Annotated in this window: 35 protein-coding genes and 1 pseudogene (1 of these 36 running past the window's edge); 6 read left to right on the top strand and 30 right to left on the bottom strand. The window is 42.3% G+C overall.

Going from position 1 to position 46780, the window contains the following annotated elements:
* Positions 1-157: 157 nt before the first annotated feature.
* The 6 genes from ACM0OX_RS03725 to fdxB form a co-directional block, all read right to left on the bottom strand.
* Positions 158-769, bottom strand: a complete 612-nt coding sequence (locus tag ACM0OX_RS03725) for a cupin (RefSeq protein ID WP_414513172.1) — start codon at positions 767-769, stop codon at positions 158-160.
* A gap of 297 nt (positions 770-1066) precedes the next feature.
* The gene (locus ACM0OX_RS03720; protein ID WP_414513170.1) at positions 1067-1552 is read right to left on the bottom strand and encodes a hypothetical protein; all 486 of its coding nucleotides are present in this window, start codon (positions 1550-1552) and stop codon (positions 1067-1069) included.
* A 114-nt stretch (positions 1553-1666) separates the two neighbouring features.
* Positions 1667-2266, bottom strand: coding sequence for a cytochrome c oxidase subunit 3 (locus ACM0OX_RS03715; RefSeq protein ID WP_414513168.1), 600 nt, complete (start codon positions 2264-2266; stop codon positions 1667-1669).
* Between the two features lie 451 nt (positions 2267-2717).
* Entirely contained in the window at positions 2718-4409 is a 1692-nt protein-coding gene (gene ctaD / locus ACM0OX_RS03710; protein WP_414513167.1) for a cytochrome c oxidase subunit I, read from the bottom strand.
* A gap of 140 nt (positions 4410-4549) precedes the next feature.
* Complete coding sequence (locus tag ACM0OX_RS03705; protein ID WP_414513165.1) at positions 4550-5539, bottom strand: cytochrome c oxidase subunit II; 990 nt, start codon at positions 5537-5539, stop codon at positions 4550-4552.
* Between the two features lie 524 nt (positions 5540-6063).
* Positions 6064-6357, bottom strand: coding sequence for a ferredoxin III, nif-specific (fdxB, locus tag ACM0OX_RS03700; protein ID WP_012407144.1), 294 nt, complete (start codon positions 6355-6357; stop codon positions 6064-6066).
* Between the two features lie 1073 nt (positions 6358-7430).
* Here fdxB and ACM0OX_RS03695 point away from each other — a divergent pair.
* Positions 7431-9026, top strand: coding sequence for a helix-turn-helix domain-containing protein (locus ACM0OX_RS03695; RefSeq protein ID WP_414513180.1), 1596 nt, complete (start codon positions 7431-7433; stop codon positions 9024-9026).
* A 163-nt stretch (positions 9027-9189) separates the two neighbouring features.
* On the opposite strand, the gene ACM0OX_RS03690 is transcribed toward ACM0OX_RS03695, so the two are convergent.
* Positions 9190-10167: a sucrase ferredoxin gene (locus ACM0OX_RS03690; RefSeq protein WP_414513163.1), complete on the bottom strand. Its 978-nt coding sequence runs from the start codon at positions 10165-10167 to the stop codon at positions 9190-9192.
* Positions 10168-11261: 1094 nt separating this feature from the next.
* Here ACM0OX_RS03690 and ACM0OX_RS03685 point away from each other — a divergent pair.
* Positions 11262-12014 (top strand): Mut7-C RNAse domain-containing protein, encoded by a 753-nt coding sequence (locus tag ACM0OX_RS03685; RefSeq protein ID WP_414513178.1) that lies wholly within the window; start codon positions 11262-11264, stop codon positions 12012-12014.
* A gap of 4 nt (positions 12015-12018) precedes the next feature.
* On the opposite strand, the gene ACM0OX_RS03680 is transcribed toward ACM0OX_RS03685, so the two are convergent.
* Positions 12019-12240: a hypothetical protein gene (locus tag ACM0OX_RS03680; protein WP_414513161.1), complete on the bottom strand. Its 222-nt coding sequence runs from the start codon at positions 12238-12240 to the stop codon at positions 12019-12021.
* Positions 12241-12483: 243 nt separating this feature from the next.
* Between ACM0OX_RS03680 and ACM0OX_RS03675 the strand changes: the two genes are divergently transcribed.
* Together ACM0OX_RS03675 and ACM0OX_RS03670 are read left to right on the top strand one after the other, a co-directional pair.
* Positions 12484-13458, top strand: a complete 975-nt coding sequence (locus tag ACM0OX_RS03675) for an ROK family protein (RefSeq protein WP_414513159.1) — start codon at positions 12484-12486, stop codon at positions 13456-13458.
* Between the two features lie 476 nt (positions 13459-13934).
* Positions 13935-15422 (top strand): hypothetical protein, encoded by a 1488-nt coding sequence (locus ACM0OX_RS03670; RefSeq protein ID WP_414513157.1) that lies wholly within the window; start codon positions 13935-13937, stop codon positions 15420-15422.
* Positions 15423-15502: 80 nt separating this feature from the next.
* Here ACM0OX_RS03670 and ACM0OX_RS03665 read toward each other — a convergent pair whose 3' ends face one another.
* From ACM0OX_RS03665 to ACM0OX_RS03615, 11 genes are all read right to left on the bottom strand, one after another.
* Positions 15503-16090, bottom strand: coding sequence for a Uma2 family endonuclease (locus ACM0OX_RS03665; protein ID WP_414513155.1), 588 nt, complete (start codon positions 16088-16090; stop codon positions 15503-15505).
* Between the two features lie 52 nt (positions 16091-16142).
* Positions 16143-17252, bottom strand: coding sequence for a glutamate 5-kinase (gene proB, locus ACM0OX_RS03660; protein ID WP_414513153.1), 1110 nt, complete (start codon positions 17250-17252; stop codon positions 16143-16145).
* Between the two features lie 257 nt (positions 17253-17509).
* Positions 17510-18049, bottom strand: a complete 540-nt coding sequence (locus ACM0OX_RS03655) for a YqeG family HAD IIIA-type phosphatase (protein ID WP_069068441.1) — start codon at positions 18047-18049, stop codon at positions 17510-17512.
* A 54-nt stretch (positions 18050-18103) separates the two neighbouring features.
* On the bottom strand, positions 18104-18730 hold the full coding sequence (locus ACM0OX_RS03650) for a hypothetical protein (protein WP_414513151.1): 627 nt from the start codon (positions 18728-18730) through the stop codon (positions 18104-18106).
* 227 nt (positions 18731-18957) lie between these two features.
* The gene (locus ACM0OX_RS03645; RefSeq protein ID WP_104907765.1) at positions 18958-19530 is read right to left on the bottom strand and encodes a DUF3727 domain-containing protein; all 573 of its coding nucleotides are present in this window, start codon (positions 19528-19530) and stop codon (positions 18958-18960) included.
* Between the two features lie 146 nt (positions 19531-19676).
* Positions 19677-20153: a Holliday junction resolvase RuvX gene (gene ruvX, locus ACM0OX_RS03640; protein ID WP_414513149.1), complete on the bottom strand. Its 477-nt coding sequence runs from the start codon at positions 20151-20153 to the stop codon at positions 19677-19679.
* Positions 20154-21410 (bottom strand): N-acetyltransferase family protein, encoded by a 1257-nt coding sequence (locus ACM0OX_RS03635; protein WP_414513148.1) that lies wholly within the window; start codon positions 21408-21410, stop codon positions 20154-20156.
* Between the two features lie 209 nt (positions 21411-21619).
* Positions 21620-21826 carry a hypothetical protein gene (locus tag ACM0OX_RS03630; protein ID WP_094352643.1) on the bottom strand — a complete coding sequence of 69 codons (207 nt, stop codon included), beginning with the start codon at positions 21824-21826 and terminating at the stop codon, positions 21620-21622.
* A 124-nt stretch (positions 21827-21950) separates the two neighbouring features.
* On the bottom strand, positions 21951-22442 hold the full coding sequence (locus ACM0OX_RS03625; protein ID WP_292784516.1) for a hypothetical protein: 492 nt from the start codon (positions 22440-22442) through the stop codon (positions 21951-21953).
* Positions 22443-22563: 121 nt separating this feature from the next.
* Positions 22564-24702, bottom strand: a complete 2139-nt coding sequence (locus tag ACM0OX_RS03620; RefSeq protein ID WP_414513146.1) for a pentapeptide repeat-containing protein — start codon at positions 24700-24702, stop codon at positions 22564-22566.
* A gap of 298 nt (positions 24703-25000) precedes the next feature.
* Positions 25001-25339 (bottom strand): hypothetical protein, encoded by a 339-nt coding sequence (locus ACM0OX_RS03615; RefSeq protein ID WP_414513144.1) that lies wholly within the window; start codon positions 25337-25339, stop codon positions 25001-25003.
* Between the two features lie 300 nt (positions 25340-25639).
* Here ACM0OX_RS03615 and ACM0OX_RS03610 point away from each other — a divergent pair, with 300 nt between their 5' ends.
* Positions 25640-26071 (top strand): hypothetical protein, encoded by a 432-nt coding sequence (locus tag ACM0OX_RS03610; RefSeq protein ID WP_414513142.1) that lies wholly within the window; start codon positions 25640-25642, stop codon positions 26069-26071.
* A gap of 42 nt (positions 26072-26113) precedes the next feature.
* Here ACM0OX_RS03610 and ACM0OX_RS03605 read toward each other — a convergent pair whose 3' ends face one another.
* From ACM0OX_RS03605 to petB, 6 genes are all read right to left on the bottom strand, one after another.
* Positions 26114-26485 carry a hypothetical protein gene (locus ACM0OX_RS03605; RefSeq protein WP_414513141.1) on the bottom strand — a complete coding sequence of 124 codons (372 nt, stop codon included), beginning with the start codon at positions 26483-26485 and terminating at the stop codon, positions 26114-26116.
* A gap of 77 nt (positions 26486-26562) precedes the next feature.
* A complete protein-coding gene (locus tag ACM0OX_RS03600; RefSeq protein ID WP_414513139.1) occupies positions 26563-27744 on the bottom strand; it encodes a glycosyltransferase family 4 protein in 1182 nt (393 codons plus the stop codon).
* 10 nt (positions 27745-27754) lie between these two features.
* Positions 27755-28744, bottom strand: coding sequence for a GDP-mannose 4,6-dehydratase (locus ACM0OX_RS03595; RefSeq protein WP_414513137.1), 990 nt, complete (start codon positions 28742-28744; stop codon positions 27755-27757).
* A gap of 521 nt (positions 28745-29265) precedes the next feature.
* Positions 29266-29709, bottom strand: coding sequence for an ATP-binding protein (locus ACM0OX_RS03590; RefSeq protein ID WP_094352726.1), 444 nt, complete (start codon positions 29707-29709; stop codon positions 29266-29268).
* Positions 29710-30372: 663 nt separating this feature from the next.
* Positions 30373-30855, bottom strand: a complete 483-nt coding sequence (gene petD, locus ACM0OX_RS03585; protein WP_181930359.1) for a cytochrome b6-f complex subunit IV — start codon at positions 30853-30855, stop codon at positions 30373-30375.
* A gap of 254 nt (positions 30856-31109) precedes the next feature.
* Complete coding sequence (petB, locus tag ACM0OX_RS03580) at positions 31110-31757, bottom strand: cytochrome b6 (RefSeq protein ID WP_179064867.1); 648 nt, start codon at positions 31755-31757, stop codon at positions 31110-31112.
* A gap of 408 nt (positions 31758-32165) precedes the next feature.
* Between petB and ctpA the strand changes: the two genes are divergently transcribed.
* On the top strand, positions 32166-33410 hold the full coding sequence (gene ctpA, locus ACM0OX_RS03575; RefSeq protein WP_414513135.1) for a carboxyl-terminal processing protease CtpA: 1245 nt from the start codon (positions 32166-32168) through the stop codon (positions 33408-33410).
* Between the two features lie 169 nt (positions 33411-33579).
* Here the strand turns inward: ctpA and ACM0OX_RS03570 are convergent, their stop codons facing one another.
* From ACM0OX_RS03570 to ylqF, 5 genes and pseudogenes are all read right to left on the bottom strand, one after another.
* Complete coding sequence (locus ACM0OX_RS03570) at positions 33580-35334, bottom strand: putative bifunctional diguanylate cyclase/phosphodiesterase (protein WP_414513133.1); 1755 nt, start codon at positions 35332-35334, stop codon at positions 33580-33582.
* Between the two features lie 108 nt (positions 35335-35442).
* Positions 35443-37131, bottom strand: coding sequence for a PAS domain S-box protein (locus ACM0OX_RS03565; RefSeq protein ID WP_414513131.1), 1689 nt, complete (start codon positions 37129-37131; stop codon positions 35443-35445).
* A 198-nt stretch (positions 37132-37329) separates the two neighbouring features.
* Positions 37330-38892 (bottom strand): annotated as a pseudogene (locus ACM0OX_RS03560) (ATP-binding protein); the annotation flags it as partial.
* Between the two features lie 659 nt (positions 38893-39551).
* Positions 39552-45947, bottom strand: a complete 6396-nt coding sequence (locus ACM0OX_RS03555; RefSeq protein ID WP_414513130.1) for an AAA family ATPase — start codon at positions 45945-45947, stop codon at positions 39552-39554.
* A 774-nt stretch (positions 45948-46721) separates the two neighbouring features.
* Positions 46722-46780, bottom strand: partial view of a ribosome biogenesis GTPase YlqF gene (gene ylqF, locus ACM0OX_RS03550; RefSeq protein ID WP_334838814.1) — the end only. Its footprint extends 823 nt past the window's final position; only the last 59 of its 882 coding nucleotides appear in the window; its start codon lies beyond the right edge, outside the window — the gene reads right to left on this strand; the stop codon is at positions 46722-46724.

The following is a 46780-nucleotide window of genomic DNA, read 5'->3' as shown; positions in this document are numbered from 1 at the left end:
GTTAGGGGGGATCTAAACGCTGTGAGGCAACTCTCAAAGACTTGTGTATACACCGCCCCAAGGGAGAGGGGCTGGGGGTGAGGGCAAAACGTTGTCACCAAGCGGTTTTAGCGTTAAGTTGACACCTATAACGCCTGTGTGCGCCCACTGCGTGATGCTAAAAGTTTTTAGCACTATACTTAATCGGGTCAAACTCAAATCTCTCATTCGGATCGGTTTCGCCGTAGATATTAAAAGTCACAGTTGGTTCATCACCCACTGCTTCTACACAGTGAATTGCATCGGGAGTAAAGCTAATAATGTCTCCTGGGGATAAAGTTACCTCTCCCGTCGGTTCAATTTTGTCCTGAAATTCGGGGCTATTAGTGCGTCGCCAAAAAGTATTTTTTTCCTGACCTTTTAGCACTGCCACGATTCCCCATGTTCCATGATTATGAATGTTCGATCGGGTTCCCGGCGCAAATGTTACTGTTTGCACAGTTAAGGGAAAACCCAATTCATCGTATAGGAGTAAAACAGAGGTTCCCGTTTTGGGCGAAGGCTCTAAATGTTGACTTCGTACCCAGTAGGAATTGACGATCAAGCGCCTTACGAGCATCCGAATTTCTGGCAGACAATTGGTTTCATTATCACTGCCATTGAGAACATCTTCCACCTCAGTTAAAAACCGATAAAGGCGGTAATTTTCTCTCAATAAATCCCATGCTCTCACAGATTTACAAGCTTGATGCTGACCGTCCCCCGTTAGCAGCCAATCCCTACCTTTCATAACTTTTAAATTGATAACGGAGAAGATTGGACGATCAGGATCGGAGAGACATTAGGCATATTACCTACAGGAAATTGAGTAGGTATCGTGATAGGAGGAAAGATAGAGTTACTATCAGTAGCTGCTCCTAATAAGGAGTAAGAGGAATACGATCTGGTAGATAACCAATTGTTCATGATTTTTCGCAAAAAGGGAATTCATTGGGAATTGGACATTGGACATTGGTTGTTTTACAGACGCGATTAATCGCGTCTCTACCCACCCCGACTCTTTCTTGTCGAGAAGTGCATTGACTAATTAATCATCTTCTTCTGCTGGACGTGTCAAAATATCCAGGAGAATTCCGGCACCAAAATCCTGCTTTTCGTCTATCTCTTTGACTTTAGTGCTGATTTCTTTTGCTTCCTCAATTTCTCCTAACTTTGCTAGTACTAATCCAGAAGCAGCATAAGTATTTAAGTACAATCGAATTTGTGGTTCTTCTTTGCGATTGACTAATATCGGCTTAAGTTGCTCCCAGTCATCAGGAAATTTTTCTAGTTCTTTAATTTTATCTAATAATTTGATTGTTGTTTGTAGTGCAAGAGAATAATTATTTTTATAATAGAAAAATCTATATGCTGCTACCAAGACATCTGTATTTTCACCAGTTTGTGCTAAAGCTTGTTGAATATACTTTTCCGATTCTGATGTATTTTCCCAGTTTTGTGCAGCTAAAACTAATAAGTTTTTAATGTCCTCTGGAACCTGGAACCATGAGAATTGGTTTGTATTAACTTGCATAATGAATTCCTGGATAGTTAGGAGTTAGGAGTTATGAGTTAGAAGTTGTGAATTACGAGTTAGAAGTTATAAATTCTTAACTCTTTACTTCTGGCTCCTCACTCCTAACTTTTGTTAAAACAAAGTGAGAACGTACACCAAGGTGAATAATACAATCCAAATAATGTCTACGAAGTGCCAGTAAATTTCTGTCATTTCGATGAAAGTATGATTGGTTGCAGAATATTCACCGGGAAGACGCGATCGCCACAATGCACGTAAGATCAATAACAGTCCTACAAAAACGTGCAAACCGTGGAACCCGGTCATGATATAAAAGCAGTTGGCAAAGACGTTGGTAGTCAGTCCGTATCCTAATGTTGAATACTCATAAACCTGACCACCCAAGAAAATTGCCCCCATGATTGCAGTAATTGCATACCACAGTTGCATTCCCTTGACGTTATTCTTTTTAATCGCCGTATCACCAAAGTGAATCACGAAACTACTCGACACCAGGATAATGGTGTTAATCGTCGGCACGAGTAGTTCTACTTCACTTCCTTCTGGAGGCCAAACTGCTGTAGTACCCCGGAAAAATAAATAAGTGGCAAAAAATCCCCCAAACATCAGGGATTCAGAAGCGAGGAACGTTAACAATCCCCAAACTCTTAAATCTGGATGTTCTTCGTGTCCTGCACTGCGATCTTCGCTTGTGGTTGTAGCTATAGTCATAGATTTTTTGACAATATTACCTACGTCTGTTGTGGAAGCTTGAATAAAGAATGAAATCTAAATCAGCAAAATTTCCATTCTTTATCCAAAATCCTTGTTTAGCCAAACTCTTGACTTGTTCAGGAATTCTCAAAATTCCGAGTTCCGTGTTCTGAATTCGGGCGTCCGTTTATTGAATTCGGGCATCCGTTTATTGAATTCGGGTGTCTGTTTATTGAATTCGGGCGTCCGTTTATTAAATTCGGGTGTCCGTTTTCTGAATTCGGGTGTTCGTTTATTGAATTCGGGCGTCCGTTTATTGAATTCGGGTGTCCGTTTATTGAATTCGGGCGTTCGTGTTCCAAGCTTGAAGCTTTGGGTTCCAAGCTTGGAGTTTCGAGTTTTCAAATCTAATGACTAGAAGTTGAAGTTTCAGTGACTTTAAGTGCGATCGCACTACTTAATCTACGAACTAAGCACTAGCTTCCGGTGTTGCAGATGGCTGTACTTCTGTACTATGACCATGACCGTAGTCATAAGGGCCATGAGTCACAACCGGTAACACTTCCCAGTTTTCAATTGCGGGTGGTGAGCTAGTTGTCCATTCTAAAGTCAAAGCTTGCCAAGGATTATCACCAGCCAAAGGCCCCTTCAGCCAACTGTAGATCATGTTGATGGCAAAGGGAATTACCGATATTGCCAAAACAAATGAACCAAAGGTACAAATCTGATTGAGGTCGATAAATTGGGGGTCATACATTGCCACTCGTCGGGGCATTCCTTTCAAACCCAACTCGTGCATGGGTAAGAAAGTAAGATTAGTGCCGATGAAGGTAAGGGCGAAATGAACCCGTCCCCAGTTTTCATTGAGCATTCGTCCGGTCATTTTGGGGAACCAGTGATAAATGCCGGCGTAAATGCCAAACACGGAACCGCCAAACAGAACGTAGTGGAAATGTCCGACTACATAATATGTGTCGTGGACGTGAACATCAAAGGGGGCTGTTCCCATCGTTACACCGCTTAAGCCGCCCATGACAAACATGGATAACAAGCCAATGGCGAAAAGCATTGCCGTGGTGAAGCGGATTTTACCACCCCAAAGGGTAGCAACCCAGGCAAAAATCTTCACGCCAGTGGGAACTGCAACTATGAGAGTGGATATGGTGAAGAACATCCGCATCCAACCGGGTGTGCCGCTGGTAAACATGTGGTGTACCCAGACGAACAAACCAACAACGCAGATGGCGACACTAGAGTAAGCGATCGCTTTATAACCAAAGATTGGTTTGCGGGCGTGAACTGGAATTACCTCCGACATGATGCCGAAGATGGGCAGAATCATTAAATATACTGCCGGGTGAGAATAAAACCAGAATAAGTGTTGATAAATTACAACGTTACCGCCTGCATCTGGTTTAAAGAAAGAGGTGCCAAAGTTGAGGTCAAACAACAGCAGAACTAAACCGGCTGCTAATACAGGTGTGGAGAGAAGTGCCAACAGGGAGGTTGCCAAGATTGCCCAACAAAACAAGGGCACTTGATCCCATTTCATGCTAGGAACCTTCATCATCAAAATGGTGATCACAAAGTTCAGTGAACCCAAAATTGAAGAAGTTCCCACTAAGACGATCGCTAATATCCACATAGTTTGAGCGATTGGTGCTGTCACCAAACTCAAAGGTGGGTAAGCTGTCCAACCAGATTGCGAACCGCCAAAAATGAAACTACCTAAAATGAGCGCACCTGCTGGTGGATTCAACCAAAAGGCGATCGCGTTCAGTTTCGGAAACGCCATATCCCTGGCACCGACCATCAAGGGCACTAAATAGTTACCAAATCCCCCAATGGCGCTAGGGACAATCCACAGGAAGATCATAATCGTCCCGTGATTGGTCATGAAAGCGTTATACAGATTGGGGTCAAGTACGTCTGCATCTGGTGTTGCTAATTCCACACGGAGAGCAACAGCCATCAATCCGCCGATGAGATAGAAAACAAACGCTGTCACCAGGTATTGGATACCAATAACCTTGTGGTCAACATTAAATGTAAAATAGTCTTGCCATTTCCACGCCTTTGGATGAGAGGTGTGGCCAATCACCAGAGTTTCCGGTTTATTTTCTTCTGGTGGAGTATTCCGGGGAAATTCTACCTGCGTCATATTTTTGTCCTTTGTCCGTTGTCATTTGTCATTTGTTCTTTGTCTGTTATCATTCGTCCGTTGTCATTTGTCCGTTATCATCTGTCAGTTACCAATAACTAATGACTAATGACCAATGACTAATGACCAATGACCAATGACTAATGACCAATGACCATTGACTTTAGAGTGGCTGCACTAATTCCCATCTCATGGGTGTGGGGCGCGAGAAACTCTGATGTTGATAAGTCGGCTGGATTAACTGCAACAACTTGATTTAGATTTTGTTGTTGAGCAATCTGGTTTTCTGTCCGCCAGCTATCATATTCTTCTGGTGTGTGGACAATTACCTGTGTCCGCATTGAACCGTGATAACCACCGCACAACTCAGCACAAACTACGGGATATGTACCTGGTTTGGTGGCGACAAATCGCAGTTCGGTAGGGATACCGGGTAGTGCATCTTGTTTCAGGCGGAAGTTTGGCACCCAGAATGAGTGAATTACATCTTGTGCTGAAAGGTTGAGTTGGACATCAGCACCGACGGGTATGTGCAATTCTCCAGAGGTAATGCCACTATCGGGGTAGTTAAATATCCAGGCGTACTGTATGCCTTTGACATCAACAACTAAATCGGCTGGTTTGTTTAGGGTTTGAGGAGACGCGCCAATACCGATAGTTGGGGCAATTGTCGGGGCAGTTGTTGCTTCAGAAGCATCGCTGAGTGTAGCAGCAATTGCAGTTCCCGACTTATGAGCAACATGAGCAGCTGAATGAGGATGACCAGCAGGCTCAAAACCGCCCATTTGGTTAAAAACATCTACGCTGTAGATGCCCAAACCGAGGACAATTACTGTGGGAATTGCTGTCCAAAAGATTTCTAAGGGAACGTTGCCTTCTATTGGCAAACCATCGGTATCATCACCGCGACGGTGACGAAACTTAACCAAAAAAACTATAATTGTTCCTTCTACCACCAAGAAGAGTGCGATCGCAATGGTAAACATGACGTTAAAAAAACCGTCTACCAAAGGCGCTTGTAAGGATGCCTGCACCGGCATGAGAGTGTGGTTTTGACCGATCCAAATGCTGATTGTTGTAACTACTATCCCAGCAACCAGAGTCCATAGTGAAACAGGAATTTGTTGCATACATGCTACCTGCTTTGTAAACCGTCTTTAGAGGTGTTATTTTCTGAGTTTAGGTTTTAGGGGAGAGGTTATAGGTTACAGGTAATAGGAATTCATCTATTTCCTGTAACCTGCACCCTATTCCCTTGTTCTTTCCCCATTTCCTATTTCCTTTTCACTTATTAACTTTCTAACGTGCAGCCATAAAAAATGGGGGAAACTTCCAGATTTTTTCCATATCTTTCCCCCAAAAAATGGCAAATTATATTTCAACTCATACCACAAAGTTAGCCCCCTGCTTTCAGAAAAGCTAGTTGTTCCAAGAGGGCACTGTTAGACCTAATATTGATTAGGCTATATTAGCAGCAAGTTTAAATTTGTTAATAGCTAACATTTTACGATTTACGGATTTGTTTACCGTGAACTATTTATTAGTTACAGTAAGTATTGAGTATTCCCCTCAAGTTACCTTGCCTAGCGCATTTGCGCTTTTTACAAACAGTGCCTCCTTGAATTAACAAAAATTTTGACTAACTCCAAATACCTTAATTATTGACTGCAACATGGGTGTAGCAGTTCTTTGGACAAATCCGCGAACAAGCTTCACAACCAATACAGTTTTCTGGAGAAGTAACTGCCATTACTTTCCGTTCAATTTCTTCATCATCTTCATCTTCCACAAATTCACCTTCTTCATTGAGCGCCTTCAAGCCAAGCACATTGTATCCGCATACTTTAACGCATCTGCCACAGCCGATACATTTGTCCTTGTCGATTTCCTGAGCGAATTTTGGTGTCCAAGCTTTACCGCCAAATGTCAAACCTGTTAGTTGTGCCATGAATAAATCCTCAGCAATTTTGCCTGTCAATCTGTTTGTGCATTAATCATCATATTATCCTAATCTTTTATTCTTTTGTATTCAAAACTTACTTTTATAACATCAATTTTCGATGACTTTGAACACAATACTCAATTGTTTTTTATGTCATTTTATAGATAAAACTTATTGCAAATAATTCTTATGAATATTTAGTATTATTCGTTCCTATGTTCTACATATAAATGCATTCATTGAGCCTATGAATCAATCTCTGACTAGAGGTAGCAGCCCATGAGCAGCGATTTCCATACAGAGGATAAGTAAAAAGTTGAGGATTTTAAACCTATACAGGTGACTAAAGCTTCATGTCTATGTGATTTATAACTGCTGATTTAACTATTATTTCCAGCAAATGCAGCTATCTCTTTAAGAGTAATGATATTCTTTTTCAAATATTTGTAGATTTAGGCAAATAAAATTATATAAACAGTATACATGTATACCAGAATAAATGTTCATCAGTTACATTTTGATATATACAATATGTATTTTATAAAGCAACAATTTTCAATTTGATTTGATTTAAATATTTAGATAAATCATGACAAAAGGAATATTCTTATTTCATCTGAATAAACAGAATTAATTTATAAAGGAACTGTAAAGTTTATGGCAGAATATTATGATGCCTTAAATATTAAAATTATTAACAAATCAGAGGAAGCTCAATTGCAGGAGGCTTAAACATTTCCTAAAAATACTTTGCATAAGGTTTTCTGGTCAAAGCTAAAATGTTCATTAATTACCTAATTAAATAAATGTTAAGATTTTTTCCTAAGCTCAATACGAACAAATTAATCATTTTTTTCATGAAATGTATAGTTAATAAGAAGTTTTATTAGGCTATTTTTAAATCCTTAAATAGCTTGCGATTGGATGTGAATTTAACAAGTGGATGTGGGAATAGAACGTAGTGAGAATAATCTTTTCTCACTAGAAAGATCATGTGGTAGGGAGTCATGAATAAACAGGACTCATCCAGGGGAGACCTGAGCCAGACATCTCAACGATTAGAGTGGGAAAAGAGCCAAATGCCTTATACAATTCCTAACAACAGTTGCGTTGGATGTGACAACTGCCGCCCCCAATGTCCTACGGGTGCAATCAGAATAGAGGACAATGAATACTGGGTCGATCCTGGTCTTTGTAATAATTGTGAGGGCTATTATTCAGAACCGCAATGTGTAATAGCTTGTCCAACTAATTCTCCTATTCCTTGGCAGGCGAAAAAGGGAAGATGCAAAGTTGAACCAAGAGATGCTAGCAGCTTAGACTTATTTTCTAATGGCAAGAATAATCCATTTGCTTCAGCGATCGCAATTTGGGAAGCTTGTAATGTATTAGCGCAGCGCACATCCCTACATTGGGAAACCGATGAAGAAGGCTACATAAGTTACAGCCGACAAGTCAATCAAGGACGAGGTGCGATCGCTTTTCACATCCAAGATCCCTTCAAAGTCAACGACAAGGCTACAGATATAGCAGCAATTGAGGGGCTTGACATCAGAGCCGCTTGCATACATCTAATTTTTGCAGCTTACGCTACAGCCTTAGATCAACCTTGGGAGCAAGAATTTGCGATCGATGAGCGACAAATTGAGAAATATTTGGGGATGGAGAAACGCAAAGACTTGAGCAAAGCTGCCAAGCTAGCTTTAATGAAAAATATCGTTCAGCAAGCTTGCTCTCTGATTATCTCCATTGACTGGCCCCAACAAGGTCGAATTAACGGATTCTCTCTTGTCGGCAGCCGCTTATGGCACTTAGTAGATATTCAGCACCACTTCCAAGAAGACAATCTCGGATGCAAATATCTGATTGGGCTAACTTTTAAAGTAAAAGCAGGGTTATGGGCACAATATTTCTTAAATAAACAAGCATGTAAAGAGCGCACTGCATTCTATCAATACGGCAGTCTCCCCAAAACACTGCTAACCACAGTTATGAGCATTTGGCAGCAACATGAAGGCGCAGTTCGACTAATGCTGTGGTTGCTGTTTAAAACCAAAATGGGTAAAGAACAACGCATCACCATTCCTACCTTGCTGCGTATTGCTTACGGTGAAGAAAAAGTCGCCCTTGCATCCAGACAACGGGAAGAACGCAAACGTCTGCTGCGAACCTTTGAAAGCGATTTGGAAATTCTCAATCACTATGGAATGAAACCACTTTTCGATCCAGTTACTTATCCACCAGAAATTCAACCTTTGTGGGCGAAATTAATCGATCTTCCCGAAGATCCAGATGAAGCATTAGAATTTTGGACTAATGACGGTGGTGCTGAAACTCGCCTCACAGACACAGGCCCCCGTGGTAAGTGGAATCTGCTAATGAATGCGCGGATTTTAGCTTTTGAACTCCCGCCAGAATGGGAACAGCAAATCTCAGAATCGGAAAAAAAGAAAACAAGAACTGCTAAAGCCAAAAAGAAGCCCAAAACTACAAACGATTTGCTAGGCGAACAGATTTTGCAAGCGCGAAAAAATTTGAATCTCTCCCAAAGAGAATTGGCAAAACTCACAGGTAAAAGCCAAAGCTGGATTCGAGATATCGAGAATGGTCGTTTAAAAGCCAAATTAGAAGACCAAGTACTGTTACGAAAAGTCTTAAATATGCCTTTATCTTGATTTGAAATTTAAACGCAGAAGGACGCAAAGATTTTATTACGAATTTGTGTAGCGTTATACGAAATACAGCATTTCATTAATTCGTAGCGAACTAAACTTAGCAATACTCTGCGTTCCTCTGCGCTTCCCTTGGCGTCCCTCTGCGTTTAAAAACTCTCCACTTCTATGTACTATAACTCATTACCTTACTAGAAGTAATCCAAAAACTACCAACAGCATATTTAGTAACTACCAACTCTCGTGTAGCATTACATGAACTCTTGAGTTGTTGAGTCTTGGTTTCATCTTTCACAAGTTTTGCATGGTAAGTGTAAAGAGAACCACAAGGTTGTTCAAAACTAAGTTCAGCTAAAATAGTACTATTGTCTAAACTTTGCTCTAAAATTTTGCCTGCAACTTTGTAATTAAACCAATCCCACCCTTTATAAAGAATTAACTCTCTTTCCAAAACCTGAAGTGCAGCAGGCAAAATTCCCCAGCCTCGATAGACTTGATGTAAGCATTGAATATCACCAGTACGAGTCAAAATCGATCTAAATGAATCTTCATCAAGACGACCGTAGTATCTTCCTTCTGGCAAGTCTATAACTGTTGGTGCAAACCGATGTCCACCAAAGTGCGATGATTTCCAAATTCGCACATTCTCTAAGCACAAATCAGCATTACTCGCTGTTATTTGGAAGTAAAAAGGCGCGCCATATCTCGCACAACATTTATCATGGCTGCCGTGGGTACAAACTAAAATATCTCTAGTTGTACTAGTTTCTACTTCCAAATTAGAATCGATACCCCCTATCCATTTTTGGACAACCCCTGCTACTTGCTCAATATTTCCTAGCTGAAACTCCTGCTTATGGTATCCATTACTTAGCCCCTCTTCTTTTTGATAAATCAAAAGCGTAGTGTGATTTACCTTGTGTGATAAATCATTAGCAATTAGGAGAAATCTAATCGGTAGTTTCGCATGCTTCACTTCTTCTACCAAAATCCTCAAATTCTGAGGCACCCACTTGGAGTTCAAGGCTTCTGATGTCCAAGGTAAAGGACACTCAACTAAAATATAAGTTTGATAATTGGTGGCACTACCAATAACATCTTCTCCTACTTGCCGCGAATCATCAGAACAAAAAAAAGTATTCATCTCGCTGTACTCATTAGCATATTTTATCGACAAAAGGTATTACAAAATACAATTGTGTTCTTAACTACAATATCCTTGGTTCAAGAAGATAAAAAAGAACAATATTCATTTTCGACTTAAAACTAGGTAGCCACTTTATAACATCATTATCGCTCAAGGTCTTTCCCATTAATAAATTCTCCACAATAAAGATAAATAGTGTCAAGAGATATTTTTCCGTATGAGTGGCGTTAATTTTGTATCTAGTTTTATTGTTATTTGGTATTTAATAAATTTTCATTAGCGGAAACTCAGTTTTTCTGAATTTGGTGTCTTTGGCAAAATCAAATATATTAAACCTAGCACATAGACACAAAGCGACTTGGAGAGTTACCGACGATTAACTTGCTGACAATATTGATGTAGCTGATACTACAATCAAAAATGTTTCTAGCAGCAACCTAGTTGTTTAAAGTTTTGCTGAAATTATCTACATAGCTAGTTACATATCCTGTTTTTACATATAAAGATATAATTCTGTGCGGATCATCTGAAAAATATATTTCTAAAGGTAGATGTAGAAGCATTTAATAAACAGCGATCGCAATACTGTTTTAAGACTTCTTCCACACTATCTGCTTTCAATTTATCTATCGAATTATCCATATTGCAAATAATTCTCAATAGGTTGAGAAAATAAAAAAAGTCAAATTAGGGGTAAATGCTTTACTTCCCCATACTTCATTTGCGATAAGTTAATAATCAAAAGTAGCGACTAATTATCAGCAGCGTCACTGACATCAACAATTAACAAATTTGGTATTTAGCGTTTTACCTAATCTAACTTCCTGAAGATAGTGTCAGGGTTTGATGATAGGCATCTGCTTTGACTGTAACTGAAGTCAATAAGAAATGCAAGTTTTTAAGAATCTTTATGACTTCTTTACAGTTTGTTGCCTCTAGGATATTGCTTAAATCAAGGTGAACAGGCATTTCATAGTAAGCATAGCCTACTACAACAAGCATTTAGAGTTTGAATATAATAGATAAAGTTTTGCAATTGTGACAAATTGTTGCTAGTAAAAGCGCACTTACTAGTTCAAATATCTCTAGCTATGGCGATCGCATATTTCTACTTTCATGCAGAATTGAATCATTTTTTACCACGACATCACAAACAGGTGAGAATCTCTCATGTGTTTGAGGAAAAAGCCTCAATTAAGGACATGATTGAGTCGTTGGGTGTCCCTCATCCAGAGGTGGATTCTATAAATGTTAATGGTGAATATGTAAATTTTTCTTACATAGTTTCCGATGGAGACACTATCAATGTTTATCCAATTTCAGCTAGGAATTTTATTATACCAAGCGTTTCTGTTCTGCCAAAACCTCTCAGTATTATCCGCTTTGTTTTAGATATTCATTTGGGGAAGCTGGCGACATCTTTACGACTTTTAGGTTTTGATACTTTATACCGCAATGACTACGAGGACGAGAAATTAGCCCAAATATCCTATACTCAAGCGCGGATTCTCTTGACTCGTGATAAAGGTCTATTGATGCGTAGTTTGGTAACGCATGGGTATTACGTTAGAAACACTAACCCCGAACAACAAATTTTAGAAGTACTGCAACGCTTCGACCTGTTTAAATTAATCTCACCATTTAAACGGTGTTTGCGTTGCAATGGATTATTAGAACCTGTAGATAAGCAATCGATTATTGAACAAGTGCCAGAAAAGGTGCGATTGCAGATTGATCAATTCCAACGTTGCCAAGACTGCGATCGCATTTATTGGAAAGGTTCACATTATGAACGATTGCAACAGTTTATTGATGGAGTACTCAACTCACAAAGAAATGAGTAACTATTTACCCAGCTGAAATATTCCCACTGATTATTTGACTACCCCCGATTCTGGGATCTTCATCTTCACGATTCAAATCATCAGGAGTGGGATTTTGCTTACTCTGTCCGCTAACTTCTTCTGGTTCAATGGGATCTGCCTCTTGAGTTTTATCAATATCAAGAGAGCGAGGAGGCCCTTTAGCTTGAGATAAATCGATAAGTGGATCGGGTTGCTCAGTAGTCATAAGTTGCTAAATAATAGTGTAGTTTTTCTAGTGTTAAATGTATCTTCAGCGCAAACATCTTTCTTCAGAAAGAAACTACTGGCGTGACAAGACTAAAATGTTGCAATAAATTTTCTTGTGGGGCGGGCATCTTGCCCGCCAATTAGGACGGGCTAGAAGCCCATCCCACAAGAGTTTGCTAATGCACAAATTTAGTCTTGACACGCTGCTACATTGTGTGACGGTGTAATAAAAGGTGAGTGAATGACATTAATTTTAGCTCTCGATTTTGGTGGAACTAAGCTGGCGGCAGCATTGGTAAATATCGGTTCTAGAACGTGGTTGCGTTATGAACGTCGTCTGTCGCCAGCGAATGCAGATGCTAGTACTGACTTGGAAATTATGCGATCGCTCATTTACTCTTTGCTGCAAGACACGAAACCTGCTGCGATCGGTGTCAGCTTTGGCGGCCCGGTTGATGCTTCCACGGGGACGGTGCGACTATCTCATCATGTGGTTGGATGGGAAAATATTCCTCTCAAAGCTTTGTTGGAAGAGGAGTTTGGCGTTTCTGTTGATGTAGATAATGACGCGAATATTGCTGCTTTGGGAGAACATCGCTTTGGTGCTGGTCAAGGATACGATAGCCTGTTTTACATCACTGTCAGCACTGGCGTGGGTGGCGGTTGGATACTCAATGGCCAGCCTTGGCGGGGCGCTGCCGGGATGGCTGGCGAAATTGGACATATCGTTGTAGATCCGGCTGGGCCAGTTTGTTTGTGTGGGAAGCGGGGATGTGTGGAACGTTTGGCTTCGGGGCCTTATATGGCGCAAAATGCTAGGGAAATTTTAGAAAAGGAACCGCAGAGGCGCGGAGGACTCAGAGATGGAGAGATTTTGAGGGGTTTGGTGGGGAATAATTTAACGTTGCTGACGGGACAGTTGGTAAGTGAAGCGGCGGCGGCGGGTGATGATTTGGCGAAGGAAGTTTTGCATAAGGCTGCTTGGGCGCTGGGTGTGGGTATTGGCAATGTGGCGAATTTGATGAATCCGCAGCGCTTTGTGTTGGGAGGCGGTGTGACGAAGGCAGGGGAAGATTTCTGGCGGGTGGTGCATCAGGTGGCGCGGGAGACGGCTTTACCGGAGGTTGATTTTGAAGTTGTGCCTGCGGTACTGGGGGATGATGCGCCATTGTGGGGGGGTGTAGCGATCGCTTCTATGACAATCCCGAATTTGTAAATGAGTGACGTGTGGAATGCATAAGTGCAAACAGAACTGGGTAGAGGATGTAAATTTAAGCGAATAAATCTTAATACTCAGGTGAAAGATGGAATGGTAAGTTTTTTACAGCTTATCTATCGATAGGTACTAGACAAAAATTCTCAAGTAGCCTTTTTTCCTGCATACAGAGACGAGGAAGATTTCCCCGCCGTAGTATTTCTTACGGTAGAAAACATTCTATTCTCATTTCTTTGCTCCCTTCCGTCTATCCATCGCCTTGCCCTCCCCTCCTTTGAGTAATGATAAAGATTCTACGCTCCCTTCTTTCATACGCAGCTTTAGCTACTATTGTTTTAGTAGCTGTAATCACAACCCATTTAGAAACTACGCAGAAAATTGTGGCTGCCGAATCTACCAGGAGCTTGTACGTCTACGTATCTCCCACGGGAAGCGATACCGGAGGCGATGGATCGCTAGGCAAGCCATTGAGAACGTTGGCGTATGCAGCAAAACAAGTTCAACCGAATCAAAACTACACGATTTATTTGAACCCAGGCATCTACAGAGAAACGGAAGCGACTGTACTTCCGCCGGGAGTGAATATTGAGGGAGCGGGTGAATCAAGCGTGACTATCACTAGCAACGGTGCGATTCCTGCTCTAGAAGTAAACACTGGCAGCACCGACTGGAGTCTTTGGCATCATGGAAGCATTATTCAGCTTGTCTCGCCTAGCTACTCCGGCTCGAACCCTCGGTACGGCTCTCCTTCCGAGATGATTGAAGCGACAGACGGCAATCAGACGTTAGGCGGCTTCACCATAGATGGAAACGGCAAAACCATCAAAGCCGGCATCTGGGTAGAAAATCGTAACAACGTGACTACGCATAATGTCACATTCAAAAACTTCCAGCACAGTGGTGCAGTTTTTACCCGTGGCAACATGTGGTGGTACGTCCCGCTTCCAGAGGGAAAGTGGATGAAGGACACAACGATACATGATTGCACATTTATCAACTCCGCAGCGGATGGAGTATCGGGAGCATCTACCGGGAACTTGAGACTTGGAGGGCTAGATGGCGCTGACATCTACAACATTACTATCCGAGAAAATAAAGGATATGGCATAAAGTTCATGCATGTAGGTCATATACGTAACGTGAAGATTCACGATTGCGACATCCAGGTTCCAGAAGTTGATTCCCAGTGGAGTGAGGATGCTTCCATTGAACTTTGGAATTTGAGTTATGGAAACGACATCTACAATGTTAAGTGTAATACGTGGTTATCGATGGTCAATCATTCAATAATGAATGAATACCAGCCGACAGCTACACACCCAAGCAATCTCAAGATACGAAACTTACGAATAAAAGATATTGACGGACACAGTGTTAAGGAGTCAATCGAGGTTGCCTTGAGCGGAGTGGAGATATCCGACTCCTACTTTCAGGATAAGGGCTTCGGTATTGCGATCTGGGGAGGGAAAGCATGGGGCGGAAGTATAGAAAATCATGATATCAACATCCACAATAATATTTTCGCAAATGTTGCTCGTAAAGTTCAATTTGGTTTCGGGAACAGTGCTGCCGTCTTCATTCCCGATCCAGCTTCCAACATCAAGATTCACAACAACGTGTTCGATACTTTAGGGAATAGCCTACAAATCAACTCCGCAGACAGGATATCGATCAAAAATAATGTGTTCTTGAACTCTCAAGGAGACGATGTGCAAGGAGGTAAGAACATTGCTTTCACTAATAATCTTCGCAGAAATACGAATCCAGGAAAGCCAACTTGGCAGATCCAATTCGCGGTTAATGCGACAAACATCCAGGGAGATCCAAGATTTACGGGCACGGGCGATCGTTGGAACTCTTACTATAAGCCGGCTTCGTCACGCAGTCTTGTGGTGGATAAAGGAACTGATGTCGGACTTCCTTACTCCGGTTCGGCACCTGACATCGCTCGATGGGAGTGGTAAAGAACGTTCGCTTCTATGACAAATCCCGAAATTAATACTCTGAGAAGATATTAAAGTATTTCTTTCATTTAAACCTGCTATTACTGTTGAATGCCTTGACGAAACTCTCTAATCGCTTCCAAGGGAGACGATAACAAAACACAACGATTGAGCAGGGATAAATCTAATTCTGCTAATAGCTCACTTTTAACAACTTTCTCATATTCTTGTTCTCGTAAGCAGTAGACTTCAATTGTGCCATCTTCCCAAAACCAAACTTCCGGGACTCCCATTAATTTGTACTTCTGTAACTTTATGGGACTACCGCTAGTGATGACTACTTCAATACAGAGGTCTGGTATAGGTTTGTCGGTTACAAAGCAATAAGATAAGTCAGCTTGATATTCTACTATCTTGGGAACAACCTGGCTAAAACTTCCACTAGGAAAAAATTCAATACCCCTGACTTCAAAATAAGTAATTAGCAGTGCAGCAATTAAACACTTAATCGCCTCATGAGGCTTACCAATAGTCACTATTTCTAAGACTCCATCACAATAAAACAGCCGCACTCCTGGTATATTTTCAAAGCTAGCTTGAATTGCTTTAAACTGTTCCCAACTTAACCCATGTCGAAAGAAGCGTTGTTCTTCTGGTAAGTTAACAGCATTTTCTAACGTTTGAGTCATAATATTTTTTACTCTCTTAGTTAGTAATCAAAAAAATTATCTCATTTCCATTTTAAGTCAAAACCAAATTATCCCGATGAATCACGGTTTCTGCACCGGCATAGCCTAAAATTGTGGAAATTTCTCGTGAATGACAGCCGCGAATCTTTTGCAGTTCATTGCTGTTGTAATTTACAAGTCCTCTGGCAATTTCGTTACCGTTGGTGTCACACAATAACACCGCATCCTGTGTATCAAACTCTCCTTCTACTAGCTTAATTCCAGCAGCTAATAAGGATTTTCCTGCTAGAGAAATTGCCGCGATCGCACCTTCATCTAAATACAATTTCCCCGCAGGTACAAGTCCATAAGCTATCCAACGTTTACGCGCCGAAGTTGGTTCTGGTTGCGGTTCAAAATGCGTCCCAATCAATTCACCTTGGATAATTTTTTCGATATTCCGGGGAAATCGCCCTTGGGTAATTACGGTACGTACTCCCGCCGTAATGGCAATCCTGGCAGCCGAAATTTTTGTCGCCATGCCGCCAGTACCCCACTGGGAACCTAGGGAACTTGTTTGGATTTGTAATTCTGTTAATTCTTTAATGCTACTAACTAAAGCGATCGGCCGCGCATCTGGCACGGAACGGGGATCGGCTGAGTACAACCGATCGACATCGGTAAGCAAAAATAGCCAATCTGCTTCTACTAGGCTGGCAACCAATGCTGAAAGGGTATCATTATCACCAAATTTTAGTTCGTCTATTGCTACGGTATCATTTTCATTGACTATGGGGATCACTCCCAGTCCCAGTAATTCCTGAAAGGTGTTATAGGCATTGAGATAGCGGCTGCGCTGTACTAAGTCACTACGAGTTAATAATACTTGGGCGATCGCCTGTTGCAAGGTAGTAAATAAATCATCGTATATCCGAATTAACCTACCTTGTCCAACTGCTGCTACAGCCTGTTTGAGTGCGATCGCTTTAGGACGTTCAGTTAAACCTAACCGCGCACACCCTACGCCTACGGCGCCAGAGGAAACCAAAATCACCCGATGTCCTTGGCGTCTTAAATTGCAGAGTGTTTCCGCCAAGGTAGCAATAGTAGAAAGTGCTAATTGTCCTGTTTCTGGTTGAGTTAGGCTAGAAGTACCGATTTTGACAACAATTGTTAGTGGCATCTAAAAAGTGAGGAGTTAGGAGTTAGGAGTTAGGAGTTGAATTTAATTCATAACTCATAACTTCTAACTCCTAACTCAATTTGTAAAGCGCCAATCCCTCTATAGTGAAGGTTGACGCTTTACGGAAGTATATTTACTTAGTATGAGTTAGGGTCTTTTTTGGCTGACCCCATGTTATTAATACTTATGATCCCCGATTTTTTGGTTCCAGTAAGATTCCTTAACCATTTCTTTAGATTTACTTTCCTGACGATTTCTCAACTTTTGTGAATCTTGGTTTTCTTGGGGGTAATAGAGGCTCCCAGAATTTCAGATATCCAAACTTCAAAGTTGCGGACGGGATGAGAGCGGAGAGCCGCGTCGGCATGAACAATCGGTTCGACTAGAATAGTAAACATTCCCAGGCGATTTCCTGCGATGACATCGGTAAACAAGCGATCGCCTACCATTCCCACTTGATGTACTGGTAGATCCATTCCCCTCAGTGCTGCTCTAATTTTGCGTCGGGAAGGCTTGGCTGCACCTAAGTAATAAGGCAAGTTAAGCGATCGCGCAATTCCACCAATTCGGGCTTCACTGAGATTGTTACTCACCAAGCATAGTGCAGTACAGGTGCGGATTTGCTCCACCCACTCTCGTAGTTCTGGGGAAGCTATCCCGACTGTAAAGGGTACTAAAGTTTCATCTACATCCAATACCAGCCCTTTAAGCCCGTATTTTTGGATAATATCTGGTGTTAGGTTCAACACTGAACCTTCTAAAATCAAGTCAGGCTGTAAAAGATTGTTCCAGACCATAAGTCAACAGTCAAATTTAAATAGCTAAGACAAATGAGCATAACCCAATATAGTTTAGTTAGTCGAAGTCCATCCTGGAATATCTCCCTGAACATTTTGAGATAAAATCCCTAAAATCTTATCTATCTCTTTGATGTAATAATTATTCAAATCAATAAATATATCGTTTTCTTCTAACTTCAAAAACTTCCAAATATCCCCTGTTGTTACTGCACCGTAAATTTGTCTGATTTCATTTCCTTCTTGTTGATTAAATAATTTTGCTGCCAACATTGCGGCTGCACATTGACCTAATCCACCTTTAATATTTTCATTTTTGGCTTCAATAATAACTACCACTGGCACATTAATCGTTAGCTGCTCTTTAGAACGACTGATGATAAAGTCACAGTATCCATTCAGACCTTTTTCTGTATCTACATTAAAATCTGTTCCCGAAAATAAGCTAATTGGATAATTAGCCCTGCGTCTTACCTCCAACAATATCGGAGTAATAATCATTTCTGAACGAGCTTTTTCAGTATTAATTGCTAAAGCCAGTTCTGTAGTTTCTTCTAAAGAATTTTTGAGTTTCTCGCTTGCCTGTAAAGGTTCTATGTCAGCACATAAATCAGTTTCTTCATCAATGCGGATGCTGAACGACTTTTTAAATTTACTTAATGTAAAATCGCTATAAGCCATTTTCAGCACCTCATACCAATTTTGGATTTAGATTGTGGAATTGAAAATCACGACCAAAATGCTTCTTCCAGAATCTTAAACAATACTAATTGTCCCAATTTAGTGTCAATCTTTCATAGCTTCCACATTTAATGGGACATGGTAAAAGGTTTAGGTAGATTTTGATTACAATGAAAATTCCCAATTAAAAATTCAAAATGTAATATTTTCATTTTGAATTTTTAATCTTATTCCACTTCATTAAAAAGATGTTCTTCTAACAGAGGTTGCACTTTGCGGAACTCCTCTGGAGAAAGTAATTCAGGCTCACCTGTTTTCGTTATTCGTGCAAAAAACAACAGGGGATCTAAAGGTGTATAAATTGCATACTCCTGATCTTCCTCATAAAAGCTAGCAAGTAGCTGTAATTGCTCAGGCTCTAAATCTGCCTCTTCATCTTCGATTTCTAAGGTGAAGAGTTCTGATTCTTCCACTGGCGGTAAATCACCTGCAACTGTCAGAGCATAGGCTGTGTTCTTCAGTATCAAGTTTTGCTCAGATAGTACGGCTTGGGCATTAGCAAAAATTTGCTCAATTATAGTGTCGTCTTCCACCAGAACTGCTTCTTCTTCCTCACCGTCACCTTCCCAAGAAAAAATTTCTACAGGTGAGTCTACAGGAAGAAGTAAAACGTATTCTTGTCCATCTACCTCCAGGGAATGCTCTATGTAACAGTCGAGCGATCGCCCTTTGTCATCGGTTAAAGTGATGGAACCCGCATGAGCGTTATCATTTTCTTCAGGAAATGGAGAGGAAAACATAGCCGAAATGTAGAAATTTAATAAATACCAGCAAGTTTGAAAATCGCTTAACTATAGTTAATGACATATTATTATGTCAAACAAATAGCTTTATACGTAGATACAACTGCTGGCTAATCGTTTTCAGAATATCATGTTAAAAGGTATCAATATTCAATAGCCGCAACTGAACTGCGGGAGCTGGCACGCTTAACATCCAGCCATTGTTGTAAAATCAAAGCGGCTGCCTTGCGGTCAATCAAACCTTTATGGCGTGATGGGGAGCGGTTTTCAGCTATCAGCAGTTGCTCTGCTTGAAATGAAGTTAATCGCTCATCCATATATTCCACAGGCAGGTTTAGTGCTTTAGCAAGTCTTTTAGTAAATTTCTGAACTTGACGAGCCTGAAATCCTAGTGAGCCATCCATTGAATAAGGTAAGCCCATAACTAGAACTTGCACCTCACGTTCATTAACTATTTGTCGGATTTGCTCGACATCTTGCTCAAAAGATGCACGCTCAATTGTGGTGATACCCGTGGCAATTAAACCCGTGCGATCGCACCCAGCCACACCAATCCGCTTGCGACCAAAATCTAGTCCCAAGGCTGAAATAAATGGTTTTGCTTGCTCTTGGGATATCACCTAATTCTCCTGCTGTCCATCTGCTGATTCAGAAATCGGCGATGTTTCTATGCTAGGGTTTTTTACCGAAAAGTTAATCGGTTCTGGCTTGCTTGGCAGAGACTTATCTGATGATGGCAACTTTCCTGGTTGTATCCATGACATCCCACCTGGTATAGGTTTACGAGTAGGTTGTAAACCTTGCAGCATATCAGTCCACTGGATTCCTTCTAAGGAGACGAATTTCGACTCTCGTAGCTTGTGCCACACAGAGCGAGACATCACTAATGTATGCTCTATGCGTTTTGCCCCAATTCGCTCCAAATATTCTTCTCGTTCAGCCTGATAGTCTGAGGAAGCTAGTTGTAACCCTTGCTGGGGAAAATCTTGGGCAATACGAGCCAGTTGAGATAGTAATTCTGGATAAAGCCAGGTGTAAGCAGGATGAACTGTGAGCGTTGCAGCATGGGGAACTTCACCTTTGCGATCGAGTTGTACCTGAAAATAACCGATCGCAGCTTTGCGTTGCGGTTCAAATACGTAACCACTGACTACTTCTGTTTTAGTCAGCCATTGTTTCACTGCATCAGTTAAAGCACCGAACAAGCTGGTTTTAAAGTCGCGGGTATTGCGGTCAAAAACCTGACGTACCAAAGGTGGCATTGATGCCGTATCTAGTTGATATAGCAACTGGGCATCAGCATTACTTACTGGCAAGAGGTTGGGCAAGTCTGGCTCTGCTTGTGCCAATTCAGCCAGTAATTCTGGCCCAATTTCCCAGTATGTCATTTCTGCCAGACGCTGGAATCCATTTTGCCGATATAGTGCTAGCGCCTCTATGTCATTGATATTAACTTCTAGTAGCCAAGTACGAGCTTCCAAAATCGATTCAAAGCAATGACGCAAAAGTTGCGAACCAATTCCTTGTTTATCGACACCACGCTCTAGTAGCACTTGATCGAGCCGCCAAGTACTACGTGTACGGTTAAAGGGTGACACTTGAATCATTCCTAAAAGTATCCGCCCTTGCTCTGCGACAAAAGCACAGAGGCGATACTGTAGCGGGTTAGGAAACCAACTTAAAAATTTGAGTAATCCATACCAGCGACGCAGCCTTTGCATCTGGCTGATGGCAAAACCTGCTCCCTGAGGAGTGAGGGCTGCGAATGACTCTTGAGTTATGCGCTCAATTCCGTCCAGATCCCGGTATTGGACTGGTCGGATAACAACGCTGAGGTTTCTGGGAAGTAATGAAGTCATTTTTATTCGAGCCGCCATTTAGCCTTAACTAACTGCTCTTGAAAGGAATAAACTGCTTGCAATAATCTTAACTAGTTTCTGCTCTCTACTATTGTGCCAAAAGGGTGATTTTAGTAACTTAATACTTAAAAAGCAGAAAAAGCAGACCTTGTGAGAACACCATTGGCATTGACCCAACAACATCTGCCCTTATTTTATTTGAATTTTGATTAAAATTTGTATATATTTTATAACCCTTGCCGAGAAACTAGCTTTTCAAAATGGGCTTGGGTTTGATGGAGTAATTGGTGGCGACTATCTACCAGTGTTTGCTTCAGTGTTGGAACAAGATTACGAGCTTGCAGAGTCATGTGAAGTTGCAGATTGGCGACATATTCACTGAAATCTTGATTCACTTCATCTGCGCCTGCATCTGTTAATAAATTTGATTCCATTGCCACTGTGTTCTCCTGTGTTAATCCTGTGCTGTCTCTCTTCATGACCAAAAACTATCACGTTGTTTGGACTAACTTCTTAATTTGCAATGAAGTTTAACGCTTCTTAGGGATAGTGTACCCCTTAAAATCTCAAACCAACACCACCTTGTACGGAGATAGCTGTACCACTGCTATCTCGATAGGCATCAAAAGCAATAATAGCATTGCCAAAAAGGACAGTATTGCTATTTGGGATCATATAATCAATGCCTGGTTGTAAAGCAAAACTAATTTTGTCGCCCACAGGGGAAGAACCACCACCACCAGCCAACACTAACCCAGCGCCCAAGTAGGCATCAGCTTGCCAGTTGAGGGGGAAATCGTAAGAAACCGTTGGTACAACAGCCGTATTATTACCAATTAACACTTGAGCGCGCAGTGAAATTGGTGCTTCCAAAAGCTTGTAGCGCCCCGCGATTACTCCCCCAAATTGGATACCATCGGTAAAACCAACAGTGGGGCCGATACCAATATAACTGCCATAAGCTACTTGAGCTTGTGCTGGTTTCGTACTCGCCAGACTCAAGACCAAACCAGCCCCCAAAACTGAAACCAAAGATGGAATATACTTCATAACCAACTCCTCACACCAATTTGTCATTAGTCAATTGTCATTTGTAATGTGGGCATGGGACATGGGACATCGGTTATTTTCTCCCTGCCCCTCTGCTCCTCTGCTTCCCTGCCCTTCCATTCTATGGGCAACGGGGATGAATGCCTCCTTGAGTACAAATGTATGCTAATTGCTTGGCATCTAAATTTTTGGCTTGAGAAAAATCAACCCCTTGAACTACGGCAGATACTGAGCCTAAATCTGGGGTTTGGACAAATTGATCTGCTGGGTCTTGTTTGCTAGGAGCGAGAATTGCTCCTTTAAAATCTGCTCCAGCGACATTTGCCCCACGTAAATCTGCAAGGCTCAGGTCAGCATTTTGCAAGTTAACGTTTTCCATTTGGGCAGAGCGTAAAACAGCACCAGTTAAACGAGTGGCGCTGAGGTTAGCATTGCTGAGATTAGCACGATCCAAATAGGCTCCTGATAAATCTGCCCCTTGCCAATCAGTGTTAGTTAAGTTGGCAAAAGATAATTGCGTCCCGATCGCAGTGGCGCGACCTAAACGCGCTGCATACAGATTGGCTTCGTTCAATTTGGCATCGCCTAAATCTGCCCCAGTCAAGCTAGCTTTTTCCAAAACTGCGTTTCGCAGATCGGCTCCTACTAGTTGGGTGCTGTTGAGTTTAGCATCATATAGACGTGCATTGGATAAGTTGGCTCTGTTAAGAGTGGCACGACTCAAATCGATCCGGTTCATCAAAACGCGACTAAGATTAGCATCAGTAAGATTGGCTTGCTGCAACTGAGCTTGGCTTAAATCAGCCATTACATCGTCGTAGGTATCCCAGCGTCCATCTTCACCCACACCCCGGAAGCGGCTACCCTTAAAGCTGGCTTGGTTAAGATTTGCAGATTTAAACTTAACTCCTGATAAATCAAGATTTTCCAGTACCAAGTTGAAGTAGGAACTTCCTGAAGTACCGCTTTGACCTAATTGGGTTCTACTAAGGTCAACACCCTCGATTTTACCGCTGTAAACAGAGAGAATCTTGTTGATTGTCCGCTGGTTTCTTTGTAGCCGCCCTTGCCGTAATTCTCGCTCTTTGGTTGCCGTGCTACCCACAGATTCCAGTTCGCTGACCAAAAACTGATTCTTATTTTTGAGTTCTGGGATGGCTTGGGGCCCGACAGTTGTCAAAGCTTGTTGAATTGTATCCAGAAGGCTGGGGTTAGTTTCGCTAACTAATAAATCCGCCAGAAATTTAATGGACTGTGGGTCATTAAGACCACCCATAGCCAGAATTGCACTTTGACGTTGCTCATTAGTCGCCCCAGAGTTGGGAGTCAATTGTTTGACAAGTTCGAGGAATTGTTGGCTGTTGATTTGCTTGGTTGCTCGCTGGGATTGTTGAATTTGGATATAAACTTGAGTCCCGATTAAAGTTGCCAGCACAGCAGTCATACTCGTCAGCCCTACCCCAAATAAAGTCAGATTGGGATTTTGCTGTATTCGCCGCCACAAATTATGCGATTGGCTGGTTTCGACTGCCGCAAATTCTTCACCCTCCCGCTCTTCTTCTGCTCGATCGTTACCGTCAGCAGACTGAGCTTGTTTGTTGCTAGCTAAGACTGCATCAATTGTATAAGTACCTGCGAGTTGATCGTGTAGTGCGCGACGCCCCCGACGCGACGGTAAGCCAATCCCTTCACCCACAATCATTAATAAAGATAAAAATGTGAATAATCCTAAATTGGGAAAAGCAAAGCTGTAGCGCCACAGCAGATAGGCTATGGAAATGGGTACAGTCCAACGCCCAACGCCTTCTCTGATCGCAACTGCCCCCAGTCCGGGCGGCTTTCCTTGCTCGTTGACAACCCGCACATTTAACCAACGTTTCCCAATTGTGCTACCAGTCTTAGCTAATAAATACAATTGCCACCACGAGAGAGTTACAGGCGCTAACAAGGCGATTGTCCACAAAATATTAGTCGGCCATGCAACGTTACGGATGCCATAGCTCACAGGTAGAGCTAAAGGTCTGGCGATCGCTCTTTCTGTGACTACCAGCACGGGGTTAAGCGGTACTCGGTTTAGATCGCTTCTAGAATTGGCATAGACACCAATGCCGAAGGGAATCAATCCACTAGTAACCACGAGTGTGATTTCAGCTGCCCAAGCAGCAAAACGCCTACTTGCTAGCAGCAGCGAATTGGCTCTTTCCGATTTTTTTGACTGACCAGATTGATTACTAGTTCTCCTGACAATTGGTGAGGTCATCGTATAATTTCCTTTGATATTATTTCTACGCCGCGATCGGCACAATTAAAATAGACTAAGCTACTCAGCAAAAAGAAAAGCATATTGAAATAGGATTTAGGAGTAATACAGCAGAATTCAGTAGTCAGAATGGGCTGCGCTAACAGAATTCAGAAGTAAAACAGGCTTTATACCTAGTTTTGACACTTCACTTATGTACTTCACCTTTCTTTAAATCCTCTGTAAGTCAGGAGCCTTTTGTATTCTGGCTCCTGACTCTCATAACTCCAGGCAGAGTGCAAAGTAAATGCATATCAACTTATTGCTTACGTTGAAAGCTACCAGACACAAAAAATTTGTATCCAACATACACTAACACTGCCAAAAGTGCCAGACTGATTACAGATGCAACTAGTTTAAACACTGCTTGCAGTATCGCCAAGCCTGCTAGCACCGTCACACCCGAAACTACCAGCTTTTTCACACCAGATAAGCTGTTGAACCAAATCTGAAATCGCTCTAGTTGCAAGTTAAAGCTGGCAAAAACAGACTGAGGGCTTTGTTTTTGTTCTTGTGAAACCACCCCAGGCGGGGAATTAATCTCTGCCTCTAGCTTATCGAGACGACGCTGTAGGTCTTCTTCTGGTTGAGGATTCATTAATCTTTCCTACCTCATTAGCATACTTATTCAACAATAGACCAACCAAATTCTATTTTTGGTGGTTGTCTTAGTGATTTTAGCTAATGTCTGTGCATGCAAGACCTTACAAACATCAATTCTAGAGACGTTGTAATGCAAAGTCTCTACATACACCTATCAAATCTTCACAAATAATCCTTAACTAACTGGTATTGCTTTATACGCCAGCTTTTGGAACCAAGAGGGATTGCTGTCGTCTATATAAATCAGACTGTATAACAATATTGCTCTAAAAAAAAATCTGGAGCATTAATTAAAATGAAGACGCTTAGGCTACTTGCAATTATTCCCACAGCTTTGGCGATGAGTTTGGTTTTCACTGAGGCTAATTTGGCACAGACACCAACAATCCAAATTAATCGAAATTCCCAACCCGATCCATTGATTTTGAATGGAAAATCTGGAGGAACTGTCAAAAGTAATTGTGGCAATATTACCACTGAACCTAATCAAGTTATCCAAGTTACAGAGTCACTACCTTATTTGCGATTAACAGTAGAAAGTAAAGGCAAGCCAACACTGTTAATCGACGGGCCTGGGGGGCGCTTTTGCGTACTAGCAGATAGTTACTCTGGAGGTAAGTCAGAACTTTCTGGTTATTGGCAGGCAGGAAAATACTCACTGTATGTGGGCGAACTATCCCCGCAACAGTTTACTTATAACCTCTCAATCTCGCAAAAAAATAAATAGTCATTAGTCATTTATGCTTTGCTAATGACTAACGATCCTTGACTATTCTTCCAGTGATTTGGCTGGAACTTCGACAGCAGTGACATCAATTGTGCCTTCTGGTGTGAAGCGCTGAAAATGACTATTTTGTACTAACAGTAATTCCTGACAGTTAGGACATTGCAACTGACTATTATTTAAACCTGTAAATTCATATCCACAGACGGGACATTGATCGGCAACCAGGTTGCGTTGCAGCCACCAACGAAAGCCAAAAAAAGCCGCAATAGGTGCCAACAACAGCAACCCGAAAATAATTAGCAATGAATTAACTAACCAGCCCAAGCCTACTGATGCCAGCAGCCAAACAACTGCCAGCAAGGTAAGCCAAGGGCGGAGATTTAAAAGATTCAATTGAAATGACTTAAAGCTCATTTTTAATAAATTTTGTCCTGCTCTCCTTCTAGGATAGCGATTTTAGTCATTGGTCATTGGTCATTTGTCATTTGGACTCAAATGGACTTTATTACTGAGGATAGCAGCATTTTTTGTAAGTGCTGTTGAAAGGCATTGATGCCAAACAGAGCGATCGCCTGTTGTCGCAGCCACTCTCCATTACATCGCTGGTCATCCCCTTGAAGCATTTCTATACAAGCTGCTGCTACAGCATCAGGACTGCGGTGTGGGACTCGCCATCCCAGTTTACCATCCTGCAAGGGGTCAGCGGAACCATCGTCGTCACCGGATAACACCGGCACTCCACAAGCCATTGCTTCTAGATAAACTATGCCAAAGCCTTCTTGCGAAGGCATAATATAGGCGTCAGCAAGGCGATAATGTTCCATTAATTCTTCTGTGGCAACGAAACCAGCAAATACAACGCGATCGCTCACACCGAAATCTTTTGCTAGCTGTGCCAATCGCGGTTGGTCATCACCGCGACCAATTACCAAATATTTCACTTCTGGGAAAACTTCAGCGATTTGTGGTATTGCCCGAATGGTGACATCTACACCCTTGTAAATATCTCCTGACCATAACCGTGCTACTGTCATCAACACTTTCGCACCAGTTAAGCCATACTTCTGGACTAATTCTGGTTGTTTGGAACCAGGAGTAAATTTATCCGCATCAATGGCACAAGGCATCATCTGTACCATTTTTGGGTTTAGACTATTGGCAACACAAGCGCGATCGCGGCTGTAGCGACTAATTGTCCAAATTCTCTCTGCTGATGTCAGGGCGCGACGTTCTTGATTTTTCAGCGGTTCCCAGACTTCTTTGCCGTAAGTTAGCACGGTGTAAGGAATTCCCAAGGGCTGGCAAAGTGTTTGGATTAATACTGCTAAGTTAATGTGACCGCAGAAAACCTGCTGCGGACGGCTCTGCAACAGACATTTCAGTAAAGCTGCTGCCATTTGCAATCTCCCCAAATAGGGAGACTGATTTTTAAAGTAATAAAATTTTAAGTTCTCGTCTTCAAAGGGATTTAAGCTATCAGCACTATCTCGCAGCAAAAAGACTTCTGCCTTGTAATCTTGGCTCAATCCCAGATAGGCGCGAAAAATATCTTTTATATACGATTGAATACCACCTTCGTGAGCAAAAATTTCTAAAAACACGAAGACATGGTTAGTTGTTTTGTTAACTTTATCACCTAAATTCAGGTTTTTTGTCACTGTAGTGATGTGCATCTTAGATTATTTATACTCGCGGTAAGGGCGCAATTGCACCGCTTTGTAACCGCTCTAAATCTGTTTTTACCATTTTTTCTAAAAGTTCCTCAAAGCTTACTTGGGGTTCCCAGCCGAGGTTTTTTTTAGCTTTGCTGGGGTTAGCTACTAGTTGAAAATGCTCATCTTGTCGCAAAAAGTCAGTATTTAAAACTACATACTGCTTCCAATCCAAGCCGACAGACTCAAAGGCTGTGGCAACTAAATCTCTCACACTGTGTAGTTTACCAGTGCCAATCACATATTCTTCTGGCTCATCAATTTGCAACATTAGCCACATGGCCTCTACATAATCACCTGCAAAGCCCCAATCACGTTTGGCATCCAGATTACCCATTTCTAAGGTGTCAGTTAAACCCAATTTAATTGATGCAGCCGCCAAAGAAACTTTGCGTGTGACAAACTGAGGTGGGCGTAGAGGAGACTCGTGATTATATAAAATTCCGCTACAGGCAAATAGTCCATAGCGCTGTCTATGATGCACCATCGTCCAGTGAGCGTGCATTTTAGCCGCAGCATAAGGATTTTTGGGGCGAAAAGCGGTTTCCTCATCTTGAGGCGAGAGGAATACATCGCCAAACATTTCTGAACTGCTGGCTTGATAAAATCTGGTAGACAAACCAACTTTTCGTACTGCTTCCAAGAGCCTAGTAGCTGTACCAGTTATTAAATCCAGAGTTCCCAATGGGTCGTTCCAGGAGTCGGGTACAAAACTGGGAGCCGCCAAATTGTAAATTTCTTGGGGACGCAGTTGTTCAACTGCTGTCAACAGTGCCGTATTATCCCTCAAGTCAACCGTAAAAATTTCTACCTGATTTGCCAGTATTCCCAGTTTTGTCAAATTAGGTTGTCGATGTGGGGGTACTAATCCGACAACTCGATAACCACGGTTGAGGAGCAAATGGCTGAGATAGTAGCCATCTTGACCAGTAATTCCTGTAATTAGGGCTGTCTTAGTCATATTTTGTCCCCTATTCTGTCTATCTCTTTAAGCACGAAATGGCACTTGTTGGAGAACAAACATTAAGACTCTCAACACTGCTGACAAATCTTAACAAGGGAGTTAGTGTAGCTCGAATGCTATTTTTACTATATTCACTAGTTATTTTTATACAAAAACCTTACTTGATATTTTACAAAAAAATCATAATGAATAGGCAATTTAACGTAAAAAACATATTTCTCCAAGTTAAATAATATTGAAAAAGGAGTATACTTTTATCAATCAAATAACTATGTATTTCAGCAAAAACATGCTTCTGTTTGAAAGTGTGTAGCTCAACTTTGGGCAAAGTCTTCGTTAGCTTGGTGACGGCTATATGAGAAGTTTTATTTGTTTGACTCCTAAGTACAAGAGAGTATTGTAAAGAAGGAAAACCCTCATTTTTTGTCGATACTCCTTCCCTAAGCTCCACTCCGTTCACAAGCCAAAATTGACATCATAATTATTCTTTCCTTCCTTTAGCCTTGACTATTTCACTGTTACTTTTGTGCTTCTACAGAGTATTTGACAATGAGCAGGCAATTTCTACCATCCGCACCACGTTCGTATACAACCTTGTCAGCCAACCGCCGGAGGAGGAACCATCCATAACCACCTACTTGCAGAGTACCTGGGACTGGCTCTGCGATCGCATCAGGATTGAAAGGTTTTCCATAATCCCAAATTCTAATCTCTAGTCGGTCAATCCACAGATAAACGTTAATCTCAATGGTTGTTTCTGGCGGTAAAGCATGATGAGCATGACGAACAGCGTTGGTAAAGCCTTCTGCTAATGCTAAATTGAGGCGATCGAGTTGAGTTTTTGACCAGCCAAGTTGAGACAAGTGTTGCAGACAAAATTGCTCAAACCATTCTTGCACCTGGTTTAAGAGCCTGAGTTCGCTCTTAACCGTCAGATGGTCTTGCTGCACTATACTAAGCATTAACTGTGAGTTGAATATAAGTAAACCCAAGTTGCTAGTTATTAAATTCTGCGCTGTTCGCAAAATTTCTCTGACATAAAAAAATCTAAATTGACATATTCTATGTACCAAAATACAAAACATGAATGATTTTGGCATTCTGAGGGTTGTAACTAGCAACTTACGTTAAGTAAGTAGGAAATGTTTGTATTTGTTGACTTTTGATGATTTGAGATTTTGGAATAGCTTTTCCATCCAAAACTGCAAATCCCAGATGCAATCTGAACTATTGAAGAAGAATTCAGAATGGGCTAAACGCCCTGCTACCGCTAACAGAATGAAATCAGTGAGGGATACACTGAGGGATCTGGCTACAGATCCAACACTATCTTGTTGACCACTAAATATGCTTTTTTAGTGGGGAACTTAAACTCATTTATGCAGACACTATCTATAAGACGTTATGCATAACTTGCTTTCCCCTAAGATACACGGGCTCGCTTTGGGTGGCGTTATCCGCTTTTTCGTTCACAATTTAATTCTGTTAGCGGATAGCTAAGGTTTAGCCCATTCTGGCTTCTGAATTCTTTCCTGTTAAAATTGACGCCTGTTGATTGTTTTCAAAAGCACATCTGCATCTGCTCTTGAAACTCACAGGCGTCAAAGCACTTTGTGGTGACTAATTTAGAATAGTCCCAAGGTCAAAGATTTATCCAATGGCAAAGCAGCACCAATACCTAGCCACACGGTGACAAGAGTACCAACAAGGAATACTGTGGTTGCAACTGGACGGCGGAAGGGATTTTGGAACTTATTCACGTTCTCAATAAAGGGAACGAGGATTAGCCCTACTGGTACGGAACCCATTGCTAACACTCCTAAAAGTTTGTTAGGAAGCGATCGCAAAATTTGGAAGACTGGATACAAGTACCATTCTGGCAAAATTTCCAATGGTGTGGCGAAAGGATTTGCTGGTTCACCGGTCATTGCGGGATCTAGCACGGCTAGAGCCACAATCGCAGCGAAGGAACCCATGATCACAATTGGAAAGACGTAAAGTAAGTCATTTGGCCAAGCTGGTTCACCATAGTAGTTGTGACCCATGCCTTTAGCGAGTTTGGCTCTTAACTGAGGATCGCTCAGGTCAGGTTTTTTTTGTGTTGACATTTTGAAATGTGCTCTCCTGCTTAAGTTAAATTAAAGCATTTGTGAAAGCTATCAGCTACTAGGCAACTAAAAGGCGGGAAACAGCGTTTCTATATCTACAGTCATCCGCCTGAAGTTTTCTATAGCTTTACGCTCCAGATACAAGTATTTGTTTTTTGGAACTTATGTGCAATTCATTTCTTGTGTTTCATAAGTTTAAAACAAACAACTCGATCTGAAAACTGACAAATGTTGCCTTTCGCTAATAGCTGAGATTACAAAGGCCCAGAAATGCCTTGCTTGCGGATCATCAAGAAGTGAAACAGCATGAATACTGCAATCAACCAAGGCAGTACAAATGTGTGTGCGCTGTAGTAACGAGTTAGTGTTGCTTGACCAACGCTAGAACCGCCGCGCAATAGGTCGGAAATCAGAACTCCAACCACGGGAATTGCTTCTGGTACGCCGCTAACGATTTTCACAGCCCAGTAGCCAACTTGATCCCAAGGTAGAGAATAGCCAGTGACTCCGAAGGAAACGGTGATTACAGCTAGGATCACACCGCTGACCCAGGTCAATTCGCGGGGCTTTTTGAAACCACCAGTGAGATAAACCCGGAAGACGTGCAAAATCATCATCAACACCATCATGCTGGCAGACCAGCGATGGATGGAGCGAATTAGCCAACCGAAGTTTACTTCAGTCATGATGTACTGGACTGAGGAGAAAGCTTCAGTAACTGTTGGCCTGTAGTAGAACGTCATGGCAAATCCAGTAGCAAACTGGATGAGAAAGCAAACCAAGGTAATTCCACCCAGGCAGTAAAAGATATTGACGTGGGGAGGGACGTACTTGCTAGTAACGTCTTCGGCGAGTGCCTGAATCTCCAGGCGTTCCTCAAACCAGTCGTAAACGTTGGCCATACAATCTCAAGTTCCTAAAAGTCGGTTGCGGTTGATAAATCCCGAAGTTCTGAATCGGCAGAAGCCTTCGCTCAGACTTCTCTCCCAAATAGTAATTTTGGGATTTTAGTAAAGGGGAGTTTTTTTTCTTTGCTTTTCAGCTTTCAGTGTGCTAAGAGACTTCAGAAACTTTACACTCTGTAAAGATGGAATATATTGCGATCTCTTTACGCCCCTACACACAAAATGGTGGACACAAAGTAGATTTTATCCTTTGGTGAGTGGATACGATGCATCAATTGACTGAACAACTTGATGAGAAAAATGCACCACTTCTATAAAAAAAGTAACATAATCGAGAGATAGATTTCATCAACAACAGAGGAAGTGGGCATTATCTAAGCAATTTGGGTTGAGGTGGAATTGATAATGGGGTTCATGAATAAACAAGTCTTTCGGGTTGGATTTTCATTGTTAATGGCGTTTTGCTTGGCGTTGGGTACGCTCACTCAGCCAGCGCTGGCTTTGACTAGGGAACAAAAGCTGGTTTCAGAAGTTTGGCGAATTGTTAATCGTACTTATCTAGATGAGACCTTTAATCATCAAAACTGGGCGGCTGTGCGGCAAAAGGTTCTGGAGAAGCCGCTGGCAGACTCAAATGCCAGTTATGAGGCAATTGGGAAGATGCTCAAGAGCCTCGACGATCCTTTTACCCGCTTTTTAGATCCAGAACAGTACCGTAGCTTGCAGGTCAATACTTCTGGGGAACTGACTGGGGTAGGATTGCAAATTGCCTTGAATTCTGAGAATGGGAAGTTAGAAGTAGTGGCTCCCATCGCCGGCTCACCGGCAGATAAAGCGGGGATTCGGCCACGCGATCGCATTCTCAAAATTGAAGGCGTTTCCACAGAAAATCTCACCCTTGATGAAGCCGCTACCAGAATGCGCGGGCCCAGTGGCAGCTTTGTGACTCTCCTCATCGAACGGGACGGAGAGCCAGAAACGGAAATTAGACTAACACGCGATCGCATTGCTCTTAACCCTGTGGTTTCAGATTTGCGTGTTTCTGCGGAGGGTACACCCATTGGCTACCTACGTCTTACACAATTTAATGCCAACGCTTCAACGGAATTGGCACACGCTATTTCTAGTCTAGAAAAAAAAGGCGCTGCTGCCTACATTCTAGATTTACGAAATAATCCTGGGGGGTTATTGCAATCAGGAATTGAAATTGCCCGTTTGTGGTTAGACTCTGGCACTATTGTCTACACTGTTAACCGACAAGGCATTCAGGGTAGTTTTGAAGCCTCTGGGGCATCCCTAACGAACGATCCTCTGGTTATTTTGGTGAATCAAGGAACTGCCAGTGCGAGTGAAATTCTCGCCGGCGCACTCCAAGATAATGGTCGCGCTCAACTGGTAGGCGAAACCACCTTTGGCAAGGGCTTAATTCAATCTTTATTTGAGCTATCAGATGGTTCGGGTTTGGCAGTCACAATTGCTAAGTATGAAACTCCTCAACACCGGGATATTAACAAACTAGGCATTAAGCCAGATAAAGTGATTTCCCAAGTAGCCATTAACCGCGAACAAATTGGCACCCCAGCGGATCTGCAATATCAAGCAGCACTGGAACTTTTGCTTCAAAAGCGGGTGGTGGCAGGGAAGGCATGATGAGTGATGAGTGCTGAGTGATGTTAGCGGATAGCTAAGGTTCAGCCCGTGCTGAGTGCTGAGTTGAAAGACAACCCAGAAGGGGTAGGGCATTTATAAAGTGCGAAATTACTGAGTACTCTTTTGACTCAGGATTCAGTACGTTTTTTGTTTCCCCTTTCCCCTTCCCTTAAGACCAAAGGTTATAATACAAACTTTTACTTGCTAAAAGTGCTTCTGCTGTGTGGTGGCTCATGGGTTTCGAGAATAAATACCCTTGACCGAATTTGTAGCCAAGGTGTTGTAAGTGTTCCAGTTGTTCTTGAGTTTCTATTCCTTCCGCGATCGCATCGAGTTCTAAATGGTTACTCAGCGCCACAATAGTTTCGACAATCTGATGATTTTTTTTGCCTGATTGAATTTGATTTACAAAGGAGCGATCGACCTTCAGACTATCCACAGGCAAACGGTGAAGATAGTTTAACGATGAATATCCCGTGCCAAAATCGTCAATGCTAATTTGAATTCCTCGCTCTTTCAACTGGCTCAGTACACTAATCGTAGACTCAATGTCTTCAATCAACATACTTTCGGTAATTTCTAACGTCAGGTAACGACCATTCAAGTGGGTTTGAGTGAGAACCCGATCGACTTCTTCTAGCAGATCGGACTGCTTTATATCTTGCGCCGAGAGATTGACACTCACTTTCATGGCAGAAAGTTCCGGGAAAGCCGTTTGCCAAGCTGCCATCTGATAACAGGCTGTACGAATTGCCCAATAGTCCAAAAGCGTAATCAGTCCTATTTCCTCAGCTATAGGGATGAATTCTCCGGGAAATTTCAACCCTTGGGTGGGGTGTTGCCAACGAATCAGTGCTTCAAAGCCAACGAGATGTCTAGTGTCTAGAGCAACAATCGGTTGATAGTGAAGGACAAATTCTTGACACTTAATTGCTCGGCGCAGATCGTTTTCTAAATGCAGTCGATTCAAAGCTTGAGTGTGCATCTCAGTATCAAAAATTTCATATCGGGCTTTGCCCTTGTTTTTTGCCCGATACATCGCAATATCAGCATCTCGCAACAGGTGGGAGGCTTGAACGTAGTCTTTTGTACCCAAGACAATACCAACGCTAGAGGTCGTATATACTTCACGTCCTTCAATCATCATGGGTGTTTGCAACTCTGCAAAAATCCGTTCTGTGATGCGAACTGCTTCCTGAATATCCTTAATTTCTTCAAGTAGAATCACAAACTCATCGCCACCCAAACGAGCGGCCAGATCCATTGTCCGGATCGTAGCTTGGAGTTTTTGAGCAATGGCAATGAGTAATTGATCTCCTGCCAAATGTCCCAGGCTATCATTGACGACTTTGAATCGATCGAGATCGAGAAATAAAACAGCAAAATGATAATTTTCGAGACGGTAGGTTCGTTGAATAGCTAATTCCAACCGTTTCATGAAGAAATGGCGATTGGGCAACCCCGTTAGCCCATCGTGTAGGGCATCATGTTTCAACTGATTTTGCACCTGGATGCGTTCTGTTACATCGCGGGAGGTGGTTTGCAGTTGAACAATTTCACCTGTCGCATTCACAATGGGTTTAGTGAGAGTCTCAAACCAGATATAGCTACCATGCTTTTGCAGCATTCGGTAGGTGATGGGTGTGGGTTTTTTGCGGAATACTGCTGTCCGAATTTCCTGGTAAACGCGATCGCGATCGTCGGGATGAATGAAGGTATAGATATCTTCTCTGAGCATTTCGTCATACCGATAGCCCAAGAGGAACTCACAAGACGGGCTAACGTAGAGATATCGACCATTCAACTCGTGAAGACACACAAGATCGTTGGTATTTTCGGCTAACAAGCGATAGCGGGCTTCACTTTCTCGCATCGCTTCTTCGGCTTGTTTGCGTTCGCGTAGCGCCGCTTGCCGTTCGCTCACATCCAGAATCAGCCCATCCCAAATAATATCGCCATTGGCTTGCCGAGTGGCTCTGCCAGCAGCTTCCAGCCATTTTTCCCGCCCTGATGGTGTGGTAATTCGCCACGTCTAGTACCAGGGTTGTAATGTTTGTGCTGACTCCATCACTGAGGCTTGCATTCCAGCCACGTCTTCCGAATGGATCATTTGCCAGAGGATGGTGGCATCTGTGACAACATCTTGGGCTTCTACTTCCCAAAGACGGTAACAACCCTGACTCATGTATACTACACTGTCAGAACCATCAGGGCGGATCAGGTAACGAAAAATCGCCCCTGGTACATTCGCCGCCATATTTTGAAACCGGGCTTCGCTTTCTCTCAAAGCCATCTCCACCCGACGGCGTTCGGTTAGTTCCAGTTGTATTTTTTGGTAAAGATTGGCCTGGTGAATTGCGATCTCGAGTTGGTCTGCGACGGACTGGGCCAGTTTGATCTGGTTATCGCTCCAGGTAAACGGTTGTTGGGGCGCTATAATTGTGAAACTCCCCCATAGAGTGTCTTCAATCACTAGGGGAATGAGTAACCAAGCGCCGGATATGATTTGGGCGACTTCGTAGTTAATCTGATTATCTAGGTTGGTTGTATTTTCCACCCGCACAATTTGCAACTGCTTGAGTTGAGCCGCAAAGGGATTACCCACATCGGGAATTTCAAAACCAATGACTGTTGGTGCGTCTGGATTGTGGCGAAATTCCGCAATATGTTTCCAAATACCCTGTTCTGGCAGATATTGCACCACAAAGCAGTCTAGGGTTTTCAAAAGTTTCGCCGTTTCTGCTGTTGCGGTGGCAAAAATCGTGTCTAAATCAAGGGAGTTGCGGATAGACTGGAAAACTCGATTCAGAGCTTGTTCGCGTTGAATTTGCTCCTGTAATGCGGTGATGTCTCGCCCGACGGATTGAATTTCGGTCAACTGTCCATGCTCATCAAAAATCCCCAAGTTAATCCACTGTGTCCAGCCAATCTGGTTGTGGGAGCGGTAGTCCTGATTGATGTTTTCAAAGATTGGGTTTTCTGGGGTGAGGGCTGCAATTTTGCGATACAACTCGTCTAAATCCTCTGGCGGTACAAAGGTACTCCATCGCCATCCAATCACATTCTCCAAGGATTGACCGAGAGCAAGGCAAAGAGAATCGTTCGCAAAAGTAATGGTGGTGTCCGGTAGCGATCGCAGAATCAAGTCCGTTTGTACCTGGATCACCTGGCGGTAGCGGCGTTCACTTTTCACCAGGGTATTTTCGACCATCTGCTGTTCTAAATGCTGGCGTTTGCGATCGCTAATATCTTGAAACGCCACAATCGCATACGTCACCTCACCCCGATCGCTAAAAATCGGAGTCGTCCAAACCTCCAGAGGAATCACTCGATCGCCACGATGAATTTCTAGATCGTCAACCCAAATCGTTTCCCCAGCCAGAGACCGATTACTGGGTAACGCTTCTAAGGGATAAAGAGCGTGAGTGCCCTCACGGTAAACTTGAAAGACTTCTGAGAGTTGGTCTGGACTCAGTTTTAATGGGCGATCGATGCCTAGCAATGCCCGTGCGAGATGATTGATGTAAACAACTTGCCCTGTTGAGTCATGGACAGCGATCGCAATGGGGGTGGCATCTAGAAATTGAATGAGACGGCTTTGGCTTTCTGATAAAGCCGCACTTGCTAGCAGTGATTCTACCAGAGACTTCACATCCTGCGGCGTATTTTCCCAATCCTCTGAAGAAATCTGCTTGAGGGAGAAGGGTTGCTGTTTTTCCATAAATGCAGCATTGGCAACCTAGTGAAACGTGAGTTCAACGAATGGAAAAAGGCATGTATATGATAAATTATAGGTTTATAAGTTATCGAAGCAGAATTCAGGTGGTCACTTCGACTACGCAGTTCGACTGCGGTTCCATCGAGCGGAGTCGAACTGCTCACCGTAAACTCAGTAACCAACTGAATTTTGACTTATTCTTCAAGCCGAAAAAGGTAGCTGAATCACAAATTCAGTTCCGTCGCCAGGTTGAGAATTCACTGCGATCGCTCCGCTATGTTTTTCGACAATAATTTGCCGGGCGATCGCCAGTCCTAATCCCGTACCTTTACCCACACTTTTTGTCGTAAATAAATAGTCAAAAATCTTTTCTTTGATTTCCTCACTCATCCCCTTACCATTATCTAGAATACTTATTTTCACCCCTTGATCTTCTACTGAAGTTGTAATTTTAATCCAGTTGGGATTTGCTTTTATTTCTGCAAGAGTGCGCCCAGTATTTGACTCATCTAAAGCATCAATGGCATTTGCCAAAATATTCATAAATACCTGATTCAATTGACCAGGAAAACATTCTATTTGCGGTAAATCACCGTAGTTAGTAATCACTTCAATTGCTGGACGTTGCTCGTTAGCTTTGAGACGATGTTTCAAAATTAAAATCGTGCTGTCGATGCCTTGATGGATATGAAACGGCACTTTATAATCTTTGTCAGCACGGGAGAAAGTTCGTAAACTGGTGCTGATATTTTTCAGGCGATCGCACGCCATGACCATTGCATCAATCATCTTCGGTAAGTCTTCTAAGCTATAATCCAAGTCGATTGCCTCAGCATGGTCAAGAATTTCCTCACTCTTATTTGATGAAGTTTCTTGATATAACTTTAAGTGTTCGGTAATATCAGCAACGGTGGGTTTAGCTTGTTTGAGGCTAGCAGCAATAAAGCCCAAAGGATTATTCATTTCATGGGCTACGCCTGCAACTAAATTACCCAGTGCAGACATTTTTTCACTTTGGACAATTTGTAATTGTGCTTGTTGTAAATCAATTAATGCTTGCCCGGCTTGTTGATACAATCGGGCATTTTCTAGGGAAATTGCGGCTTGAGCGCAAAGTAAGTTGAGCAGTTCAACGCGATCGCTCGTAAAGGCTCCAGTCGCCAAATTGTTTTCTAGGTACAACACCCCAAGCAACTTACCCCGATTTAAAATCGGACTACACAAGATACTCTTGGGCTGCTGTTGCCGAATATAGCAGTCATGAATTAATTGGGGATGTACTGTGGCATCAATAATTACAGCAGTTTGGAAACTGCGTTTAACAGTATTAATTAAGCCAACTGGTAGATCGATAGACTCTTCAACAGGCTGTGGATTGGTCAGCATGGGCGAAAAATCAACTTTGCTATTTCCATCCAGCTTGGCTAATGCCCGAATCAATAAATTACCTAACTCTGCTAGCATTAATACACACTTATCTGCGCCAGCATTTTCAATGACAATATGCAGCAACGATGAAAGTAGTTTTTCAAATTCAATTTCGCTTGAGATAGTTTGAGAAGCTTTGAGAATGGCAGCTAAATCTAAAGCCACAGAGATGCTACTGCTAGAACTGGTGGAAGTGACACTCCCCAAGGTGAAGATCGTTTCATAAGTTGAGAGGAGAGAACGGCTTTGCTGGAGGATGGGAGCGAGGAGTTGGGGATAGCGAATTTCCAAGTGGGCAACCTTAGCTTTAGCACCCCAACGAGCATAGCCATAGTAATGGTGTACTGATTGCGAAACTGCACCAGTTCACAGAAACTGGGATAAGGATTTTTCAGCAGTTTAATCACTACAGGTACTCGATCGATTTCTCGATACCCTCGATAAACTAGGGTTCTGGAACCATTGTAAAGTTCTTCACTGATGCGATATCCAGGAATATTGACTAAAGTGCTAACCATATTGCTAACTAAATCCAGAGAATTTCTAGATTTAGTATTCCCATATTTCTGAAAATTATTTATAGCATTTCCTAATTTAATGAAGTGTAAATGATAAACTCACCCCTATTAATTACGCCGATATTTCTCAACATTTGTGAGAGTATTCACTCACGTTTCTCTAACCTTAATTAGTTCTTCATTAACTTTCAATACACCTCTTGTGTAAATCATTTTTGTCTCACGCATTCCCCTTTATCCGTTCCCGCAAGGTAGGCGCAAATAAGAACTTTTGTAAGAGGTCTAATAAAGAGAATATTAAGAGCAAACTTTTCAAGTAAGTAAGTTGGTACAACAAAACCAAACTATGTAAAGAAAGATAAACTAGATTAAAACCCTCTTCCCTTCTGTCTTATTCCAACGACAAATTTTTACACCGAGCTACTTATGTCTGACACCTCATTTGCTTAGGAAATGTCATATAAATAGAGAAAATATTTACACCGGAATTTCAATGATAAACTCTGTTCCCTCACCGAGAATAGAGTTACAACTCAACTTCCCATTATGAGTTTCTTCAACGATTTGACGAGCGATCGCTAATCCTAACCCTGTGCCTTTACCGACAGATTTTGTCGTAAACAAATGGTCGAAGACTTTATTTTTAACCTCTTCTTTCATACCCTTACCATTATCACTTATATAAATTTTGATAGTATTATCTTCTATCGAAGTCTTAATGATAATCCTGTTAATATTGGCTTGAATTTCCTCAAAGTCATGTCCTATATTAGACTCATCTAAGGCATCAATTGCATTAGCGATTATATTCATAAATACCTGATTTAATTGCCCAGGAAAACATTCTACTTGAGGTAAATTACCGTAGTTGGTGACAACTTCAATAGCAGGACGTTGTTCATTGGCCTTCAGACGATGTTTCAAAATTAAAATTGTGCTATCGATTCCTTGGTGGATATTGAAAGGCACTTTGTAGTCTTGATCGGCACGCGAGAAAGTTCTCAAACTAGTGCTGATATTTTTTAGCCTGTCACACGCCATAGACATGGCATCAATTATCTTAGGCAAGTCTTCTAAGCTATAATCCAAGTCAATATCTTCAGCATGGTTTTTAATTTCATCATTTTTGTGGGGAAAACTTTCTTGATAAAGCTTTAAGTGTTCAACAATATCAGTCACAGTAGGTTTAGCCTGTTTGAGACTGGCAGCAATAAAACCAAGAGGATTATTCATTTCGTGAGCCACACCAGCAACTAAGTTGCCCAGTGCTGACATTTTTTCGCTTTGAACAATTTGTAATTGGGCGTTTTGTAAATCGTTCAATGCTTGTTGCAAATCAAGTGATTTTTGCTGCAAGGCAAGTTCCGCTTGTTTGCGTTCGGCTTCAAGCCGCGCCCTTTCGCTAATATCTCGCATCACAACGACTGCACCGAGTTTGTTACCCGAAGAATCGAAGATCGCTTGTCCGCTAGCTAACAAAATTCTCTTAGAACCATGCTTCGGTGCAATTACCATTTCAGCGTTTTCGACTATTTCCCCTTGCAAGGCGCGAAACAAAGGAATTTCCGTGGTTGATAGAGGTGTTTGCCCATCTGGTTGATAGAGATCGAAATGTTCTGTCCACTGTTCTGCTGGTAATGATTCTACTGGTAAGCCATGAAAGTCACGAGTTGCTTTGTTAAATAAAGTCAATTTGCCACTAGCATCACAAACAACAATCCCATCAGTAATATTGTGAATGATGGCATTCAAAAACTCTCGTTCTTTGGCTAGAGATTCTTCAGCCTGTTTGCCATTGCTAATATCAATCACTACCCCATCCCAGATGATTGCCCCATCGGCTTGTAGCTCTGGCCGAGCCGCAGATTGAATCCATTTCACGGTTCCTGAAGGCAGGATAATCCGCCATTCTTCCTCAAAGGGTGTGAGATTTTGGACAGAGTAGGCGATCGCTTGGGCAATAGCTGGGCGATCGTCAGGATGATTCATATCATAAAGGCTATGTGTTCCTGACATCACCAACTCTGGCTCTAACTCATACAAGTCGAAACAGCCAGAACTAACGTAGGGTGTTGAAGTTGAACCATCTACCTCCAAACGGAATTGGTACACCATCCCAGGAATATTATTTGCTAAATTTTGGAAGCGGATTTCACTAGCCTGCAATTTTGCTAGAGATTGTGCCAATTGTTGGGCATAGTTCCGAGAATTTTGGTAAATTCGGGCATTTTCCAAAGAAATTGCGGCTTGAGTACACAGTAAGTTCAGCAGTTCGACGCGATCGCTTGTAAAGGCTCCCGTTGCCAAATTATTTTCTAGGTACAATACGCCCAGCAATTTACCCTGATGCAAAACTGGGCTGCACAAGATACTCTTGGGCTGCTGTTGCTGAATATACGGGTCATTGAGTAGTTGCGGATGCACCGTGGCATCAGTAATTACTACTGATTGTAAGTTGCGTTTGACATTATTAATTAAGCCAACTGGCACATCAACTGAGTCTTCAACAGGCTGTGGGTTGAGCAACATCGAGTAAAAATCGACGGCAGCCTGATTCTGTACACCGCTCAGGGAAAGCTGTGCTAACGCCTGAACTAGCAACCGATCTGACTCCAAAAGCATGAATACACATTTATCGGCTCCAGCATTTTCAATGACAATATGCAGCAAAGCTGAAAGCAGCTTTTCGAGTTCAATTTCCCCAGAAAGGGTTTGGGAAGCTTTGAGAATGGTAGCTAAATCTAAAGCAACAGAGACGCTGCTATTATCGGAAGTGGCGGAACTGGTGGAGGTGAGACTCCCCAATGTGAAGATAGTTTCGTTAGTTGAGAGGGGAGAACGGGTTTGCTCTAAGATGGGGGCGAGGAGTTGGGGATAGCGTCGTTCCAAGTCGGCGACTTTGGTTTTAGCGCCCCAACGAGCATAGCCATAGTAGGCTTGGGTCATATATTCCTGGCCAATGCGCTGTTTACCCCAGTCGAAATACAACTTAGCGGCCAGTTCATTGGCAAGTGCTTCTTCTTGGGTGTAACCGTGGTCTTTAGCTAGAGTTATGGCGCGATCGTACAAATCTATTGCCTCTGATTTCTGCCCTAACACTCGGTATCGGTCGGCTTCAACTAAATAAAATTTGTGCAGGTAATTTTCTGGAGCATGGTCAGCCCACTTTTTCATTTTTTCCTGATTTTTAGCCACCCGTTGCAGAATGTGTTGCTGTTGTGCCTCACAAACCTGAGAATAGATTGCCAGATTGGCTAGAGAATCATAGGTGTAGCAGAGCGGAACTATGAATAAGCCTGTAGCACCACCTATATAATTTTCAGCAGCGATCGCCGCTGACACCGCCAACTCAAACTTGCCAAACATGTAACACAGACCAAGTTGGTTGGCATAAAAATAATACAGCGCAGTCTGATCGCCCGATCGCTGGAGGGCTGGCACAATTTCCTCTCGATTAAAGGCATTTCCAGTCAGCTGCCAAGGTTCAGCAGAATCGCCAAGCATATTCAAAATTGGTTGCTGAAAAACGGTCAGATGACTGGTAAGACCTTCTTGGTTGAGCTGCTTGAGCTGATCTCGGAAAGCAGCACTCTCTCGGCTAAGATCGCTTAATTCTTTGCCCATAAACCAACAGTATGAGATGTAAATGAATCCGCAAATGGCAGCCGATTCTAAATCTCCCGTTTCCAATCCAACTTCGTAGCCTTCCCGGAGAAACGGTAAGGAGTTCTTGAGCGGCTCTTTCCAATGCCACACGCAACAGTAAATTCCGACATAGACTCTGGATTTCAGTTCTTTGGCATTGAAATGTTCCAGCAACAAGTGTGCTAGTTGTGCAAACTCATAGCCAGAGTCAATCTCTCCTGTCATCCCACAAAGTATCATTCCATAGTAGCCATAGCCAATTGCCGAAAATGAACTATTGCCATATTGAACGGATAAATTGACCTGTTCGAGAACAATAAATGGTAACAGCGCTGGAGTGACAACAAAGGCAGCAGCAGAGACAGTGGCAAGAATCCGTACAACTGCTAATTTGTTAGGATCTGTCATTTGGGGCAAATTGATTAAATCCAGCGGTTGCCTTCCAGCCAAAATGGATTTAGTCGTCTCGAATGCTTTGGCAATATCTGATTGACTGGGTTGCTTTGGCAGGCTGTTTCCTAAACGCTCTACACTCTTGAGGGCAATCTCTACTGCTTCTATAAATTGATGTTGGGCTTGAGCTGCTTGAATTTGAACTTCATAGACCTTAATCGTATCCAACAAGTTTTTAGAGTGTTCTGTAATGATTGCCGCCAATTGTGTCATCTGCTCAAAGTTGCCGCTCAAGTAAGCGGCTTCAGTGGCAGCTTCGTAGAGGGTTAAGGTTAACTCATACTGCGTTTGCCACATATCCTCAGCTAACAAGGCGATGCCCGTAGTGCAATACTCAAATGCGGCTGTATAGGCAGTTGCGGCTCTGGCTTTTTGTCCAGCTTTCAGATTGAGTTGGGCGAGTTCTATTTGCTCAGATAAATCGGCAATTAGGGATTTGCCGATATTAAGTTGGTTAACGATTTCAAATAATTTTTCGTCTTGTTTGGCAACAGGCGTATGAGTCAGTAATAGTTGCCCAATTTTGAGGTGAGCGATCTGTTTTTGTTCGCCTGGAATCAGGAAATAAGCAGCTTGCTGGACGCGATCGTGCAAGAATTTGTAAACCGTCATTTGTCCTCTCTTACAAAGTTCTGATCGGAGGAAATCTCCGCTCAGACTTTGCGCTTTGTCACTTGTCATTTGCAAATGACCAATCACCAATGAGGAATCCTGATAAAACTTGTAAACTTCATTGGTAGGAATGATAAATCCTTCTTGCAATGCTTTCCACAAGTCTGAAGCGGTTTCTGTCTGCGACTTTTCATAAACGATCGCTAACGTCGCCAAATCGAACTGATTGCCGATACAGGCTGCCAGTTTCAGAACATTTTGAGTGATGTCGGGCAATTTTTGAAGTTGTTGTGCCATAAATTCCACCACATCATCAGTGAGAGCAAGCGATCGCACTTGTGCTACATCACACTGCCAAAAACCAACCTCCCAATTAAAGGTAATCAGCCCATCCTCATATAGCGCTTTCAAAAACTGAGTTGTGAAAAAAGGATTGCCTTTGGCTTTTTGATAAACCAACTCTGTTAACGGTAATGCTTGTTCAGTTGCACAACTGAGCGAATCGGCGATTAAATGGTTGACATCTACTTGACTTAAGGGCAATAAAGTCAGAGTGTTGACGCAAGAAGATTCCTTTTTGATTTCATCTAGCATCAACATGAGTGGATGAGCTGCAAACACCTCGTTATCACGGTATGCGCCAATAATGAATAGATAACCGCCATTGCTCTGGGACATCAACAGCTTCAGTAAATTGAGCGATGCCGAGTCTGCCCACTGCAAATCATCGAGAAACATCACCAACGGATGCTCTGGTGTGGTGAAGACTTCAATAAACTTCTGGAACAGCAGATTGAAACGGTTCTGTGCTGCACTGCCCGATAGTTCAGCGATGGGAGGCTGTTTGCCAATCAGCTGCTCTAGTTCAGGAATTACCTCGATCAGAAGTTGTCCGTTCTCCCCAACTGCCGCTAAAATTTTGTTCTGCCATTGCTTTAGCTGAGTATCGCTTTCACGAAGCAACTGTCCGATTAGGTCACGAAAGGCTTGTACAAAAGCAGACAGAGGAATGTTGCGGTTGAACTGGTCGTATTTGCCCTTGATGAAGTAGCCGTTCCAGCGCACAATCGGTTTATGCACTTCATTGACGACTGCGGTTTTGCCAATACCAGAGAAACCTGCCACTAGCATCAGTTGGGAGCCACCATTGGCCACATAACCAAATGCTTCTAATAGTGTCTTTACCTCCGATTCCCGCCCGTAGAGTTTTTCGGGTATGAGAAAGCGATCGCTGATATCGCGCTGTCCTAAATCAAACCAGGTGTGTTTGCCTGTTTCTCGCCACTGTTCTAAGCAGATAACAAGGTCATGTTTAAGTCCTAGCGCACTTTGATAGCGATCTTCGGCGTTCTTCGCCATCAGTTTGCGGATAATTTCGCCCAGCATCAAGGGCAATTCGGGGTTGAAATCACACAGGGAGGGTGGAAGTTTCGCAATGTGGTAATGCACCAACTCCATTGGTTCATGGGATTCAAAGGGCAATTTTCCACTCAGTAATTCAAAGAAAGTCACACCTAAAGAATAGAAGTCACTGCGGTAGTCAATGCCTCTGTTCATCCGTCCGGTTTGCTCTGGCGACAAATAGGCTAGCGTTCCCTCTAGTCCATTGAGGCTCTGGATTTCCTGGGTTTCTCGTGGTAAGAGCGAGGCAATACTAAAGTCAATCAGCTTGATTTGTTTCGTGTCAGGGTGAATCAGGATGTTGGCTGGCTTGATGTCTTTGTGAATGACGCGCTGTTGATGTAACTGGTGTAAAATGTCTAGTAGTTGCAGAGCAATGGGTAAAAATTGCTCTAATGTCAGTGTTTTTCCTTGAGTAAATTGCCGCAAGGAAACACCACCAAAGTCTTCCATGACTAGGGCATAGCCATTATGATGGGCTTCCAGGCTGTAGGGTTTGATAATGCCAGGAATATCTAGGTTTTTAGCGATCGCATATTGGTTGCGAAACTGTAGTAATTCAGTAAAAGTTGGGTATTCTCGTTTTAAGAGCTTGATGACAACTGGTAGGCGTTGGCGAAGCCCACCGTTCGCGTAGCGTCTCGTAGAGAAGGTATCGCATTCTCGAATTGCCCGATACACTTGAGTACGAGAACCTGAATAAAGTTGCTCGATGATTTGGTAGCCAGCAATCTTTAAAGTTCCATCAACTTTTGCGCTCATAAATTTTTACGAAAATCTCTTTATACTAGTGTTATAATTCCCACTACCATATCTTGGTTAACAAGCATTCAAAAAGTTACATTGGATATGGAGCACTGGAGGCAAAGATTAGGAATGCAAACACCTTCATGTAGATATGTCCATCGCTTTTTGGTGATTTACCCAAGTAGCATCAGAACTCCGTCAAAGAGTTTTTGATCTGACAAAGAAAGGCATGAAGCAACAGCAAAGAAGTATTAATTTAGTTGGTGAGTGGCAATAACTTGTGCAGACATAGTTTTACCAGTACCGCTCATCCCAGAAAATAATGCCGTAATGCTCAAGCCGCGAGTACTTTTATTGGCAAATCTCCATTTTTCATAACCCGTTAAGTATCTAAGTATAAATAAACTAAGAGTTTATTTTATATTTAATTATGTCTACCTACTTAGTCGCTGTTGTTTGTGTAGTAATCGTTTCAAGTGGCTCTGGTATCTAGCGCGATCGCATTTTTCAGTAACTATGTCCTACTCCAAGCAATCATATTGACTGCGCTATTTTATGGTTTAAACTCAAATATTTAGCTGATAAAACTGGTCAAACAATTTATCAAATAAAGCATATTATGTTGTCAAATTATTTAGCTCCGTAATTAAAAGTCAAGACGTTATCATGTTTGGCGCTTAGTTGTTTGGCGCGCACAGGACTGTATAGCCGCGCCATTGCTTATGATAGTTGCGTAAGTCCTGTTAAAAATCAAATAGAGTTCCTAATTTTTACTATTTGAATTTAGATTTAATTGGGTGGCAATTCCAAACTCATTTCACCCAACAATCCCTTGCGAAAATCTGTTA

Source organism: Nostoc sp. PCC 9305 (genome assembly GCF_963920915.1).
GTDB lineage: Bacteria > Cyanobacteriota > Cyanobacteriia > Cyanobacteriales > Nostocaceae > Nostoc.
This window is presented reverse-complemented; position numbering and strand designations above follow the sequence as displayed.

Excerpts from the sequence above, each read along its gene's own strand:
- ACM0OX_RS03645 (WP_104907765.1), bottom strand. The coding sequence starts at position 19,530 with ATGTTTTCCTCTCCATTTCCTGAAGAAAATGATAACGCTCATGCGGGT.
- ACM0OX_RS03705 (WP_414513165.1), bottom strand. The coding sequence starts at position 5,539 with ATGCAACAAATTCCTGTTTCACTATGGACTCTGGTTGCTGGGATAGTA.
- ACM0OX_RS03720 (WP_414513170.1), bottom strand. The coding sequence starts at position 1,552 with ATGCAAGTTAATACAAACCAATTCTCATGGTTCCAGGTTCCAGAGGAC.
- ACM0OX_RS03695 (WP_414513180.1), top strand. The coding sequence starts at position 7,431 with ATGCCTTATACAATTCCTAACAACAGTTGCGTTGGATGTGACAACTGC.
- ACM0OX_RS03715 (WP_414513168.1), bottom strand. The coding sequence starts at position 2,266 with ATGACTATAGCTACAACCACAAGCGAAGATCGCAGTGCAGGACACGAA.
- fdxB (WP_012407144.1), bottom strand. The coding sequence starts at position 6,357 with ATGGCACAACTAACAGGTTTGACATTTGGCGGTAAAGCTTGGACACCA.
- proB (WP_414513153.1), bottom strand. The coding sequence starts at position 17,252 with ATGCCACTAACAATTGTTGTCAAAATCGGTACTTCTAGCCTAACTCAA.
- ACM0OX_RS03610 (WP_414513142.1), top strand. The coding sequence starts at position 25,640 with ATGAAGACGCTTAGGCTACTTGCAATTATTCCCACAGCTTTGGCGATG.
- ACM0OX_RS03685 (WP_414513178.1), top strand. The coding sequence starts at position 11,262 with ATGGCGATCGCATATTTCTACTTTCATGCAGAATTGAATCATTTTTTA.
- ACM0OX_RS03605 (WP_414513141.1), bottom strand. The coding sequence starts at position 26,485 with ATGAGCTTTAAGTCATTTCAATTGAATCTTTTAAATCTCCGCCCTTGG.
- ACM0OX_RS03565 (WP_414513131.1), bottom strand. The coding sequence starts at position 37,131 with ATGGAAAAACAGCAACCCTTCTCCCTCAAGCAGATTTCTTCAGAGGAT.
- ACM0OX_RS03650 (WP_414513151.1), bottom strand. The coding sequence starts at position 18,730 with ATGGCTTATAGCGATTTTACATTAAGTAAATTTAAAAAGTCGTTCAGC.
- ACM0OX_RS03675 (WP_414513159.1), top strand. The coding sequence starts at position 12,484 with ATGACATTAATTTTAGCTCTCGATTTTGGTGGAACTAAGCTGGCGGCA.
- ACM0OX_RS03600 (WP_414513139.1), bottom strand. The coding sequence starts at position 27,744 with ATGCACATCACTACAGTGACAAAAAACCTGAATTTAGGTGATAAAGTT.
- ACM0OX_RS03555 (WP_414513130.1), bottom strand. The coding sequence starts at position 45,947 with ATGAGCGCAAAAGTTGATGGAACTTTAAAGATTGCTGGCTACCAAATC.
- ACM0OX_RS03665 (WP_414513155.1), bottom strand. The coding sequence starts at position 16,090 with ATGACTCAAACGTTAGAAAATGCTGTTAACTTACCAGAAGAACAACGC.
- petD (WP_181930359.1), bottom strand. The coding sequence starts at position 30,855 with ATGTCAACACAAAAAAAACCTGACCTGAGCGATCCTCAGTTAAGAGCC.
- ACM0OX_RS03625 (WP_292784516.1), bottom strand. The coding sequence starts at position 22,442 with ATGAAGTATATTCCATCTTTGGTTTCAGTTTTGGGGGCTGGTTTGGTC.
- ACM0OX_RS03635 (WP_414513148.1), bottom strand. The coding sequence starts at position 21,410 with ATGGCGGCTCGAATAAAAATGACTTCATTACTTCCCAGAAACCTCAGC.
- ACM0OX_RS03630 (WP_094352643.1), bottom strand. The coding sequence starts at position 21,826 with ATGGAATCAAATTTATTAACAGATGCAGGCGCAGATGAAGTGAATCAA.
- petB (WP_179064867.1), bottom strand. The coding sequence starts at position 31,757 with ATGGCCAACGTTTACGACTGGTTTGAGGAACGCCTGGAGATTCAGGCA.
- ACM0OX_RS03680 (WP_414513161.1), bottom strand. The coding sequence starts at position 12,240 with ATGACTACTGAGCAACCCGATCCACTTATCGATTTATCTCAAGCTAAA.
- ACM0OX_RS03615 (WP_414513144.1), bottom strand. The coding sequence starts at position 25,339 with ATGAATCCTCAACCAGAAGAAGACCTACAGCGTCGTCTCGATAAGCTA.
- ACM0OX_RS03690 (WP_414513163.1), bottom strand. The coding sequence starts at position 10,167 with ATGAATACTTTTTTTTGTTCTGATGATTCGCGGCAAGTAGGAGAAGAT.
- ACM0OX_RS03595 (WP_414513137.1), bottom strand. The coding sequence starts at position 28,744 with ATGACTAAGACAGCCCTAATTACAGGAATTACTGGTCAAGATGGCTAC.
- ACM0OX_RS03655 (WP_069068441.1), bottom strand. The coding sequence starts at position 18,049 with ATGGTCTGGAACAATCTTTTACAGCCTGACTTGATTTTAGAAGGTTCA.
- ACM0OX_RS03725 (WP_414513172.1), bottom strand. The coding sequence starts at position 769 with ATGAAAGGTAGGGATTGGCTGCTAACGGGGGACGGTCAGCATCAAGCT.
- ctaD (WP_414513167.1), bottom strand. The coding sequence starts at position 4,409 with ATGACGCAGGTAGAATTTCCCCGGAATACTCCACCAGAAGAAAATAAA.
- ctpA (WP_414513135.1), top strand. The coding sequence starts at position 32,166 with ATGGGGTTCATGAATAAACAAGTCTTTCGGGTTGGATTTTCATTGTTA.
- ACM0OX_RS03590 (WP_094352726.1), bottom strand. The coding sequence starts at position 29,709 with ATGCTTAGTATAGTGCAGCAAGACCATCTGACGGTTAAGAGCGAACTC.
- ACM0OX_RS03620 (WP_414513146.1), bottom strand. The coding sequence starts at position 24,702 with ATGACCTCACCAATTGTCAGGAGAACTAGTAATCAATCTGGTCAGTCA.